Here is a 57,671-nt window from a genome sequence, read left to right on the forward strand (position 1 = left end):
AGTACATGCGTGATGTCCGCGAGCTCAACGACCGGCATGGCGGAATAATCCGCAGATTGACACTCCCTGAGACCGTGCAGCCCCTTCTGGCGATTAAGCGCGTTTTTAATACTTACGGCTATGACCAATGGCAAGAGATTTTGGAAGACTGGGTGGAATATGGGTTAAGTAAGGTGAGTATCTGCGAGGCCACTGGCGAATGTGTTGAAATCATTCAGTATGAACTGTTGGAATCTCTTCTCGAAGCCGTTTACCTGATTTCAAGAAGCGATCAAGGAATTCCATTTCAGAAACGCCGGCTTGGCAAACTGGCGGGTAGTAAAGCCATCATAGAACTGCTAATTGCAGCACTCGATCCACTTCTAATATTTGAGGTCAAGCATCCTGCGCCTGAATCAACTGAGCAAAAGCCATACAGGGATCTGCTGATTGTGTTTGCCGATGACAACCAAAAGCCCGTCAAAGAGCATCAGCCCATCGTTGAGTTATTCAACGCCGGGGATGGAAAGCTCTGTTGCTCAGTCCACAAATTGTCGGATATTCATCAGGCACTTACCAGCGGGCAAGTATACTTCTCTTTGGCCTGTACCAGCGAAAACCTAGTATACCAACGGAGTGTTACGCCATTACCAAAAATGCTCCCTAAAACCCTCAGGCAACTGATTGAAAAATCAAGGCACGCGTTTAGGGTCGGAATTAGCAAAGCCAGAAAGTTTTTTGAGGGAGCACAGTATTACCAACAAGTAAACGAGCAAGCTCTGTCGATGTTTATGCTGCAACAAGCTGCTGAAACGACTTTTCGTAGCGCTGCAGTTGCGCTCTATGGAAGCGAACGGCGCACGCATTCCATCAGATCACTCAAAAGGTTTAACCATAGATTAGCTCCTCAGTTGAATGACATCTTCCCTGGCGGTTCGCCCGATGAAGAACGGCTTTTAGAGCTTCTAGAAGAAGCATATCTCGGGGCCAGATACAATCCGGACTATCAGATCAGCGAACAAGAAGTTCATTCAATTTCTTCCCGGGTGTTACGCTTGCTAGAATTAGCCGAAGCGGTTTTCGAAGATCGAATAGCTGCAATCAGTGTTTAGTGGGAGAGGTGACTACATACCTTTTTTCAGTTGCTCAGATTGCTGAAAAAAATCATTAAAAGATGCGTTCAGTGCAAACGAAAGTTACAAAGTAAAAAATGACGGTTGCAAGCCTGCACTACGTCATCCGGCTTTTTAGCTGAACCCGCGTTAGCCAGCCGCACCTTAAACCGCCGGATGGGCATGCAACCAAGGGGACGAGCCCCATCATTTTTTCATTGAGTGGAAGGCAGCGATTGCCCTGAGCACAAAGCCGGGCCTAAGCTATTTAAATGCCTTTCGATCATGAGAAATCTCGAAAATGCTCCAAAAATCTATGTTGGAACCTATGGTCAGTATAATAGTGGATCGCTGTTCGGTAAATGGTTTGACCTGACCGAATATGCTGATCTCAAAGAATTCCTGCAAGACTGCCACGAGTTTCATCGTAATGAATTCGACCCCGAACTGATGTTCCAGGACTGGGAGAACATCCCGGATTTTTTGATATCAGAATGCAGCCTTCACAAAGAAGCTTTTGCCTACTTTGAGGCTATCTGTGAAATCGACGATGAGACTGCCGAGGCATTCGAGATTTATTGTAAGCAGATCAACTATTGGCCATCTAATGGGTACGAGCTGGAAGACCAACTTGAAAGTTTCCGAGAAAGCTACCGTGGATTCTTTGGTGGATCGATGAAAGATCCAGAGCTTGAATACGCTTATCAGTACATCGAAGAGACAGGATTGCTGTCTGGCGTGCCATCTATGCTGGAAAAGTACTTTGACTACGAGGCCTTCGCAAGGGATTTGTTCATGGAAGAGTACAGCGAATATGAGGGTCATGTGTTTGCGGACTATTGAAACTTTTTCAAAGGGCTTGGATCTCTCAGGCCCTTTTTCCTTCTCAAATTCTTTTAAAAACATTCTTATTATTCCCTACGGAATGATAGGAACTTGTAAACGATCTATCATTACTAGCTTCCTGATTAACAAAAGTAAGCAGGGAGGGTATGGAGAAGAATTGTAAAAGTGGGATTTCCCTACAAAAGATTGTGCAGCTGTATAAACAGGAAGGTCTGGAAATTACCACTGAGGAGGCAGCATTGATCTTGGATTTTTTGAAGAGAATGGCTAAAATAGCAGTAAATCAGGTGTTTAAAGGGAATGGCTAATACACACCAATCCATTAGAAGGAGCAGTCAGTAACAATATTCATCGACATTGAACATATGAAAATAGCGGATCTCTATGTGCGGGTCAGTACCGACGAGCAGGCAGACAAAGGATATTCCCAGAGGGGACAAGAGGAAGTGCTTCGGAAATATTGCGAGATCAACCGGATAGGTGTCAGAAAGGTCGTTTACGAAGATCATTCAGCCAAGACCTTTGATCGCCCGCAGTGGTCGGCTTTACTAGCTGAACTGAAAAAGTCGAAAGGGAAAACAGACTTGGTGCTTTTTACTAAATGGGATCGTTTCAGCCGGAACGCAGGCGACGCCTATCAAATGATCAATATCCTGAGAAAAGTAGGAGTGGAGCCACAGGCGATCGAACAGCCGCTCGATCTTTCAATTCCCGAAAATAAAATGATGTTGGCCTTTTACCTGGCTGCGCCCGAAGTAGAGAATGACCGCAGGGCCTTAAATACTTTTCATGGGATGCGACGTGCCAAAAAGGAGGGAAGGTATATGGGTGTGGCGCCAGTGGGCTATGTGAACAAGATAGCCGAAAGTGGAAGAAAGTATATTGCGCTACGCGAGCCGGATGCTGGGCTGATGAAATGGGCATTTGAAGAGGTAGCCAAAGGGATCTATTCCGTGGAAGAGGTGAGAAGGCAGGCGGCGCGGAGGGGGCTCAAATGCAGCAATACTTGTTTCTGGCGCGCGTTAGGAAACCCGGTTTACTTTGGAAAGATCGTGGTAAGGGGCTATAAAGATGAAGAGTACCGCTTGGTAGATGGCCAGCATGAACCGTTGATTTCGGAAAAATTATTTTATGATGTGCAGGATGCGATCGATGGAAGGCGTAAAAGATACAGGCCGAACGTGAAAAAGCTGTCCAATGAAATGTTCCCGCTCCGGGGCTTTTTGGGTTGCCCCAAATGTAGCCGAATGCTTACAGCCAGCGCTTCGAAAGGCCGGAACGGGCGTTACCACTACTACCACTGTGTCGCTTCCTGTGGATGTCGGTACCCGGCGGGGCTCGTCAACGATGCCTTTGTTAGTGAACTACAAAAATTCACACCGAGAAAAGCGACGGCCGAAATATTCCGCCAATTAGTAACCGACGAGTTTTCGGATCAAGCAAAAACATCTCAAAATGAAAAGCGGCAATTGCTTAACAAAATTGATGAACTTAGTGCTAAGCTAGCAAAAGCCAGAGAACTTTTGTTGTCTTCAGATATCGATCCCAAAGATTACAAAACAATCAAAACCGAGATCGAAGAGAAACTATTGAGGCTGGAAGCAAGATTAACCGAGTTGACAAACGATGCCGGAGGTGTTCAGGGCCTTGATAAGATGATTGAAAAGGTGCTGGCAGTGCTTTCCAGGCTTGATAAGACCTATATCGGAGCGGATATCAAAATGAAGCGGGAAATTATTGGTTCGATATTTCCCGAAAAGCTCATATTTTCAGAAAGCGGTTATCGAACCGGAAAAATCAACGAGGTAGCTTCGTTTATCTACCAGATAAACAGCGATTTAGCTAAAATAAAAAACGGAACTTCCAGCGATTTATCGCAAAAGTTCCGTTTTGTGCCGAAGGCGGGACTCGAACCCGCACAGGATTGCTCCCTCACGCCCCTGAAACGTGCGTGTCTACCAGTTTCACCACTTCGGCCTGAAATCGGTGCGCAAAGATAGTAATCTTGTTTTGGACTTTACAAGCGTTTCTGGTTTCAAAAGCTGAAAAAATGCGAAAAACTTAAATTTTTACACCTTCATAGAGCGCCGGAATGTGAATTTTCCGATATCCGGCCTTTTCCAGTTTCAATTTGAATGCAATTTGCGTCTCGTATTCGCCGTGGACGAGGAACACTTCCTTCACACGCTCCGGCTTCTGACAGGAAAGGAATGCCAGCATTTCGTTGTAGTCGCCGTGGCCGGAGAAGGAATCCATGGTTTCGACGCGGCATTTAACCTCGAAACGCTCACCGAAAATGTTCACCTGCTTGTCGCCGCGCTTCAATGCGCCTGCAAGAGTATTCGCGGAAGCGTAACCCACGAGCAGGATGGTCGAATTCGGGTCGCCGATGTTGTTGGCGATGTGGTGCTTGATACGCCCCGCTTCGGCCATTCCGGAGGCGGAAATGATGATACACGGCTCCTTGCGGTCGTTGAGAGCGATGGATTGCTGGACGTCGGAAATGTAATTGAGGTACGGGAATGCGAACGCGTCGCCGTCCTTTTCGATGTAGTCGAGGATTTCGGGGTTGAAGCATTCGTCGTGCTCTTTCATAATGGCCGTGGCGCGGATTGCGAGCGGGCTGTCGATGTACACCGGAATTTGCGGGAGCTGGCCGGAACTCGAAAGTTGATCGAGGGCGTAGATGAGCTCTTGCGTACGGTCGATCGCGAAGGCGGGGATAATGAGCTTTCCGCGGCGCTGCACGCACGTTTCTTGCACAATGCGCAGCAGATGCGCGTGCATATCGATCTCCTTCTCGTGCAGGCGGTCGCCGTACGTCGACTCGCAGATGATATAATCGGCTTGCGGAAACTCTTCGGGTTTGCGAAGGATACGGTCCTCGGGACGGCCGATATCGCCTGTAAATGTCACTTGTTTGAAAGTCCCGCCGTCGGGAATGCTCAAATGCACGGCGGCGCTGCCCAGCAAATGCGCGGCGTCGGTCAGAATCACGGAAATTTCGTTTTCTTCCCCTAAAAAGAAGGTTTGGCCGTACCGTACGGTTTTGAAAAGGCTTAATGCGTGCGCGGCGTCTTCGGCATTGTACAATTCTTCAAGCAGCGGTCGTCCCTGCTTTTTCCGGCGTTTGTTGATTCGTTCAAGGTCTTTTTCCTGGATATGGGCGCTGTCGAGCAGCATCACGCGGCAAAGGTCGGCGGTCGCAGCGGTGCAATAGATCGGCCCTTTGAAGCCTTTGCGTACGAGGCGCGGGAGCAGGCCCGAATGGTCGATGTGCGCGTGCGAGAGGATTACGTAATCGACGTCGGCCGGTTTGAAACCGAACTCCTGGTTGAATTCGTCCGTTTGAATGCCCTGGAAAAGCCCGCAATCGAGTAATATTTTGGTTCCTTTTTCGGTGGTAATGAGGTGCTTGCTTCCGGTAACGGTGCGTGCGGCGCCAAAGAATTGGATATACATAAAGGTCTTGAATTTAGAACGTTGGTAAAAAAGAGGGATCAGGCCAGGACGTAAATCGCGTCGAGGTTGCGGCCGATGCCGTCGTAGTCGAGGCCGTAGCCGACCACAAATTTGTTTTCGATTTCAAACCCGACATAGCGCATATCGACCGGCGTTTTCAAAGCCTCCGGCTTGTGCAGCAAAGTAGCGATTTCGACGGATTTGGGCGACATGGCCTTCACTTTTGTGATCAGTTGCGACATTGTGAGGCCGGTATCAACAATATCTTCAATAATAATCACATCGCGCCCCGCAATGCTGGCATCCATCCCGATAATCTCCCGTACGGAGCCCGTCGAGGATGTTTGGGAATAGGAAGAAAGCCGTATGAAGTTGATCTCGCAAGCCAGTGAAATGTTCTTGACCAGCTCGCTCGCGAAGAGGAATGCGCCGTTCAGCACGATGATGAATACCGGACACGAATCCGCATAATCGGAATTAATGCCCGCAGCTAAGTCGGAGATGCGTTTTTCGATCGTTTCGCGCGAAATAAAAGGGACAAATGTTTTATCCAGAATGTTAATCATAATTTTGAAGTGCGGATCAGGTTCAAACGCGACAAGGCCGCGCGGAACGTGTCAAATACTCTGAGGATCAATATTAACTCTTTTTTTAAAATCCGGGCTGCTGACAAACGCAAAATATAAATCCGGCGTTAATAGGACAGATTTACCCCTGCTATGAAAAGAACGGTTGCCAACATAATCATATTCTGCTGCTTAACTGTAATTACAAGCCACATTGCCACCGCGCAGCTGTACTCCTCGGCGGAGCTGGACAAGAAGTATGCGATGGTCCTCCAAAATCCCGGCGTACAGATCGAGTCGACCGAGGCGATCAATAAATTGTACAATTATCAGTTCTACGAAGCGGATGCGGAGTTCCGGTGGCTCAAATACCGGTATCCCAAGCACCCTATGCCCCATTTTTTAATGGGCCTGGCCGAGTGGTGGAAAATTGTACCTAATACAGAGAACGAATCTTACGACAAAACCTTTCTCGCGCACATGGACTCGACCATAACGCTTGCCGAGGAATTGTACGATGATCAGGAAAGTAAAATCGAACCTGCATTCTTCCTCGCAGCCGCTTATGCATTCAAAGGCAGGCTCTACGCCGAGCGCGAAAGCTGGGCGAAGGCGGCATTTGCAGGTAAAAAGTCTTTGAAATATTTCGAACAATGCAAGGGTAATGGTGACCTCTCGCCGGAATTGCTGTTTGGCGACGGCCTGTACAACTATTATGCCGAATGGGTACCCAAAGAATATCCGATCCTGAAACCGATCCTCGCGCTATTCCCGAAAGGTAACAAGAAGCTTGGCGAACAACAGCTGGAAAAAGTTGGTAACAATGCATTCTACACACGCGTGGAGGCCCGGTATTTCCTCTTGCAGATTTACAGCATGGAGAACGAGTACAGCAAGGCATACGAAATGGCCAAATACATGTGGCAGACTTATCCTAACAACCCTTACTTCGAGCGGTACTTCTGCCGCACGGCGTTTGTAACAGGCAAAATGGCCGAAGCGGAGCAGGCCGCGCAGAATATTATCGGCAAAATCAACCAGGGAATGCCGGGTTATGAAGGCGTAAGCGGCCGGAATGCGGCTTATGTGCTGGCTTATTACAATATGAACTACCACCGCAATTACGACGCGGCCGGTGAATACTACAAGAAGGCGATCGATTATTCGACGCAGACCAATTCCATGAATGCGGGCTATTACGTGTCGTCGCTGTTAGGTTTAGGCAAAATCGCCGAGCATAAAAAGGATTACGACGAGGCATTGCGCTATTACAAACTCGCTGATGACCGCGCCGACAAGAAGTCGAGCCAGGATAAAGAGGCGAAAGCTGCGATCGCGAATTTGAAAAAGATGAAACGCGAACAGCGGCGGAAGCGATAATAGGGAACGCATTATTTGCATTACCGACAAATATTACGGTGCGCTGCACCTACAAATATCGCGGTGCTCTGCACCTGGACGCCAAGGTGCGGAGCACCGCAATATTTGTAGAAATTTCCGTTACCGTTTCAATGCCGCATAATGTTTGAAAAACAGCGGGATCGTTTCAATGCCTTTGTAATAATTGAACAGTCCGTAGCTCTCATTCGGCGAGTGCAATGCGTCGATATCCAGTCCGAAACCCATCAGAATGCTTTTGCAGCCCAATTCCTGCTCGAAGAGCGCTACAATAGGAATGCTGCCTCCGCCGCGGGTAGGGATAGGCTTCTTGCCAAACGACTCTTCCATAGCCAGTTCCGCAGCACGGTATTCAATGGAATCCGTTGGCGTTACGTAAGGCAGGCCGCCGTGATGGGGTACTACTTTTACTTTTACAGAAGCCGGGGCGATGGATTCGAAATGTTTTGTGAAGATTTCGCATATTTCGTCATCGTTCTGGTCTGGTACCAGGCGCATCGAGATTTTAGCGTGCGCTTTGGACGGTAACACCGTTTTCGCGCCTTCTCCGATGTAGCCGCCCCAGATGCCGTTTACGTCCAGCGTGGGACGTACGGAGGTTCGTTCAATGGTTGTATAACCCCTTTCGCCGGCGACATCGTCGATATCGAGGTCCTGTTTGTATTCTTCCAAATCAAATGGTGCTGCATTCAATGCGGCACGCTCGGCGGCACTTAGCCCTTGCACTTTGTCATAGAAACCGGGAATGGTAATGTGGCCGTTTTCGTCTTTCAGCGACGCGATCATTTCGCAAAGAACGTTGATCGGGTTAGCCACGCCGCCGCCGTAAACGCCGGAATGCAGATCCCGGTTCGCTCCGACCACTTCCACTTCAACATAAGTCAGTCCACGAAGCCCGGTTTCGATCGATGGAACATCATTCGCAATGATGCTGGTGTCGGAAATGAGGATCGTATCGCATTGCAGCATTTCCTTATGCTCCCGGACAAATGTCCCTAAATTTGAAGACCCAATTTCTTCTTCACCTTCAATCATCACCTTCACGTTACACGCGAGCGTACCTGTCGCGAGCATGATTTCCAGGGCTTTGATATGCATATAAAACTGCCCTTTATCGTCGCAGGCGCCGCGCGCGTAAATGCGGTCGTTTTTGATGACGGGCTCGAAGGGAGGAGAATTCCAGAGCTCGTACGGATCGGCTGGCTGGACGTCGTAATGACCGTAAATGAGTACAGTCGGTAATGTGGGGTCGATGATTTTTTCACCATAAACGACCGGGTGGCCTGCTGTTTCGAAGATTTCCGCACGGTCGGCGCCGGCTTCTGCAATGCGGTCACGCACATATTCCGCAGCTTTAAGCATATCCGGTTTGAACTTCGAATCGGCACTTACCGACGGGATGCGTAGCAGATCGAGCAGCTCGTTCAGAAACCGGTCGCGGTTTTTATCAATATATTCTTGCATTGAATGGTTGTTTTTAGTCTTAACTGAATCGGCGGTCAAGTTAAAAAAATAACCCCTAAGGTTGTGCCTCAGGGGTTGGGATTAACAAGGTTAGATTAAGAATATCAGCTCCGCACCTTCGACTTGGCGAAGATATTGACGCGGTTTTCGTTGCCGTTGAGCAGGCGCACGATGTTTTTCTGGTGCGTAAAAACAACCAGGACAAACATCACAAAGCCAAACACTACCAGCAACGGCTCAGGATGCCCGAAAGCGCCCGTCCAGGAAAGTACCGGGAATGCCAGCGTTGCAAGGATGGAACTCAGCGACACATACTGTGAAGCGATTAGTGTCAGAATAAATATGGTAATACAAACGGAAGCAAGCTCGGGGTGAATGGCGAGTACCATTCCGAGCAGCGTGGCAATGCCTTTACCGCCTTTGAAATTCACAAAAACAGGGAAGATGTGACCGATAATGGCGATGATCCCGAAGATGATCTTGTACATCAACAGCTCGGTTTCGCCGATTTCGTTCATGTAAAAAAGCATGGAAGCGAGGCACGTTGCCGTCCAGCCTTTCAGTACGTCGATGAGCATTACAACTGTCCCTGCGCGTTTGCCTAATACCCGGAACGTGTTGGTGGCACCCGCGTTACCGCTGCCGTGTTTCCTGACGTCTATTCCAAAATACCCAATGCCGTACCAGACTGAACTTGGGATGGAACCCAGCAAATAAGCAGCAACAACCGCAACTATTAATAAGGCAACACTCATTTTGTACTATTCAAAGATAAATTTAAATTACAAAAAGCTTCTCCCAAAAATACGATAGTTGTAGGATTTTACAAGCAAATGCGGCCGAAAACTGCAATTCTGTATACAATTTTTAAAAAAATAGCAGAAACTATGGTAAATGCCGCTAATCGCATCAGAATCCTTCTGTGGGTTCCGCTTTTTTCTTCTTTTCTTCGGCCTGGGAGGGTGCCGCCTTCTTCTTCGCAGTTTTCACGAGCTTCGCTTTCTTCAAGGCAGGCTGATAGAAATCATCGAACCGGTTAACAAACATATCCTTCTCTTCAGTTCCAATGCTCACCAGAGTCATGTCCTTGGATTTCACGTTTTTAGACTTCGCGACGATCTCGTCGTTGAAATCCAGCATCGATGAAACGACCCCCAACTCACCTGCTTTCAGGTCGAAATAATACCATACATCCGGCGAAGCTTCGAGATAGAGGCTGAACTCATCGCCTTCCACGCCACGGCGCAGTTCCAGGACGCCGGTCATCTGCGCATTGATATTGTTGCGCCCAAAATGCGACACGCCGATCGGCCCCTGCGAGTAGTAAGCATTATGTACGGGAGACCAATGCAAGTTTACATTCGAAAGCACCATAGGGATATCCAGCAGCGGCGATGCTTCGAAAATGGGCTTATATCCCCCGGCTGTCAGTTTCATGTACGCGTCTACACCTTTCGGGCCGATCAATGCAGAAAGTTTCCGGTTCAGTTGTTCGGGATCGTCATCCGCGGCGGTGCTGTTTGATTCCGCAAGATTTGTCTCGACGATTTTCGCTGTGAGCGTCGGCGCGATCGGCGTCAATGCGGGCGCGTTGAAGAGCAGCATCGTATTGAAACGGAATTTCGAGCTATCCACCTGTACTTCCGCGCTACCGACGGTCTGGAGCCAGTTGGCTTGCATAAGTTTAAATGGTCCTGCGAAGGTGGCGAGGCCGGTTTTATCGTCAAAACTCAATGCGCTGCCCTCGTCGATCAGCCCATCGGCGCCTGGCGGCGGGTTTACGCGGAAAGCTTTCAGGTCTTCGTCATAGCTGAGGTTGCCCTGCGCCTGGTAAATGTCTTCGTCTCCGTCCGAATCCTTCGGTGAAAGGAAGCTCATGTACATCCCTTTGGCTTCATTATAATGTAAGCCGACCGAAAGCGGGATTTCGTGCTCGTTTTTAAGGTCTTTATTGATTTTGATGGAAACCGACTCGCCCGGAGAATCCTGGTAAACGATCCACGAGCTCTGAAAATCCTTCCGGAACTTGATCACCGGTTTCACAAAGCCGTCCAGTTTCAGCGACGGCTCGTAGGCCACGAGGTTAATAGCCCCTTTGTATTGAATGCGGGGTGAAAGGAAGAGGTTTTCAGTCTCCTTAATGTCGGCCCGGGCGGTAGTATAGTATTTGACGCCCGGCGTGGTAGCTTTATCCTTCGGTTTCCGCTTGCTTTCTTCGGTCGCACCTACCTCCACAAGCTCGAAATTCTGCATCTTGATATTAAATGTATCCTTCCGCGCCGTAATGTACTGGTAAGTGGCCGAGCCTTCGAAGTGGTTGCGGGAGTCGATGCGGATATCGGCATCGCGCAGGTGGTGCGATACATTCAGGGTATCGATTTCAATGCGTGCCTTTTTCAACGGAACGATTTTACCTTTGGCGTCGACGGCCACCATACCGCCGTCCGGAATGATTTTAACGTCGGCCGTCTGAATGTAAGGCACCCCTTTGATGTTCAGGGTCACCTTTTGAATATCGTAAATCGCTTCCGAGCCATTGAATGTCAGCCCTTCCTGATTGGGGTCTGTGGAAGTGTAAGAAGAAGTTTCGCCCAAACCTTTCATCAGGATCGTCTTCTTGGTCATATCCCATTTTGCGCTGCCGATGAGCGTCTGGTAGGAGGCTGTCGGGATTTGCATACCCGAAGAATCATTGCCAAAGCCCGATTCGTCCGTCACAAAGTTCGCAATGCCGGTTTTGAAGTTGAAATCGACATTGACATTATTGCCGGTCAATAGCTTCTTGGTAGATTTCGCATCACCGCTATTGATCGCAAACTCGGATTTGTTGGCTAAAAAGCCGTCCTTATTGAATTTGATATCGGGAGAAGTCAGCTCTGAATCGGCGCGTTTCAACTTACCATTTCCATACAAACCCGTCGAACGCAGCAGCAAACTTCCTTCGAGATTAGTAGTACCCTGGTGAAAAGCGAAAGACTTGCCCGTGGTGCTGATAAACATGCTGTCCGCATTGGGATACCATTTCAATGCATAATCCTTCAATGCAACGGCCGGGAAATAGCCTTTGCCGATGGTGGCCTCCTTGATACTCGCTACTTCTCCGGTCGCCATGAGTGAGTCAGCGGTAAGAAGAACATTTTTAGCGGTCATCGAGGCCGAGAGGTATTTTAAAACGGCTTTCGAATGCAAACCGTTGTTATCCATCGTCAGCGTGTCGGTAAACTTCGCCAATGCTTTGCCTTCGTAGAGCTTCATATCCGTAACCGGCGGTTTGTATTCGAAACCAAGCGAGTTGTCGTGCATGCTTTTCAGGATAGTTTGAATAGGCGGAAGGATGCCGTTCGAATTAAATGTACCCTCGAAAATCACGTCGCGCTGGTCGAGGCCGTCCATATCGATCTTCGGGATCTTGAAAAATACTTCCCGCGGGTAGAGCACCGTCCCACGTTCCGGCTGATCGAAATACACGATCATACCGTCGGGTACGACGAGCCGGGGCGATTTTTTAATGCCTTTCTGTATCCCCGACTTGTTCTTTGGGTCGCTGAGGTAGAATGTACCGCCTTTTTCATACTTCACGTGCCCGCCGACTTCGCCTTTTTGACCTTTGGCAAATTTATCACGCGGCGTAAATGTGATCGAATCGGACGGTGCGACGTTTACAAAAAACTGGTTGTAATCGAACTTGATATTCTGGCCGCGGAACTGGTAGTTGGATGCAACCATTTGCCCGTTCAGCGTAAAATTGCGGTTTCTGCCGATAACCACCTTCTTGTCGGCGGGTACTGCATATATTTTCAACGAATCGCTGACCACGAATCTCGAAACACCGAGGACTGTAAGCAGGGTGTCGGGCAGGTAAATCGTCGCATTGGCAACCTCATCGTTTGCCGCGAACTGGCCGCTGACCTGGAAATTGTCGTAATCGGCCTTGTCCATGTTCGCTAGCACGTACATGACGCCCTTTTTGCTCAAAGCATATTCATCGGTTTCCTTGTTGTAGATGAAATAATCGTCGAGTGCGAGCCTTTGCAATGCATTACGGATAATGATCGGCTTCTGGTTGAATTTCTTCGCGAGCTCGTCCGGCAGGAATGAAGTCTTTTTGGTGGTTTGGGCATAGTTGGCAGCCATAAGCAGCGGCTGAAAGCCATATTCTTTTCCAATGTCCCGAAACCGTTCCTTTTTGAAATAATCAATCGATTCCAGGCGAACGGGTACCTCGGTTTTGCCATTAATGCGCAAAAATTCCACCTTCTCGGTCGGGAAACGCCAGCGCATGGCTTGCGACCAGATGTTCATTTTGTGGTAAGAATCCTTATACGGCAGCGGGCCGTAATCGGTTTTGTCCATCCGGCCGAGCGTAACAAGCCCCTCGTCGTCATTGTATTTAAGTGTAACCCCGGGGTGAACAAGCGAGTCGGCACCGAGCGGCATGGAATACAATGCCCAATGCGCTGTAAAAACGGAGTCTTTCAATGCGAAACGCTTGCTGCGTGCCGAGAAGGCCGGTTTTTCCTGATACTTAACCTGGATGGTCGAATATTTATCATTCAAAGCCGAGCTGTACCGGTCAAGGCCGATGAGCGAATAGCCGCCTTTGTAGTCGATATTCTTGCGGGATTCTTTCAGCCGGGCATCGATATCGTTCGAAACGAAACGCGGATATTGTGCCGGCTGGCCCTTAATGCGCTTGATACCGCGGTACTCGACAGTACCTTTGACCGGCGCCGCCAGGTAATTGTCCGAATGCAGGGTACTGTTTTCGGCGACTAGTTTAGGGTGATTTATATTAAAAGAATAAGCATCCAGGTCCGCGTAAATGCCCGAATCTCCCGCCGTTTGCCAGGTAAACTTGCCGTTTTTACCTACAAATACACCGTCACGCAACGATACGCTCCCATTCGCCGGCCCGAAAACCACCGAATCGCCTCCTGCAACCATTGCAAACGTGGCGTTTTCGAGATCCATCAGCGGTCCGGCAATGACAGGTAGCGCCGTAGCTTTCCTCGGCGCGATCACAAAATTGGTGTCTACCGGCGTATCCCAGCCGTCGTTGGCAACGGCAGTCTCTTGCGCGACTGTCGAATCGGCTTTGGTATCAAACCTGTATTTGAAGTTACCACCCAGTAAATAAAGGCTATTGTAGTTGCTGGTGTACAACTTGTTGCTTTCGGTGATCGGCAGGCTGACTTGTAATACTTTTAGGAATGTCTTGGCATCGTACTTTTCACCTGCATTAGCTGCCACATCGAGGAAACCATCGAGTTTATCGGGCGATTTCTTCGCGAGCGCCTGCGTGTTGCGTATGAGCAATGCCATGAGCGGCCCTGCTTTCTGGCCTTTCGCCACCTGCGTCTTGACAATCCCGATAAATTTCGCTTGCTGCTGCGGGTTAATCCCCGACATCCAGATACTGTCCAGCTGGGCAGCCGGGCGGATGAATTGCGGGTTCCGGCTGCCGTCCATCATTTTGCGGAGCTGAGGCATAAACTGCGCGGGATCATCCGATAGTTTGACACCCTGTGCAGTTGCATTTTTTCCGATAAAAGTCAGCAGGTAGAGCAGTATAGCAAAGCGAAATATCTTCATGGTTTGTAGCTGTCAGCTTTCAGCAATTAGCTAATGGACTATTTGATTTTTTCAAAAACAACGGTTGCCCACTGGTTGCGGGTATTCGATCTAAGCTTTTTCAAGCCGTTTTCTGCGGCGCATTGTTCGATATCGGCCTGGTCGGTTTCATAAAATCCGCTTGTTACGAGCCAGCCGCCGGGTTCGAGGTGCTTTACGTACGTCGGGATCTCGGCCAGCAGGATATTCCGGTTGATATTCGCCAGAACTCCCCCGAAAATCTTTTCTTCCGGCACATCCTGGATCGTTCCCTGAAATACTTCCGAATCCGCCGGCAGATCATTCATCGCGAAATTTTCGCGGGTATTTTCCACTGCCCATTCATCGATATCGAAGCCCAGCAGATGCGACGCGCCTAATTTATATGCCAGAATTGCCAGGATCCCCGTCCCGCAACCCACATCCATGATCGAAAGACGTTCATGAGGCAGGCTAAGTTGCTCGTTCATCACAAGCCACGTGGTTTCGTGGTGCCCCGTGCCGAACGACATTTTGGGCTGGATCAGCAAATCGTATGTAAAAGAGGGGTCGGGCTCATGAAACGTCGCCCGCACGCGTACCTGGTCACCTACCTCGATCGGCTCGTAGCTTTTCTCCCACTCCTCGTTCCAGTTTCTTCTCTCTAACGATTTCCAGGTTGCGGCTATTGTCGTTAAATCCAGGTATTTGGCCGTTAAATCATGGATTGCCTGCTCCTCAAAAAGCTCTTCCTGAACGTACGCGAGCAGCCCCTCGTCCGTCTCCACAAACGATTCAAACCCCGCCTCGCCCAGCTCCGCCATCAATATCTCCGAAAATTCGGGATCCACTTTCAAATCCAGTTCGATGTAATTCATTGTAATGTTGTTGGTAAAAATTGTGGGGTGAAGGTGTTGAAAATTTTCAGGAATGCAAGCAAGTGGCCTGTAAGGATTGTTTTAAGCGATCCTATTACACTAGGATTTTCAAATTAATACCGGTATTTTTAAATCAAACTTTAAAATAACGGGCTTAATTTCAGGTTATGTTTCCCAGGACGATTGAAAAGGAAATCATCGAGTTAATATCGGACACACCGGTGATAGCGCTGCTTGGCCCCAGGCAGGTCGGTAAAACAACGCTTGTCAAACAGCTCGCCACCCAATTTCCCCATCCCAGCATTTACCTTGATCTGGAATCGGATACCGACCTCAACAGATTGCGGGATGCGGAGTTGTATCTTGGAGAAAGAGAAGAATCAACCATTATCATCGACGAAATCCAGCGGATGCCCTCACTCTTCCCCTTGCTGAGATCTTTGATTGATAAAAAGCGTATGCCGGGGCGATTCGTATTACTCGGCTCTGCGTCGCCCGACTTACTCAAAAATAGCTCAGAGACGTTAGCAGGGCGTATATCGTATTTAGAACTACACCCATTGACGCTGGAAGAGGTGAAGGAACAAATCTCTTACCGCGAACATTGGCTGCGCGGCGGCTTTCCCGACGTTTTGCAAGCGGCATCCGATAACGCTGCATTTCGGAAAATGGGGGATTTCATCAGTACCTACCTGGAACGGGACTTGCCGCTGATGGGCATTCCGGCTAGCCCGCGTGACATGCGCTTGCTCATGAATATGCTCGTAAGCGTGCACGGGAGTTTGCTGAATGTATCGCAGCTGGCGAATTCGCTCAAAATGAGTGTCCCAACGGTTCAAAATTACCTGGGTTATCTGGAAAACGCTTTTCTGATCCGCAGGCTGCAACCATGGTTTGTGAATATCAGTAAAAGGCTGGTCAAAACGCCGAAGCTATACATTCGCGATAGTGGAATGCTTCATTCGCTGGCTGGAATTACAGATTCTGAGGAGTTGGCAGGTAATATCCTGCTTGGTAATTCGTGGGAAGGATATGTGATACAGCAAGTGATAGCCGGTCTGCCGTATAATATTCAGCCCTATTTCTACCGTACGCAAGATGGTGCCGAGCTGGATTTGGTACTGGTAAAGGGAAATAATGTCAAAGTGGCTATTGAAATCAAATACACGAATAGTCCGGTGTTAAGCAGAGGAAATACGCTGGCGCAGGAAGACCTTGGCAGCCCTCCATTGCTGGTAGTCACACCATCGGCGGAAGATTATAACATGCGGGAGAATGTGCTGGTTTGCAATATTGGCACATTGGCGGGGCATTTGGAGAGGTTAGCAAGGTAATTTATGGCCTTTTACATAAAATTCAAATGCAAAAAAGCCCGGCGACTCACATCACCAGGCTTCGCACTAAATTTTATCAAGGCTTCTTGCGCTTCGCGGCCAGATCATGCGCCGTATCGTAATACGACCTTAGGTTCATCCAGTCGAACACATCCGAGATATTCTCCACGCGGTTGCGCTGCATAATGCGGTCGCGGCGCTGCATTCGCACGAATTTGAACAGGATATCGGCAAGCTGGTCGGCGGCTTGTGAGAAGTTTTGGGATTTGCGGTTGATGACGTAAATGCCCCGGTTTTCGTAATCACGCATGATTTGCATGATATAGTCGCCGAAGCCAGAAAGGTCGCTGGTGACGGTGGGGACGCCGCGGACTACACATTCTAATGGCGTGTAGCCCCATGGCTCATAGTAGCTTGGGAAGACGCCCAGATGGCAGCCACGTACGAATTGCCCGTAATCGAGACCGAACAACGGATTGGTGGACGCGATGAAATCGGGGTGGTAGACGATTTTGACACGGTCGCGCTCGTTGTTGACGAGGTTGGCGCGTTTACAGAAATCGGTAATGCCGTCTTCCTGTTTCAAATCGTGCGTGACGAATGCGGGCAGCCTGTCGGTTTTCCAGCTCTGGATTGTCCGGCGAAGGCGGAGACGCCAATATTCGTCCACAAACTCGTTCAGATCGGGCATTTTGTGGTCGGCGCCGGATGCGGTGGCGAGGAAAAGCTTTTCGCCCACTTCTTTTTCAATAGCCGTACAGGTTTCCTGCAACTCATTCAGCACCGCGCGTGATTGCAGCACATCCGGATTGACCGACGTATACGGCTGTTTGGTGACGATGAACATTACCACCGTCATATCCATATTCGCCTGCACCATTTTCCAGTTCAGGCGGGCCAGGGCCTCGAGCGTGAGATCGTAACCTTTGTTGGAATATTCATAACGGCCGGATGTGAAGAAATAAAGCGTTTTATCCAGATCGAATGAGTAGCTGGGAAAGAAATGCCCCATTACAAACTCGTGAATGCGTTCCTTGTGCTTCAAATGCAGGTTCTGAAACTCGTGTACCGCCTGGAAACGCACTACGTTAAGGCCGTTTGGTGTGACGAGATCAGGCATGCGGCCGAGGAACACCTCGCATTCGCGGGCTGTGACATCGCTTACCGTGGTGAGCACGTGTGCATTCAGCGCAGCTTGTCGCTCGATCGAGCATTGCGCCAGGATGCCATAGTTTTTAGCTTCCTGCTCCCAATCGAAGAAAGGTAGTTTGTTATAAAAACCCGAAACATTTTGCGCCAGGTAACGGCCCAGCATCGTAGCGTGCGTCGTGAACGTAGTCGCGATCTTGACATTCTCGCGTTTCAGCTCCGGCATCCCGCTGCTTGCCATCCACTCGTGGAATTGCGCGGAAATTTCCTCCCGTTTCGCATTCTCCTCCGCATATTCTTTCAGGAATATACGCACCAGCTCGCCGAAACAAAGCGTCTGGTTTACAAGATGTTCGACGTTGATCGTCGGAATGCGGTTCTTCTCCCAAAGGTTAAATTTAATTGCATCGAGCTGGCCCATAATGCTATCCACGTCGAACAGCACTACCCGTGGCTTCCCGGTTACGAGCCAGTAGCCATAATACACTACGAAACCCATATCACGCATTCTCTTAACGATCCGCCCTGCCGGGGAATCGTCCAGATCGTGAATCATTTCAAATTCGGAAGACGCTTTCTTTTCGAAATAAGGCCCAAGGAGAAAATAGTTCTCTTCCCATTTCTCAACCATCGCGGGGACCTTGGTCCTTATTACGGTATATATCCCTCCAACTTGATTACAAACCTCCCATGCAACTTCGAACAGGACGTTTTTCTTAGTGGTTTTGACAAATGGTTCCAATTAGGGTACAGTTTAAGCGTTACTAGGGTATTTTAAAGCGATTTTTGCTCCGGTTATGTCACAAAAATCCTTGTTATTACACAATAAATATGCAGAAAAATAATTCAGAATTACAACACCTGGATTTTTACGTGCCTGGCCGGAAAGCCAGATTAAAACATCATTCCAGCGCTAAAATATAACTAAGTCAAGAAAAGGCCGATAGCGCCGATTTTCATAGGGCGATCCAAATCAATCCGTTATTGCTCGAAATTAAGACGGTTGTCGGCTAACTTTGTTCCAAAATACGTTACTTTGGTTGGATTAACATTTTGCATTGGTCAGATAGTGAAAAAAATTAAAATTGTTGCGCTTTCCTTCGTTATAATCACGTTTTTGCTGGAAAGTTGCATGGCTCAGAGCGCGGAAACAGAGAGTGATCTGCCCCCGAAGAGAGAGTTTAGAGCGGTCTGGATAGCCACTGTCGACAATATTGATTGGCCAAGCAGCAAAACACTTCTTCCGGAGGAGCAGCAGGAGGAATTCTCCGAACTGCTCGATTTCCACAAAAGAGTAGGGATGAATGCGGTGTTCGTGCAGGTGCGCGCGGCGGGGGATGCATTCTATGCCAAAAGCCCCGAACCGTGGTCGGAATGGCTTACGGGCGTGCAGGGGCGCAAACCCGACCCGATGTGGGACCCGCTCGACTTTATGATCACCGAAGCGCATAAGCGTGGTCTCGAATTTCACGCCTGGCTAAACCTCAACCGGCTTGTTCATAAATCTTCCAAAAGCGTTTCCGCGGAGAACATCAGCCGGCTCCATCCGGAGTGGATTCTGAGCTACGACGGCTACAAACTCTTCGATTTCGGCATTCCCGAAGTGCGCAAGTTCATTACCGACATGACCGTCAACGTCGCAAAGAACTATGATGTCGACGGCATTCACTTCGACGACTATTTTTATCCTTATGCCGCACCCGGTCAGGTAATTCAGGACGACGCGACATTTAAAAAGTACTCCGACGGCTACACCAACAAAGCCGATTGGCGCCGCCATAATGTGGATTTATTGGTAAAACAAATCCACGACGCACTGGAAGCATTGAATCCAAAGCTCAAATTCGGGATCAGTCCGTTCGGAGTTTGGCGAAATAAAGACCGTGATGCCGAAGGTTCCAAAACATTCGGAGCGCTGGCTTCCTACGACGACTTGTTCGCCGACAGTCGCCGCTGGGTAAAAGAAGGCTGGATCGATTACATTGCGCCGCAGGTCTATTTTTCGTCGGGTTTCAATCGGGTACCTTATAAAAATCTGGTGGACTGGTGGACCGAGAATTGTTTTGACAGACACTTATATATAGGAATGGGCGCGTATCGCGTCGGCTATAAGGATAAGGATTCGCATTGGTCGAATCCGAAGGAAATACCCAACCAGATTCGCTATTTTCGTGATAATGAGGCCGATGGGTCTATTTTTTTTAGTTCGAGATCGTTAAGGGCTAATAGTCTGGGTTTTGTGGATTCATTGAGAAGAGATCTTTTCAAATATCCTGCATTAATCCCGACAATGCCCTGGAAAGACAAAATTCCGCCATTGTCGCCCAAAAGCCTCAAAGCCACATTACTTTCACGCGGCATCGAGCTGACGTGGGAGCAGCCGGATGCTGCGGCAGACGGTGACAAGGCTTGGTATTATGTGATCTACCGTTTCCCGCCAGACGAAAAAGCCACCGCGCACGACCCGCGCCGCATTCTGGGAATGTGTCATGAAGGCGAAAAATTCGTGGATATGAGCGCCGAAGCGGGCAAAAGATATGTTTATTATGTTACAGCAGTAGATCGTCTGCACAATGAAGGTCGGCCTATCGGGCCTTTGCGCGTGGAAGTACACGATCAGAAGCTAGTTAGGTTTTAGGTATGAGCAACGCAATCCAATACGAATATAAACCCGAGCATTTCATTGCTTCGGCGCCTACGAAATACAACTCCGAAAACCTTCGTACGGAGGAGATGGTGCTCAATATGGGCCCACAGCACCCTTCGACGCACGGCGTATTGCGCCTTGAAGTGGTGACCGACGGCGAGGTGGTGATCGATGTGGTGCCGCATTTGGGCTATTTGCACCGTTGTTTTGAAAAACACGCGGAATCGCTTCCCTTCAACCAGATCATCCCTTACGTAGACCGGATGGATTATGTGGCTGCGATGAATTCCGAGCATGCGTATGCGATGGGCGTGGAAAGAATGCTGGGCATTGAAAACGACATTCCCAAACGCGTTGAGTATATCCGCGTCGTGGTTGCTGAGCTGAACCGCCTGGCCTCGCACTTCGTCGCGCTGGGCACGTACGCGATGGACATAGGCGCGTACACGCCGTTCCTGTGGATGATGCGCGACCGCGAGCAGATCCTACGCCTGCTCGAATGGACCTGCGGCGCGCGGATGCTGTACAATTATATATGGATAGGCGGGTTATTCTACGATCTGCCCGTCGGTTTCGAAGAGCGCTGCGCGGAGTTCATCAAATATTTGAAACCCAAGCTGATCGAATTGCAGCAGCTCGTGGTAGATAACAAGATATTTATCCAAAGAACGGCGAATGTGGGCGTGCTGCCGCTGGATGTGGCTATTAATTATGGTTGTACCGGACCAATGCTGCGCGGTTCGGGTTTGCGATATGATTTGAGAAAAGTAGATGGCTATTCCGTTTATCCGGAGCTGGATTTTGAAATACCTATCGGCGAAGGAAAGCTGGGTAAAACCGGCGATTGCTGGGACCGTACCTGGGTGCGCGTGGTAGAATGCTGGGAATCGGTGAAAATCATTGAGCAAAGCCTGGTGCAATTACAGGGAGATCACAAAAGAACCCGTGATTTCGATCCGCAAGCCATTGTTCCCAAGAAAATCCGACCGAAGGCGATGGATTTTTACGTCCGCGCTGAAAATCCGAAAGGGGAGCTGGGTTTCTATTTCCGTACGGATGGCCGGGCTGATATTCCCGTTCGCTGCAAAGCGCGGGCTTGTTCTTTCAATAACCTTTCGGTAATCGGTGAAATATCAAAAGGCGCATTGCTCGCGGATTTGGTCGCTGTGATCGGCTCGATCGATGTGGTAATGGGAGAGGTTGACAGATAAAAAGAAAGGGTCGCGTCGCGACCCTTTCTTTTTATCTAAGCTTCGGCACCAACACCTACAAGCTCATGTTTCGCCAAAAACTCAGCGATCTGAACCGCATTGGTAGCAGCGCCTTTACGCAGGTTATCCGCTACGATCCACAGGTTCAGCGTTTTAGGCTGAGATTCGTCGCGACGGATGCGGCCTACGAAAGTTTCGTCTTTGCCATGCGCCGTCAATGGCATCGGGTACAATGCATTTTTCGGATCGTCTTGTACAATTACGCCTTCGGTTTCGCTCAGGATCTGACGTACTTCGTCGAGGTCGTATTCGTTTTCGAACTCGATGTTAACTGCCTCAGAGTGACCGCCGATTGTCGGGATACGAACAGTTGTAGCAGTTACAGCAATGCTGTCGTCGCTCATGATCTTCTTCGTTTCGTTAGTCATCTTCATTTCCTCTTTGGTATAACCGTTGTCGAGGAACACGTCGATGTGCGGCAACACGTTAAGGTCGATCTGGTGCGGGTACACTTTGCCTTTGCTGTGGTCGCCTGCGCGCTCGGAGAACAATTGATCTACCGCCGCTTTGCCTGTTCCGGTTACCGATTGGTAAGTGGAAACAACCACACGCTTAATTTTATATTTTTTGTGCAAAGGATTCAGCACAACCACCATTTGAATGGTCGAGCAGTTCGGGTTTGCGATAATTTTGTCTTCTTTCGTCAGTTCGACTGCATTGATTTCCGGAACCACCAGTTTTTTGGTCGGGTCCATACGCCATGCCGAAGAGTTATCCACCACCGTGATGCCCGCTTCTGCGAATCTCGGTGCCAGTTCCAATGAAGTGCTACCGCCGGCCGAGAAGATCGCGATCTCCGGTTTGGCAGCAATCGCATCCTCGAAGCCGATCACCTTTATCTGTTTACCCTTGAATGTAACTTCCTTACCAACAGACCTTTCAGATGCGACGGCCAATAGCTCCGTCACCGGGAAATTACGCTCTTCGAGCACTTTGAGGATTTCGCCGCCCACCAGACCGGTAGCGCCTACTACTGCGATTTTCATTCTTGCATTAAGATTAAAAATGGATAGAATATGATTTACTCCCTGCAAATGGCGTCTGCCACCCCGCAAAAAGTGCCGCAAATTTACGCAGTTTTTTAGAATGATGCCGGAAATTCAACCATTAATGCATTAAAATTCAGTCGCAAACGTCCAAAGCCGATATTTCAGAGCTGTTTTATAGGCTTTTGAAATTGTTAAATCCCGCCGATTAATCATTGAAATTATACACACGCTCAGGCGTAATGCACAGATCCAGCGCGATGTCATATTCGTCAATGTCCTCTATTTCTTGCACTTCCTCAAAAAACGAAAGGCCCATTTTAATGCATTCGGGGCGGGTTTGAGGTAGGAAACGATCATAATATCCGCCGCCGTAGCCCACACGGTAACCTTTGCGGTCAAACGCAAGGAGCGGAACGAGCACAATGTCGATTTCCTGCGGCTGTATTTTTTCGGAAGTCAATGGGTCAGGTTCGGGTATTCTCCATTGATTGATAACCAAATTCGTATGTGGAGTCAGTAGATAGTGCTCCATTTCCCGTGTGCCGGGTATAATGTAAGGCGCTGCAATACGCATATTGGGGAATGAAACCCGGAACAGCTCAACAATATAAGACGTGTGTATCTCTCGCGAGCCTAGTTGGGGAAGAAAGGTATGAAGGGTTTTGAACTGATTGTTTTGGATAAATTTTTCAAGATTCTGCGCGATCAGGACGTTTTTTTCGATCAGCCAGTGCTCATCCGCCTCTTTTCTTTTTTGTAAAAATTCCTTGCGCAATGCGGCCTTTTTCATCGGGTACTGTCGTCTTTTTGGGATTGTAATCGGAGGAAATTTCGCCTTTTTATTCTATTGTTCGTACTTTCACGGTCTGATTTCAAAATCTTTAACTATTGTATAGAATTTAAGACATGAGCAAAATTAAAGTTGACAATCCCGTCGTAGAACTGGATGGCGATGAAATGACCCGCATCATCTGGAAATTTATCAAGGAAAAACTCATCCTGCCTTACATCGACGTAGATATCAAATACTACGATTTGGGCATCGAGTACCGCGACGAGACCAATGACCAGGTTACCATTGATGCTGCCAATGCAATCAGAGAATACGGCGTGGGTATCAAATGTGCAACCATCACTCCTGATGAAGACCGCGTAAAAGAATTCAACCTGAAACAAATGTGGAAATCGCCTAACGGAACCATCCGTAACATCCTCGATGGTACTGTGTTCCGTGAGCCGATCGTAATGCAAAACGTGCCGCGCCTGGTTACCAACTGGACAGCGCCGATTATCGTAGGACGTCACGCATTCGGTGACCAATACCGCGCTACCGACTTTGTAGTACCAGGAAAAGGTAAACTGACCATTAAATTCGAAGGCGAAGACGGACAAGTGATCGAGCACGAAGTGTACCAGTTCAAAGGTGCCGGTGTAGCGATGGGTATGTACAACATCGACGAGTCGATCCGTGGCTTCGCACGCTCATGCTTCAACGTGGCTTTGGACAAAGGATGGCCTCTGTACCTTTCTACCAAAAACACCATCCTTAAAAAATACGACGGCCGCTTCAAGGATATCTTCCAGGAAGTGTACGAAAACGAATACAAAGGAAAAGTACATTACGAGCACCGTCTGATCGACGACATGGTGGCTTCCGCATTGAAATGGGAAGGTAACTTCGTTTGGGCTTGTAAAAACTACGACGGTGACGTTCAGTCGGATACCGTTGCGCAAGGCTTTGGTTCACTGGGTCTTATGACTTCAACATTGGTTACCCCAGACGGCAAAGTAATGGAAGCTGAGGCAGCACACGGAACGGTGACACGTCACTACCGCGAGCACCAGAAAGGTAAGCCAACTTCCACTAACCCAATCGCTTCCATCTTCGCATGGACACGCGGTCTGGCGTTCCGTGGTAAGCTGGACAACAACCAGCCGCTGATCGATTTCGCTAACGCTTTGGAAAAAGTGTGTATCGAAACTGTGGAAGGTGGGCAAATGACAAAAGATTTGGCGATCGGCCTACACGGAAACGATGTGAAACACGGTGAGCACTACCTGTACACAGAAGAGTTCCTGGAAGCTATCGACACCAATTTGAAGGCTGCATTAGCATAATAGCCACATTTAGTGGTACAAAGCCATCGGTTTCGCAAGAAGCCGGTGGCTTTTTTTGTGGCGGGCATTATTTTGATATATATTACTAGGAATGTGCTTAACAAACCCGACCTGCTAATGAAACTTTTCTACATAGGAACCGTGCTCATCATGCTGACCGTGAATGGTTTGCAGGCCGGAAACTATGTTGCATTCCCGCAAGTCGCAGTTCAGGACACCGTTGCCGCCGCGGATTCCGCGCAGAAAGTGATGCAAAAAGACCTGATCGACGTGCTCAGGAAGTGGAAATCGAAGGACAAATCGGATTCCGTGCGTGTTCCGAAGATCAAATCAGGAAAACCGATCTTTTCCCTTGTACCTGCCGGCGGGTATACGCTATCCTCCGGTCTCACCGGCTCGCTCAATGCGAACATCGCATTTTATACCAGCAGTCCCAAAACGACAAACATTTCCAGCATTACCACCAATTTCATTTATACCGAATACAAGCAAATGACGATCCCCGTTCAGGCGAATATCTGGACGCGGAATAATGACTACAATTTCGTGGTCGATTGGCGGTTTTTTAAATATCCGCAGGATACGTACGGCTTGGGTATGGATTCCAAAATCAGGGATGCTACTAATTTGAAATACAAGCATTTGCGGCTGCATCAGACCGTTTTGAAGCGGATAGGAAAATCGTTTTTCGTTGGATTAGGCTTTGCTTACGACAAAAGGTGGCAAATCATGCAAACGGACAAGGAGGAAAAGCTCAATCAGGATGTTAAGGACTATGGCCTGGGCAACAAATCGTCGTCGGTGGGCCCGCTCGTTACCGTCGCCTACGACAGCCGCACCAACTCCATTAACCCTTTAAAAGGATTTTACAGCAACGTTCAGTTCCGCCCGAACATGACCGCGCTCGGCAGCACCAACAACTGGCAATCGGTCGTAATCGATGTGCGCCGCTACTTTAATCTGCCCCACGGCAGCCAAAACACCCTGGCATTCTGGAACTACAATTGGCTTACCATCGGCAAGCCGCCCTACCTTGACCTCCCGGCCACCGGCTGGGACCCAACTAATAATATCGGCCGGGGCTACATCCAGGGCCGTTTCCGCAGCAACAATCTGCTCTACTTCGAATCAGAATACCGATTCGCATTAACCAAAAACGGCCTTTTCGGCGGCGTACTCTTCGCCAATGCGCAGAGCGTTTCCGACTGGCCCTCGAAAAGCTTCCGAAAAATCGCCCCTGCGGGGGGCTTAGGCATCCGCATTAAAGTGAATAAGACCTCGGGCGCGAACATTGCCATTGACTATGGGTTTGGAATGGATGGGTCAAGGGGTTTGTTTGTGAATTTGGGGGAGGTGTTTTGACGGGTTGACGATGAGCCCAAAGTGCATTATATTTGAGAGCTTTACATCGAGAAAATGCTCAAATCCATTGAAATTAAGAACTTCCGGAATCTCAGGCACGTCAGCATTGAGCGGCTGGGTCGTGTCAATTTGATTATTGGTAGGAATAATACGGGCAAGACAAGTTTTTTGGAGAGCCTACGTGTTCTTTTACAAAGTGGATTTGATAATACTGTGGAAAAGATCCTGATAGCTCGGCAGGAACGGTATAAGAGTTTCCGGGAACTTTCAATTCAAATTGAGGAATTAGCTGGTCTTTTTTACGGACGAGAAGGCGGATTTAGCGAGGAAGAAAAGATTGAGATTCTGGCAGAAACTGAAAACACTTTATTACCAATTGGATTTGGGCTTCGTTTTGTGAGATATCGAGAGCAACACGTTGATTTCGGAGACACCGACGTCCCTGAAATTTTTGCCAACCTGATCACCAAGGCATACAAAATGAAAGTGGAAGCGCCGGTTCAGTCCAGTGACGGAAGAATCGGTCTTGAAATAACCACTGATCAGGACAAATACATTCGTTCGTTACACGAGAACGATGTGTTGGATGCAATTGCGTTGAACTGGCTGTCGGGCCGCCGAACTGATGCTTGTAATTTTATATCCGCGGTAAATGCCGTTGATGATAGTGATCTGGACATCTGGTGGGCAAAAATTGCATTGACGGAAGGAGAAGATATTGCAGTAAGTGCCTTGCAGGCGGTAGAGCCCGGAGTCGAAAGAATATCTCAAATAAAAGAATTGCAGGACGATGACACCCGATTTGTTGTCCGGCTCAACGGCCATCGGAAGCCAGTACCGTTGAGATCAATGGGAGATGGCATAAACCGCATATTAACATTGGTACTTGCCATGATTAGTAGTTCAGGCGGATACCTTTTGATAGACGAATTTGAAAATGGCCTACATTACTCTGTCCAACAAGATCTTTGGAAGATTATTTTTCAGTTGGCCGAAAAGTTAAACATACAAGTATTTGCCACCACCCACAGTAGTGATACTATTGGTGCTTTTGAAAGTATAGTAAATAAAGACGTATCCAATCCACTCAGCGGACTTCTAATAAAGCTTGAAAACATCGATGATAATATCGAATCACTTGTTTTCGAGCCGGACGAGTTAAAAGTCATAAAAGATAATCACATTGAAGTCCGCAGATGAGCTATCAAAAATCCCAAAGCAAAGCTTCCCATCTTTTGGTAGAGGGAAGGGATGATCTTCATGTCGTAAACGCTATTTGCAGCCGCTATCAACTACCTGGATCCTTCGAGATAATATCTTGTGAAGGAATAAATAACCTACTTAATCAAATTCCAATCTTGATTAAATTGAAGGAGCGACGGTTGGGCATTCTGCTGGATGCAGATGTTGATTTGGGCAAGCGATGGCAGCAATTGGAAAATCTGCTATTGCCTCTCGGATACAACATTCCATCCAATCCCGATTCCAAGGGCACCATCATTCATTCATCTGCTAATTCTTGTATCGTTGGTATTTGGCTTATGCCGGATAATCGTGCTTCTGGAATGATCGAAGATTTCGTACGGCTCCTGATTCCACGCGAGGATTTGCTATTGCCTTACGCAGAGAAGGTTCTGTCAAATATCGGAACCGCGGATGTTTCGAAGTTTAGAGCCGCTCATCGTTCGAAGGCTTTAATACATACTTGGCTAGCTTGGCAGGAAATACCAGGAGTGCCAATGGGACAGGCGATTACAAAGTCTTATCTAGATTACAATCAAGATTTGTGTCTCTGTTTTGTCAATTGGCTTAACACGTTGTTTAATTGACTCTTAGATTTCATGATACTAAACGCACAAATAATAGAGGAGAACGGAAAGCCTAAATTCGCCCTTTTGCCTATTGGCGAGTACGAGGCGCTGTTAAGTGAATTGTCAGAATTTGATAGTCTCGAAGATCTTTCAGATTATTTAATTGCCGTAAAGGCCAAAGCAGAAAACCAGACTTGGCACAGCCTGGAAGAGGTTAAGAAGCAACTGGGAATCGACTAGCTTCAATCCTCCCGCCCTTCCTTCCGATTCGCATCCGCCATCCGTACAATCTTGGGTGAGAACCTGGCCAGTACGTGCACGAGCTCCGACTGCGCCGAAATCACATCTTCAATATTCTTGTAAACCATCGGCGACTCATCTAAATCTCCGCCAATTAGCTGAATACCATTGTCTTGTAAAATCTTATTCATCTGGCTCCGTGTGGTGGTCGTGAACGCTTTCGTGCGTGAGAGCAGGCGGCCGGCACCGTGCGAGGCGGAACTGATCGAGGCGGCATTCGCTTTTCCGCGGATGACGTAGCCGGGCTGGGCCATGGAGCCGGGGATAATGCCGAGTTCGTCGGAGCCGGCGGGGGTGGCGCCTTTGCGGTGGACGATTACTTCGCGGCCGTCGGCTAGTTGCTCTTTCCAAGCGAAATTGTGGTGGTTTTCGATGATTTTCAATGGCTTCTCGCCCAGCGATTTGGCCATTTTGTTGTGGATTTCGTGGTGGTTGGCTGAGGCGTAGTCGCCCGCGAGGTTCATCGCGATCCAGTATTCCTGGCCTTCTTCGGTGTTCAGGTCGAGCCAAGCGAGGTGGGCGGCTTGTTTGGGCAGCACCGTTTTTTGCATGGCTAACTTGGAATAATAATTGGCCACATTGCCGCCGAAACCCCGGGAGCCGGAATGCGAGAGCAAAGAGAGATATTCGCCTTTGGGTAAATTCAAAAGCGGATCGTTTTCGAATACTTCTACAATGCCCCACTCTACGAAATGGTTGCCGGTACCCGACGTGCCAAGCTGCCGGTAAGCTTTGTCCTTCAATGAGCGAATGGTCTTGGTGGCTTCCCATTCGGCCTGATCCATAATGCTCTCATCGTATTTACGCGCCGTTTCGCCGCCCATTCCGAATTTGGTATTTTCGGTAAGGATCTTTTTGAGGAAATGCGGCTCGCGTTTGAGGTAGTCGGTGGGAATGTCGAAAACGGACATACACATGCGGCAGGCAATATCGACGCCTACGGCATAGGGGATCACTTTGTCGGCTTCTGTGGCGAGTACGCCGCCGATAGGTAATCCATAACCTTGGTGTGCATCGGGCATTAATGCGCCAGCGACCGATATGGGTAAGCTAACGGCGGTTTCCATTTGTGCTAATGCGCCTTCTTCGATGTGCTCCTTGCCGAAAACGGCGTAATGCAGGTTGTCCTCGCGGAGGTTGAATGCAGTCTTCTTTTGAGGCTCTTTTTCTTCCAGCGTAAGCACGGCTTCTTCATTATAGATGAGCTCCTTGCCCGCATCGGTCAGCGGAATTTCTGTTCCGGCTTTTTTTAGGTCAAAAACGGTTTTGGCGAGGTTAGTGACCTTATTTTTCGAATAAGCGTACTTTTTCGGGTCGTTCAGCATCTTGACAAGCATGAGAAGCACCTTTTCTTTTGGGTATTTCGCACGTTCGTGCAGTCCATTCGCCACGCGGAGGAATGCGGCATGCAGGCTTTCAGGCACATTGGCCAGATAGTTGATTTCTTCAATAGTGATTGGTGTGTCCATAAACAAATATCGTTGAATGTGCCGCCATTTCAAGCAGACAGGCTTTGCCGCCTGCTAAATCGCGCGAAGCCATTAAATCTTTCTTGACATAATACAATGCAACTGTTAAAAAACCCGTACCTTTGCGGGCAATTTGTTGATACAGTTCGCAGTACCTTCTTTAACTTAATTAAAACGTTGCAATGTCCGCAGTAGCAGAGCAAATCCGGTTGGCCGACCGCATCAACGCCCTCGAAGAATCTTCGACGCTGGCGATGACCAAAATGGCCCGTGAACTGGCCGCACAAGGCCATAAAGTGATCAGTCTGAGCGTTGGAGAGCCAGACTTCAAGACGCCCGCACACATTTGCGAGGCCGCTAAAAAGGCCATCGACGATGGTTTTCATGGTTACTCACCCGTAGCAGGTTACCCTGATCTGCGAAAGGCCATTGCTGATAAGTTAAAGCGCGACAATAATATAGATTGGAATCCCGAAAATATCGTGGTTTCGACCGGTGCCAAGCATTCACTCGCGAACGTGATCCAGGTTCTGGTAAACCCGGGTGATGAGGTGGCGATTTTCGCACCTTACTGGGTGAGCTACTCTGAAATGGTGAAACTCGCCGAAGGAAAATCGGTGATCATCGATGGTGCATTTGAAAACGATTTCAAAGTAACTGCCGCGCAGCTGGAAGCAGCGATCACGCCACGTACGAAAGTGGTGATGTACGCTTCGCCTAACAACCCGACAGGCGCTGTTTATTCAGAAAAAGAATTGCGTGAGATCGCGGCTGTACTTGAAAAACACGAAGGTGTATACGTGCTGGCCGACGAAATCTATGAATACATCAACTTCACCGAGGAAGGCCATTTCAGCATCGGTTCTATCCCTGCATTGAAAGACCGCGTGATCACTGTGAACGGTGTGGCGAAAGGTTACGCCATGACAGGCTGGCGGATCGGCTTCATCGCTGCGGCCAAATGGATCGCCGATGGCGTTGAAAAACTGCAAGGCCAGGTTACTTCCGGAACGAACTCTATCGCGCAGAAAGCGGCTACGGCTGCATTCAACGGCCCGAAAGAGCCTTCTATCGAAATGGCGAAGGCATACCACCGCCGCCGTGACCTGGTGGTAGGTTTGTTGAAAAACATCGAGGGTTTCAAAGTGAATGTACCGCAAGGCGCATTCTACGCATTCCCGGATGTGAGCTACTATTTCGGCAAATCGGATGGTGAAACGACGATCAAAGATTCCGACGATTTCGCTAACTGGCTTTTGAACAAATCTTACGTTTCGACCGTAGCAGGTTCAGGTTTCGGTGCGCCAAATTGCATCCGTATCTCAACCGCCGCTGCCGACGAAGCATTGGAAGAAGCGGTAAAACGTATCAAAGACGCCGTGGCGACTTTGAAATAACATCAAAATGAAATCATAAAAGCCTCATGGGTGTTACCTGTGAGGCTTTTGTGTTGTAAGCCGAAGGGATTTCTTCAATAAAGTGGCATTATGCGGGTCTGACCATGGACCGCCGACCGCCGACCATGTGATAATGAGCAAATACTATTTTTTGAAAGTTAAAGAGGTTGAGCAGGAAACCGCGGAGGCTGCTACCATCCATTTCTGGCACCCGATCAATGAAGTAGTTCAGTACCGGCCGGGGCAGTTCCTGACTTTGCTGCTACCTTTTGAAGACAAGAAAATCAGAAGGTCGTACTCGATGTCGAGCTCGCCCTATACCGATGTTTCGCTTGCGATTACCATTAAACGCGTGCCCGGCGGCTACGCTTCGAACTTGCTGCTGGACACGATCAAGGAGGGCGATGTGCTGGAAGCATTGGAACCAATGGGCCATTTCTTCCCTAAACAGGCCGATGACCAGACGCGTCAGGTTGTATTTATCGGTGCCGGAAGCGGCATTACGCCATTGTTTTCAATTTTGAAATCGGTGCTGATGGTGGAACCGGAAAGCGAGGTTTTCCTGATTTACGGAAGCCGGCGCGAGGATAGCATTATTTTCAAGGATAAAATTGCAACCCTGGAAGCCAAATATGGCAAGCGATTCACTATTGTGCATTCATTAAGCCAGCCAGGAGAAGGTTGGGAAGGCGAAACTGGCCGTTTGAATAAGAGTCATGTCCTTAAAATCATTGAAAAGCTTCCGTCGCTAAACAAAAAAGAAGCAGAATACTTCCTGTGCGGGCCCGACGACATGATGGAAGAATCGCACCGCGCGCTTTCGATCCTGGCCGTGCCGGAGGACAAAATCCGGAAAGAGAGCTTTGTTACCGCAACGTCTGCCAAACCCGGAGAGGTAACGTTAGAGCCGGAAGCAGAAGACGACGATTCGCCCAAAACACGCGAAATCACGCTGTTTTACGAAGGAACAGAATACAAACTGCCTGTAAAGCCCCACGAGACCGTGCTCGAAGCGGCATTGAATATGGATATCGACCTGCCTTACTCGTGTCAGGCGGGCATGTGTACGGCTTGTATGGGCCGGTGCACGTCCGGAAAAGTACAAATGGATGAGGAGGACGCGCTTTCGCAGGCCGAGATCAGTGAAGGTTTTATCCTTACCTGCGTGACGCACCCGATGAGCGACGATGTGGTGATTGAAGTGGAATAAATGAAAATGGCAGCGATTCAGTCGCTGCCATTTTCATTTCAATTTTTTGCCGGGTCCTTTTTGGGTGGAAGGGGCGGTTTGGGTGCAGGTGCCGGTTTCGCGGGGAGAGCGGGAGCTACTTTCGCTGGTGCCGCTGCCGGAGCGGGTAGGGGAGGAGGCGGGGCTCCTGCACGACGCATGCGTCCGCTACGTGCAACCCTCGGCGCACGCGGAGGCTCTTCAAGATCACGTATTTTCCGGTAGTTAAATGTTTCCAGCCCGATGTTCTTACCGAGTTCGCTGATCTTGAAATTGACCTCTTCGATCTCTCTCTGAATTTTTTGCTCGGGTACATCCGCTTTGAAAGCCTCTTTGGTCGTATTGGAAATCTGATTGTTAAGATCTGAAATGACCTGTTCCTGTGCTTTGATCTGCTGCTCAAAATCTGCTAAATGCTTGTCGAGTTCCGCATCGCTGAGCTTGCTTTCCTTGGAATCCTGGTTGAAAATGACAGACCTTTTTTCCATCAAATCCGATCTTAACTCCTCGGCGCGGCGTTTTTTCCACTCGATTTTCTCTATTTCACGATCAAATCGTTCGGATTCAAACCGGTACTTTTCCCGTTCGAGATGCAGTTCCTGCAATCTGGCATGATAGGGTTTCAATTCCTCATGCATTGCCCGGATCTTCTGGTTGATTTCCCACATTTTTTTGTCGAGCGTATCATTGCCTGAATACTCGAACTCCGCTTCGGGCGCATCGATATGAACATCGGCGTAAGCGAATTCCGGCTCGATGTTTTCAAGAACGGCTTCTTCAATGGCTACTTCGGCGATTTCTTCCATTTCATGCTCCTTGCGGTATTCTATTTTTACCGGCTTCCGTTTCTTAATCGCCATGTTTTTGGACGCCTTCCGTTCTTTGTCCTTCTCCACTTTCTGCGCCACCGCATAAGCCGAAATGCCGATTACCAATCCGATCGCGAAGATCATGGCAGGAAGGCTCGAAAATGTACGGACGGGTTTTGGATTTAAACCTAAAACACGTTGAACACGGTGCAGCAATAATGGTTTTTTAGAAGCAAATGCCATTGCCAATCCGGGTGTCGCCTGCCATTCGGCTACTTTCACGAGGGCGTGGGCGAGGGACATTTTATCACCGCAAACGGCCAGCGCAATGTCGTCGCAGCAATGCTCGCGTTCGGCACGTACTTTTTCGGAGAGCCACCAGATCGCCGGATGAAAGAAAAAGATCACTTCCACGAACGATTGCAGCATATTAATAAGGTAATCGTTCCTTCGTATGTGCGCGAGCTCGTGGGCGAGGATTGCCTCGACTTGTGCTGTGGAGAACCCGGACAGCAAGCCGATCGGGATCAGTACCACCGGGCTGAATGTGCCTATCACCATAGGTGTGAGCACTTTGGCCGTTTCGCGGAATTCGACGGATTTGGAAATATTCATTTTGGCGATGATCACGCCGAATCTCGCGCGCCATTCCTTGTCCATGACGATTTTGGCATTGAGTCGGAGTCTTTCCGTGAAAATCCAGCCGCCTGCGAAACGCAACAGGAGAATGCCCGAGCCGATGAGCCAGCAAATGACGAGCTCGTGTAAGTGGGCGGTCAGCCACATTTGTACTTTAAACGAAATGGGCAGATCCCGGGAGACTTCCGCCCAGGTGCGGGATGCGGATAATGCGGTGTAGCGCGCCAATGTCTTTGCATTGGAAACCGCGCTGGTGGTTTTAGGATAGTAGTAAATGAATGTTCCGACAGAGGCGATCACCTGTGCGAAAAGGAAGCCAACACCCGCAAGATAGCGTGTATTGGCTGTTTTTTTTCTCAAAAAATAGAAGGCGGCAACAGCGACCAGCATCAGCAGTGTTCCCTGCCAGATGGAGTGGATGAGTGTCCAGCCAAATGCGGAAACGGCCGGACCAGGTAACAGATTTGAGAAGAATTTCATGGCTAACGATTGTTTTCCAGGTCATTTAATAACTCGCGAATTTCATCCAGTTCTTCCTTGGAGGTAGTATGATTCCCCAGCGCCTGCATGACCATCTGGGCGGCAGAGCCCTGAAAAAGGGTTTCAACCATTTTACCTACCAGATTCTGCTGCGTCTCCTCTTTGCCGAGAAGCGCCACGTAAATGTGCGATCGTCCTTGTTCCGTGCGGTAGAGCAGCCCTTTGTCATGCATGATCTGCATGAGTTTCAAGGTGGTGGTGTAGCCAACGTCCTTGGTTTCGGAAAGGGCATCGTGCACGGCCCGGACGGTACTAGGGCCTGCCTGCCAGAGGTAGTTCAGGATTTCCAGTTCGGATTCGGTGGGCTTGATATACATGATGTTATTTAATTACGATAATCTTCGTACCAAATGTCTACGAAAAAAATCGTACTTGCAAGCGTTTACTACGATTTTTTTCGTAATAAGACTTTGAGAGTATTAAGTTATTGTTTTTGAATGAATTATGAAATAAAAAAGTCCGGCCATGAGACCGGGCTTGAAATATTTAAAGGCTTGTATTGACCTGTATCCTAAACGTAAGTGTTCAGCATTACCGGCATTACCAGCATCAGGATGTCTTCGTTTTCCTCCTGATCTACCGGAATAATGAGTCCAGCGCGGTTAGGAGCGGAAAGTTCGAAGGTGATGGTTTTGCTGGAAAGGTTACCCAATACTTCGATCAGAAATTTCGCATTGAAACCGATCTCCATATCGTCGCCATTGTATTCACACATCAGGCGTTCGTTGGCTTCGTTCGAATAGTCGAGATCTTCCGCGGAGATTACCAGGTCGTTCAGCGCCATTTTCATGCGTACCTGGTGTGTCGTCCGGTTGGAATAGATCGAAATACGTCTCAATGAACTGAGGATTTCCAGGCGGCTGATAGTAAGCGTGTTCGGGTTATTGGTCGGGATCGCGTTTTCGTAATCCGGGAAACGCTCGTCGATCAACCGGCAGATCATGCGGATGTTACCGAAGCTGAAAAATGCATTGGAGGACGTGAATTCCGCTTTAACGGGCACATCATCGGACGGCAGACAGCTTTTCAGCAGGTTCAATGCTTTCCGTTGGATAATCATCGAAGTATCGATGTCCGATTTGATGTCGGTACGGCGGTAGCGCACGAGGCGGTGACCGTCGGTAGCCACAAAAGTTGCGCTTTCAGCCCCCATTTGCACGAAAACCCCCGTCATAGCCGGGCGAAGATCGTCGGTACTTGTGGCAAACAATGTGTTTGAAATAGCCGATCCTAATGCTACGGAAGAGAAATCCACGGATTGACCGCGGTTCACAACCGGCGTTTTCGGGAAATCGATCGGGTTTTCGCCCGACAGTTTGTAACGGCCGTTATCCGAGATAATTTCGGTACCAAATGTTTCGGCATTCACCTGCAAGGTAATCGGTTGCTCGGGCAGGCCGCGAAGGGTGTCGAGCAGCAATTTTGCGGGAATGGCAATAGCTCCTTTTTCGGATGATTCCACTTCAATTTCCGTAATCATTACGGTTTGAAGATCGGATGCAGTCACGGTCAGTGAATTTCCTTCTAGTGTAAGGAGGAAATTTTCAAGGATAGGCACAATTGGGTTCGTTGAAACGACACCGTTTATAGCAGACAGCTGTTTGAGTAGAACTGATGACGAAACGACAAACTTCATAATTCGTGACGTAAGTGTTTAGTTGATAGATTTATATGCGGAAGATTCCGGAAAAACTTTTTTGTAGGGAACAAAAGTATAAAAAATTACGAAAGTGCCAGCCGGGTTGTCACCCAAATTTTCGGATTCTGAGATAATATCTGAGTGCCCCGAAGATTCCAATTAGTGCGACCGGAAGCAGCAAATTGAGCGCCTGCCAGAATTTCCGGCTCTCCTGAATCTGGATTTTATCCAAAGCCCGGATGGCGATTTGCTTACCGCGTGCATTGATCAAACCATTGGCGTCGGTCATATAATCCAGAGCGTGGAGCACGAAATCCTTGTTGCCGTAGGTTTGCTTCGTCACGCGGTCGTAACCGAGCGGCAGGGGAGCATTCCTTTTATAATCATAATCGTTCACGATGAGGTCGCCGTCGGAGCAAATAATCACCTTTCCCGTATTACCGCTAGCCTTGAACTTCGCCGCCCGCGGATCACCGGGCAGAATACGGTTTTGAAAGAGCGATGTGAATGATCCTTCGAGCAACACGCCCGCCAGTTTAATACCCGACCGGTACTCCGACGGCTCCGGGTCCTTGCGCGCCTCGTTGTAACCCACGAGCGCAGGTGCATTCACGAGCTGCGTATAAGGCGAGGTCATCAGCAAAGGAGTCTTGGCAATGGTGTTTGCACCTCCCACGGTGTCGATCGAACTTAGAAATCTGGTGTAAACCGCATTCAGGTTGCGGGTTACCTTATGTTGACCGAAATTATTCAGCAGCGGAAAGAAGCGCCACGGCATCGGCCGGATATCCGGGTTATCGCCTACATTACCTACATTCAGCAGGATTTGGGCGCAGTTCATGTCTTTGACGAGATTGGTATTCAACCGGATACCCCATTTAAAGAACAAATCACCCAGGTTCAGATCCAGCGGCTGGGCATAGTTACCGTCCAGACTAACGCTATCGACGCGTGCTCCGTCCACGAAAAAAAGCGCTTTTCCACCCCCCACGACATATTGGTCCAGCTTATACTTCTCTTCGTCCGAAAATGCGCTATCGGGTTTCATGACGATCAATGCGTCAAGACCTTCGTACGATTCGGGGTTGTTCATATCCAGAAACACGTCGTAGCTCTGCTGGATCGTGGCAATCATATCGCTCAAACGGGCGGGGGGGATTTTCGTATGGCTAACTACAAATCCCACTTTTTTACGCTCCGGATTCGCTAGCACGCGTATCGCGGAGGCCAGTTCAAATTCGACGCCTTCGTAGGATTGGTTCAGCTGTTCTTCCGGCGTGCCCGCTTTATTACCTTTTAATAACTGAACTGGTACGGAAAGCGTGTCGGCCTGCACAATCACGCCCGGAAAAATGATCTTTTCGGTACGCTTGCCGTCTTCGTTCGCGAATACATTCGTAGGATTCAGTCCGCGGTCGATCAGGCTCATGTATTGCTTCTGGCGCTGCTCTTCGCTCGTGGCGGCGGAAGGGTCGGAGTAGTTGACGATCAGGTGCCCGTTGGCGTAGGTTTGGAATTCCTCCAATGTCTCCCGCGTGGCGCTTTCGAGGCGTTCGAAGCCTGCGGGGAAGTCGCCCGAGAGGTATACATTCACGATCACATCCTTTTCCAGGCTGGTCAGAAGCGTTTTGGTGGCATCGGAAATGCTGTACCGTTTATCCTCGGTAAGATCCCACCTGAAAAAAAACGACGAAGCCAGCCAGTTGATCCCGGCGAGGACAACCACGAGCAGTACAAACCGGGTAAGATTTCTTTTCATTCGCACAAAGGCTGATTTCTAAACGAAAAATGGACGATTCAGACGAACCGTCCATTCCTGCAAAAATATAAAAAACCGAAAATCAATCGGGTTTTATTGCCTGCACCGTTCAGGTTATTTCTTTTTGTAGGTACAAGTCGAATTGTCGGCCGCTACGTAATAAGACTTGTAGTTGGTCGCCTTCGGGTCCATACAGCCTTTCAGATTGAGCAATTCGATATTGCGGAAATCAATCGGGTGGCTTTCGGCTTGCAAAGCAATGTAGCCGCTGCCGAGCTTGGTTCCGTCCTTCTTGAGCCATTCCGCCTCGTTACTGACCTTGCCATCCTTGAAAGTATGGGTTCTGCCTACATACCCGCCGCCTATGCGCGGATTGGTGTACACGAGCACTGTATCGCCGCCGATCATGTGGTAAATAATCGAATCGCCGAGTACAATCGCTTCCGCATCGACCCATTGATCGCCATTGTAGGTCTTGGATGATGAATTAATGCAATGCGCTTCCGCCAGTTTGCCGTCGATATCTACGATTGTTCCGGGCGTGCAGAGGTTACCCGTGTTACGCTCGCCTGCATTGAGGCCGCCCAGGTATTGCATTTCCAGTGAAATCGGGAAATCCTGATCCAATCCCAAACTCGCTGCCGACTGCGAATGCACCATAATGCCGCTGTTCCGCACATTCCACGATGCCCCGCCCGGTACCTGGTTGCCTGTGAAACGGTATTGCAATCTGATTTTATAATGCGAATAGGGCTTATTATAGTACATATGACCGTATTCGGTCGTGAACTTGTCGTACTCCTTATAGTTCACACGGATCATGTTATCCTCCACCAGGAAGGTGTTTTTGTAATTGTCATTCACCTTATGCCCGGCAATTTTCACATCCCAGCCCGTGAGGTCCTTGCCATTGAAGAGGGATTGCCATTCTTCCTTATCGGCAGGTTTTTGGGCTTGGATTGAAAGTGATACTAAGGAGATAAAAATGAGCAGGAAAAATTTCTGATTCATAGAGCAGATTTTTGCATGTAATACCATTCAATAAGCCAAACGGGGCATTTGTACATCAAATGGAAGGTACGTAGGGCGATTTTCTACCTTCGTGGAAATGCTTTTGTTTGCTTTTTATTGGTTAAATTTATGTCTGATGAGGAAAGGAAGGAGCTGGAAGAGGAGGATCTGCTTTTAAAAAATCTGCTGAGATTCTATCACGAATACCGACAGAATCTCAGCATGACCAATCAGCAATTGGAACAACACGTTGATGCTATACTAGAACGCATATGGGAGATCAAACAGCTTTTGAAAAGTTCAATGGAGAATCCTTAGTACATCCGCTATTCCTGCCTTATGTAAAGGAATACCTTGCTTTGGAATCTGAGGAAGAACGTAAAAATTTCTGGAAAACCAGGAAGATCGACGCAGATCAAGAAACCATAACAGCGGCATGGCGTTATGGGATGCAACGACTCGCCGGGCGTGCGGACGACCTGAAAAGGCGAGTCATTGCAGCAAAATGCGCGGAGTGTTAACTACCGCCTCCGCCTCTTAGGTTTCGCCGAACTTCCACCTCCGGTGCCACCTGAGCCCCGTTTCACACGCCCGGAGCCGCGCGGCTCCTTAGGCTTACGGTCACGTGGCCTGCGATCGCTGTCCCGGTCGAAACCTGGACGGCTAAATTCGCTTCTGCGACCGGGCTTGGTTCCAGCCAGGTAAAGGTCCATACTCCTCCGGGCGAGGTTGGTTTCCTTCACTTTTACCTTAACGCCATCGCCAAATGCATATATTTTCTTGGTATGTTGGCCGATAATGCGGTAGTTATCCTTATCAAGCTCGTAGTAGTCGTCGCCGAGGTCGGTCATGCGGATAAGGCCTTCCGAAGCGGTTTCCGTGATTTCCACGAAGATTCCGAACTCTGTGACGCCTGTAATGATGCCGTCGAACTCTTTGTCAGGGTCCATCATGCTCATATACTCGACCTGCTTGTATTTGATGGAAGCCCGTTCCGCCTCCGCAGCAAGCCGCTCGCGCTCGGATGAATGCTTCGAAGCAAGTTCATATTGTTCACTATCCACATTGCTGCCGCCATCGATGTAATGCTGCAACAGCCTGTGCACCATCACGTCGGGATAGCGGCGGATCGGCGAGGTGAAATGCGAATACCGCCTGAATGCGAGCCCGAAGTGACCGAGATCCGCGGTGCTGTACCGCGCTTTGGCCATCGTACGCACGGCCAGCGATTCGATGAGGTTTTGCTCCGGTTTGCCTTCTACTTTCGCCAGCATCGCATTCATCGACTTCGCAATTTTGCCCTCTTCCTCCACTTCCAGTTTCAGGCCCAGTTTGGCCACAAAGTTGGCAAATGTCTGCAAGCGATCCGGGTCGGGTGCCTCGTGGATGCGGTACACCATCGTGTTTTTGTCTTCGCCTTTGGACAGCGAGTACACGTATTCCGCCACGCGCTTGTTGGCGAGCAGCATGAATTCCTCGATCAGCTTGTTCGAATCGTGGCGCTCTTTGGTATAAATGCCCAATGGCCGTCCTTCGGGATCGAGGCGGAAGCGTACTTCCGGCGTTTCGAAATTGATAGCACCCTTTTTGAAACGCTCCTTTCTGAAAACTTTGGCCAGCTTGTTTAGCGTATCCAGCTCTTTCGGAAAATCGCCTTCGCCCGAATCGAGCACGGCCTGTGCTTCTTCGTAACTAAATCGCCTGTCGGAATGGATGACGGTCCGGCCAAACCACTCTTTGAGCAACTTACCTTTGGAAGTAATCTCAAAAATGGCCGAAAATGCCAGCCGGTCTTCGTTCGGACGCAGCGAGCAAAGGTTATTCGAAAGTTTTTCCGGCAGCATTGGTACCGTCCTGTCTACTAGGTAAACGGACGTTGCCCGCCGAAATGCCTCTTTTTCAAGCTCGGTACCCGGCAGTACATAATGCGAAACGTCGGCAATATGCACGCCCACTTCCACCACATCTTCATCCAAATATCTTACAGACAATGCGTCGTCAAAGTCCTTCGCATCTACAGGGTCGATGGTGAACGTCAGCACATCGCGGATATCGCGACGTTTGGCAATGTCCTTTTTAGCGATTTTATCCGGAATCTTTTGCGCCTCAGCTTCCACGATTTCCGGGAAATGGTACGGCAACCCGAACTCCGCCAGGATTGCGTGCATTTCCACGTCGTTGTTACCTGCTTTTCCAAGCACGGAAACGATCTCGCCCTCTGCCTGGCTCCTGCGCGTCGGCCATTCTTTCACTTTTACAATGACCTTATCGCCGTGGCGGGCCTCGCCTACTTCGTCCGGTTCGAGGAAAATCGGGTCGAAAAGCTTCTTGTTATCTGGCTGGACGACCGCGAAACGCGGGTTAATCTCGATAATACCTACAATTTCGGCATTGGAGCGCTCTATGATCTCGGTAACGCGGCCTTCCGTCCGGTTGCGGCCTGAATCGTTTCGTGACCTGGAATTCCGTGTGTTGCGTGAAAGCGGTTGAATCTGCACGATATCGCCATCCCAGGCGCCATTCAGCAATTCCAGATCCACGTAAATATCATCATCGCGCCCATCAATGATAACGAATGCAAACCCCTTATTGACGCGATCTACGCGGCCGACCATCCCTTGCGGCTTGGTTTTGAGCGGAACGGCGGTGTAGGTGCCGTTTTTATGGTATACCAGTCGCCCGTCCTGTTCCAGTTCGTGCAGGATTTCGTTGAAAAGTACCCGTACTTTTTTGTCGTGCACCCCGAAATGGTCGTGCACATCGAAGGGCCGGAATGCGTGTTCGGCGTTCAGATCGAAGAACGCGGCGATGTCCGCCTTTAAATTATCTATATAAGAAACAATATGATGAGGAGTCGAAGCCTCTCTTTTCTCCGGTTGGAGTTTCCTTTTATTCTTTTTTTCTCTCATGTATCAATGTTATTCAACCCGGAGGATATTTCCTTCGGGTATTTGGTCAAGGCAATGCAGCCGCAAATACAATTGTGCCAGCACTACCACGTCCTCTCTGCAATATCGGGAAATTTTAGCCAGATCATTTTCCTCGTAGTAAACCTTTGTTACCTGGTCGCCGCTCATTTCGTTTTTGCTTCCGGGAATATCGAAAACGGCAGCGAGCAGATCGAGCGAGGTGTAACTTTTGTAATCACCGAATTTCCACAGATCCATCGTGTCCTGGTGGAGAAGTTCCCAGGGCTTTTTACCCGTGATTTGTAATGCTTTGGGGATTTCGATGCGGTGGATCAGCATCCGTCGGCAAATGAACGGGAAGTCGAATTCTTTGCCATTGTGGGCGCAGAGGATCAGCTGTTCGGCAGGGTATTTTTCAATCAATGCCTTGAATTGCAGCAGCAACTGAACTTCGTCGTTTCCGGTGAAGCTACTCACCTTAAACGCAATCTCCTCTTTTTCGTTCCAATAGTAAGCGCCGAAAGCAATGCAGATGATCTTCCCGAACTCCGCATAAATGGCGCCGCGGTCGTAGAAACAATCCGCATTGGTAGTGCTATCGTCGCCTTTTTTGAGCGTCAGGGCCTTTTTATCCCAGAGCTTCTGCATCCGTTCGGGTAGCTCGTCGTAGCTCGCACGGGAGCAAACGGTTTCAATGTCGAGGAGCAGGAAATTTTTGGAGCGGCGTTTGAAATCTTCTGTCATAATGTGTGTAGGGTTTAAATGATGATTTTCAATATTATGCAAAATATTGAAATGACAATGCATCTCATTCAAACCCAGCACGAAAGAACGCTACTGGTGCAAAACCCCTTCCAGCCCCGGCGGATCGATCGTCATCATATTTTCTTCCACGATGCTGTCGGGCACGAAGATGAACTTCTTGTCAAAAATCTGGCTGCCAATGAAATAGCTCACCCAAAACTCATTGTTCAAATGAAAAACATCAGGCATAATAGGCTCTACCACCACGTGGCCGCCCGACGGTATTTCAGGGAAAAAATGCCTTAATGTCGACGTCCGCTGATCCGTGTTCAAACCCGATTCACTGTTGCTGTACCCTTTCGAAGTCACGAAAACGCTCGTTACCGGCTCGTCGTTGCGGTTGATCACGATCACGTTCCATTCTTCGGCATTCAACTCATTGATACTCCGCACTATCGCTACTTGTATTCCCTTCACAGGGTGAAAAATAATGTCTTTCTTCATTACGCTACTTCCAATTCCATGCTGAACAACTGCGCCAGATGGTTTTTTAATTTAACTGAAACTTCTTCCAAATTCACTTCCTTGCCGAGCTCCGCCGCCAGCGACGTAACCGCTTTGTCATCAATGCCGCAAGGGACAATATTCCCGAAATACGAAAGATCCGTATTTACATTCAATGCAAAACCGTGCATTGTCACCCAACGGCTCGCCTTCACGCCCAGTGCGCAGATTTTCCTCGGATTTTGCTGTTCTTCGAAGTCAATCCAAACGCCAGTTAGTCCGGCAATGCGGCCCGCTTGCACATTATATTCAGCTAATGTAAGAATAATCGCCTCTTCGAGCGTGCGCATGTATACGTGTATGTCCGTGAAGAAGTTGTCGAGATCGAGGATCGGGTAACCGACGATCTGTCCCGGGCCATGGTAGGTAATGTCGCCGCCGCGGTTGATTTTGTAGTACTTCGCCTGTTTCGAGGCCAAGTCTTCCTCCGCGAGCAGCAAATGGTCCGGCTTGCCGCTTTTGCCCAGCGTATATACATGCGGGTGCTGACAGAAAAGCAGGAAATTAGGAGTTAGCTGCTGGTTCACTTCACTTAGCCCGCGGTTTTGCGTCTTAATCGCCAACGTCTCGGCGAAAATTTTTTCCTGGTAATCCCAGGCCTCCTGGTAATCGATCAGGCCGAGGTCGCGGAATGCTACTTTTTTATTGATCAGGGTATTCATTTCAAATCTTAAAAAAATTCTGGGACGAAGGTGTTACCAATTTCCCAATGTGACGTCTAAATATTCAGACCGGAAGCGTCCGGTTCATGAAACATATTGTACACACATGTCCCGGTTCCACAACGCTAATTTATTAGCTAAATGTTCGTTAAATTTGTTAGTGCAACTAAATTCTGTGGTTATGAAGATTTTACTGGATGTCAAAAACGAAAAAGCGGAACTCTTCATGAAGATGCTTCGAAAGCTTCCGTACATCAAATTCAAGCCACTTTTGCCAATCCATTTCAAAATTTTGGACGACGCAATTGACATTGTTGACGACATAGAGTTAATCGAACAGGGTAAGTTGGAAACCAGGGACGCAAAAGAGTTTCTGGATGAGTTACTTTGTCAGAACGACGCAAAGGTTTGAAACTGAGTTCAAACAGCTTTCAAAGAAGTACCCTTCTCTGTCAAAAGAGGTTTTCGAATTGATACTCTTTCTTGAATCAAACCCTACCCATGGCATTCCCTTGGGCTTGGGTTGTTACAAGTTAAGGCTTGCCATTAAATCCAAGGGAAAAGGCAAGTCGGGCGGAGCGCGTGTGATTACATATGTTCAGGTTACGAGCAAATCGGTGCGGCTTCTGTCAATCTATGACAAAAGCGAACTGGATTCGATTAAGATTTCGGAGTTAAGAGAACTTGTTTCCAAGCTCGATCAAGATTAGTATTCAAACTTAACATACACACATTATGGCAATACACAACGACCTCGGCCGCTGGGGTGAAACCACTGCGGCATCCTTCCTTCTTGAAAAAGGCTTCAAAATCATCGCCAAAAATTACCGCAACTGGCAGTCCGAGATCGATCTGATTGTCACGAAAGACGATATGCTCATTTTCGTCGAAGTCAAAACGCGAACCGGCACCGCATTCGGGATGCCGGAAGAATTCGTCAATGCGACCAAGGCGAAACTTGTCATGCGCGCCGCCGAGCAATACATTTTCGATATCGATTGGGAGCATGACGTCCGGTTCGACATTGTTTCGATCCTCACCTTGCCCGATGGCTCCACCGACATCCGCCACATCGAGGACGCATTCAGCCGGTAACGTTACCAACAGTTATAAGTAGAAACCCAATCACAGCACATTTTGAAGATATTCTTTAAGTATTTCAAAATCTGACTGTAATGAAAGAGGATTTGGTACTGAACCGGCGGCAAATGCTCAAAAGCAGTGCGCTCCTGCTTGCGTCCGCGGCGTTAGACGACGCCAATGCTTCCATGTCTGCCAATGCATTTGCCCCGAAATACCAGATCGGCGCCTGCGACTGGTCAGTGGGAAGGCAGCTGAGCCCTGAAGCATTCGAAAGGGCGAAACAGATTGGTTTACACGGCATTCAGGTAAGTTATAATACGGGAAAGGACGAAAAGGGCCTCTCGGTACCGGAAACCTTGCAGGCGATTCGAGACGCGTCCGCTCGCACGGGCGTGAAGGTATCGAGCCTGGCGATTGGCGAACTGAACCGCGTGCCCTATAAATCGCAACCGAAGACGGAAGAATGGGTCTGGAACAGCGTGGATGCGGCGAAAGCGTTGGGTGTGAAAGTGATTTTGCTCGCATTCTTCTCGGATGGCGACCTGCGGAACGACGACACCGGTAAAAAAGCCGTGATCGAACGCTTGAAAAAAGTAGCGCCGCACGCGGAGAAACAAGGCATTACCCTGGGTATCGAATCGTGGCTGAGCGGACAAGAGCATTTGGACATTATTAATGCAGTCGGCTCGAAGGCGGTGAAGGTTTATTACGATTTCCGCAATTCCACGGACGCCGGTCATGACATTTTCAAGGAAATACCGATGCTCGGAAAGGACATGATTTGTGAAATACATATGAAAGAAAACGGTCAGCGCCTCGGCGAAGGCCCGCTCGACTGGCCGCGAGTGGCGAAAGCGGTAAAGGACATCGGGTACGAGGGCTGGATGCAGATCGAAGGCGCCACGCCGCGGGGCGCAGAAATTATCCCGGCTTACCAGCATAATCTGAACTATCTCAAAGGGTTGTTTTTATCTTAAAACTTAGGGAGTAAAGGAGGAAAGGGAGGAAGGAGGACGGGGGATTTTCCTCCCTTTCTCCTTCCTCCATCCTCCCCTTTCTCCATTCTCCTTCAATATGAACATGACCAGCGCATTACCGCTCCATAGAACCACTATTTTAGCTGGAAGCATTATGCTGGCTTCCATTTTCAGCATTATTTCTATTCAAAACGGCCAGGAACCGCCGCGGCAATCTGCATTACCAGCGGTAACCGCCGACGATTCCTCGCGCCTGTACGTGCCCGATGACCTCGAAGCGACGTTATGGGCGGAAGCGCCGATGTTTTACAATCCGACCAACATGGATATCGATGCTAAGGGCCGGGTATGGATCACGGAAGCGGTCAATTACCGCGATTTTAACACTAAACCCGCCGAGCGCCTGAGTCACAAACAAAAAGGCGACCGGGTAATGATCCTGGAAGACAAAGACGGCGATGGGAAGGCCGAATCGGCCAAAGTGTATGTGGAAGATTCGCTGCTGACTGCGCCGCTTGGCATTGCGGTGATCGGGAACAAAACAATCGTCTCATGCGCCCCTAACCTGCTCGTGTACACGGACACGAATGGCGACGACAAACCCGACAAACGCGAAGTTTTCCTGACCGGCTTCGGTGGGTACGATCATGACCATTCGCTGCATTCGCTCATTGTCGGGCCGGATGGGAAGTATTATTTCAATACCGGCAATGCTGGCCCGCACAACGTTACCGACAAAAGCGGCTGGACGTTGCGCAGCGGAAGCTTTTACACCGGCGGCACGCCTTACAACAAGAAAAACGAGGGTAACCAGAAGTCTGACGATGGCCGCATTTGGGTCGGTGGGCTCGCATTGCGCATTAATCCCGATGGCACGGGGCTGAAAGTACTTGGCCACAACTTCCGTAACAGCTACGAAGTATGCCTAGACAGCTACGGTAACATGTGGCAGAACGATAACGACGACCAGGTGATCACCTGTCGCGTTTCATTTTTGCAGGAAAATGGTAATGCGGGCTATTTTTCGGCGGATGGTACCCGCTACTGGCAGGCCGACCGCCGCCCCGGTCAGGATATTTTCACCACCCATTGGCATCAGGAAGATCCGGGCGTAATGCCTGCGGGTGACAATTCCGGTGCGGGTTCGCCAACGGGGATTGTATTTTATGAAGGAGATGAACTAGGCAACAACTACCGCGGAACGTTGCTAAGCTGTGAAGCCGGGCGGAATGTGATCTTCGCCTACCAGCCTAAACCGCAAGGTGCAGGCTTCGCATTGAACCGCCGTGACCTGATCAGCTCATTTCCCAAAGTTTCTGAACGTTATGAATGGTACGAAACCGACCAGGACTACCGCAAATGGTTCCGGCCGTCGGATGTGGCAGTGGGGCCAGACGGGGCCATTTACGTCGCCGATTGGTACGATCCGGTGGTCGGTGGGCATGCGATGAAGGACAAAAGGGGTTATGGCCGTATTTACCGCATCACACCGAAAGGTAAAAAGCTGAAAACGCCAAAACTGGACTTCACCACGACCGCAGGACTTGTCAATGCATTGCAAAACCCTGCGATCAATGTGCGTGCACTGGGTTTTGAAGGTTTAAGATTAAAAGGAGGCGCTGTGATACCGGAAGTTAAACAATTGCTGACGGTGGAAAACCCTTACCATCAGGCACGGGCTATCTGGCTTTTGGCGCAACTGGGCGAGCAGGGTAATGCGGAGGTGGTGAATTTACTGTCATCGCCGAATGCAATGCACCGGCTCACGGCCTTCCGCGCATTAAAATCGACGGGTAAGGTCAATGCTTATTTTGAGCAAATGTCGAAAGATACCGATCCTTCCGTGCGGCGGGAAGTGGGGATAGCATTGCGGGACCTTTCTCACAAGGAAGCTTACCCGAGTATTTTCAACTTAATAAAAAACTACGACGGCAAGGACCCATGGATGCTTGAAGCAATTGGTACGGCTGCCGACGGGAAGGAAGACAAGGTGTACGCCAACGTGCGGGAGGCGTTTAAGGCCGATCCCCCATTTTGGAAACCGCAACGTTCTAATCTCGCGTGGCGGTTGCATCCTGTAATGGCAGTGGAGGAATTGAAGGTCAGGGCGGGCTCGGAGAAAGTTTCGGAGCCGGAGCGGCGCAAAGCATTGACGGCCATTGGTTTTATCAAAGACAAAAAAGCCGCCGAAGCAATGATTGCATTGTCCAAATCCACATTGCCAGACGTGGCTTCCCAGGCTTCTTATTGGATCAATTTCCGCAAAAGCAACGACTGGGCCGACCTCATGAACTGGGAAGAAGCCACTGCGCAGGTGATGACGCCCGCCTACAAACGCATGCTCGACCTGAAAAAGACCGTCGCCGATAAAGCGCAACCTATGCCGCAGCGTATCGAAACCGCCCGGCAAATGGCGTCGGATATGAATGGCGGCAATATCCTCGTGGACATGCGCGTGCAAGGGCAGCTGCCTGATACCATCGCGAAATCGGTCAGCGAAATCATCTTCAAAAACCCCGACCAGAATGTGCGCGTGGTTGCCAGCCAGTTTTTCCCGAGAAACGGCAAGGTTTTGAAAACCGATTTCATTTCCCGGATGAATGCGGACCCGGCGCATGGCGAAAAGATATTCTCGACTACCTGCGCCGCCTGCCACAAACACGGCAAAACCGGTGCCGAAATCGGGCCGGATTTGACTACTATTCATAAAAAATTCGATAAAGCGGGCCTCCTCGACGCTATCGTGAACCCGTCAGCTAGCATGGTTTTCGGCTATGAAAGCTACACGATTGTGACCAAAAAGGGCGATACCTACTTCGGCTTTCTCCTAAGCGACGGCGCGAATGTAGTGCTGAAAGATGCCGCCGGCCAGCAGCACACCATCAAAGCCGATCAGATCAAAACACGGGAGAAAATGCCATCGTCGTTAATGCCCGAGCCGACCGCATTGGGTTTGAACGAGCAAGATCTGGCTGATTTGACGGGGTATTTGTTGAAATTTAAATGATGGCTAACCGCGTAACAAACATTATCACGGTGCGCTGCACCTCACATCTTGCACACAAATACCCCGTTTCTACAAATATTTTGGTGCTCTGCACCTGTCGTTCGCTAGAAACCCGGAACGATAGGGGCAGCGCCCCAAAATATTTGTAGAATGGTTGATTTCAAAATTGTTTTGAGGTGCAGCGCACCGTAATAAATGCGCCGAAAGAAAAGCGGCATCGCTGTGCATTATCAATCGGTTCCTTTTTTATTACAATTTTAAATACTGGATAATAAAAACAAATAATATAACTTTGCCAGAATCCTGTTTCCTGATCCTTAACAAAAACTAGCCGCAATGGTGGATAACGACAAAGCCGGCCACCTGCTCCTCGCATTGCAAAAAGGCGATGCGGAAGCATTTACGGCGATTTATAAGGCCTATTGGTACGATATGTTCCTGGTCGCGTACCGGAAGCTGCGTAACAAGGAGGCCGCCGAGGAGATCGTGCAGGACATTTTCCTGCGGGTCTGGCGGGAACGGGATACCCTGCACATCGAAAACCTGAACTACTACCTTTTCTCCGCCGTCCGCTACGAGGTCATCGATCACATCCGCGCGAAAGGCCGCACCTTCGAATACCTCGACTACTATGGCGCAGTAGACTCAATTCAGGATTTGAATACCGAAAACCAGCTCGCGCTGGACGAGCTGCTGCGGGTAATCGACGAATGCCTGCACATTCTCCCCGAAAAAACCCGCGAAATTTTCCGCCTGCATAAGCTCGAATACTGGCCCATTTCCCGCATTGCTCCCCGCTTCGGCCTCTCCGAAAAGGCCGTAGAATACCACCTCACCAAATCCGTCCGCGTCGTTCGGACCCATTTAAAAGAAGTAATGATCCTCCTACTCGCCGCATCCGGGCTATTCTAACCTTCCTCCCATTCCTCCATCCTCCCATCCTCCATTTTTCCCTTACTCCCCTTCTTCCACCCTCCCTTCCTCCCACACGTCATTATCTTTTTCAAAGAACTTTCTCCCCACAAAGGCTTTCTAATTGCACAATTCAAATATTTTCTAAATCTATTTAGGGAATGCTGCCATTTCTTCGGCTTATCATTTTGAAGGCCTGATTTTACCCGATACACATCAATGAACAATAAGGAATGGCACGCCCTGCTCCTGAAATACCGGGAGGGAAGCTGCACAAAGGAGGAAATGCTGAAAATTCACCACTGGTACGAAGGCCTCAATGCCGACGGACTGGCGGTGCTCAACGACCAGGAAAAGCGTGAGATGGAGGAGAGAATGCTGGGCAGGCTGGCCTTGGAAACGTCTGCCACAGGCGCACCTGCGGTGGAATATGCGGAGCCGGTTGTGTTGAGAAATTGGTGGCGTAGCGCGGCGGTATACCTCTCGACGGCGGCGGCTGTGCTGCTGGTGATCGGTTTGTGGGTATTTCCGGGCAAAAACGCGCGCCGGGCCGGAGTAATGCAGGAAAAACTATTTGTACAAGCACCCAACAGCCGCCTGATCACCGAAGAGAACACAACGAAAGTTCCGAAACGCCTGACATTGAGCGACCGCAGCACGGTAATACTCGAACCGGGTGCCAAAATCGTTTTCCCCGCATCATTTACCGGTGATAAGCGCACCGTGCAGCTCACGGGCGATGCATTCTTCCAGATCACGCGCAATCCCGACCAACCCTTCCTGGTGTACAGCGGCAAACTCATCACCCGCGTGCTCGGGACCAGTTTCAGGATCAAAAACAGTGCGAAGGATCAGGCGCTCGAAGTGGAAGTAGTGACCGGGAAAGTGTCCGTGTTTGAAAACCGGGAGGCATTCAGTGAAGTTGATTCGGTTGATAATCAGGGTAATGGTGTAGTGCTGACGCCCAATCAACGCGTTACCTACTTCCCCGAAAGCCGCCACCTGATGACCGGCCTGGTACCCGAACCGGTGAAAGCTTCGACGACTACGCAGGAAACCAAAATGATTTTTAACGATGAAAAGCTGGAAAAGATAGCGGAAACGTTGCAGGGAGTTTACGGGATCGAGATCGTTTTCGAAAACGACCGCATCGCGCATTGCAGCTTCACCGGCGACCTTACCGACATGCAGCTTTACGACAAGCTGGCGCTCGTTTGCAAATCCAACGGTGCCGATTACGAAGTGAAAGGTACACGCATTCTGATCAACGGTCGCGGCTGCGACTGAGTTTTACCAAATCCTAAACCCTTAACTATGAACCCATAAAACTACCCTGCTAACCCAAAACGAAGAAACCGATAGTGTACCACCACTACCGGCTTCGGGAATGCCTGCTTACGTGATCCTGGACAGACGGTAAGCGGGCGGATGTCCTGTTTTTCACAAATAGAACCTTCAAAAATATGCAAAAAACCCAACAGTTAAAATGGTGTGCATCACTATGCATGGTCATGAAAATAACATTTGCCCAAATCCTTTTTGCAGTGGTTTTTACGACGCTCACCCACGCCGCGAGCGAGGGACGTGCGCAGGAAATCATGGAGCGAATGGTGACGATCCATGCGCAGAATGCCGAACTGAGAAATGTACTGCGCGACATCGAGGCGCAGGCCGACGTGAAGTTTGCTTACAGCCAGAAAAATATCCGGGCAGAACGTACCGTGGATGTGCATATCAACCGTCAGAAGCTTTCGGCAGCGCTGAGCTCGCTGCTTGACCCATTGCACATTGCCTATGAACTTACGGCTGGCCGTATTTTGCTAACGGCCGAAACCGGCGCTGTATCGGAACCGCAGCAGACGGAGCCGGCCGAAACACTTGCCGCACCCGCATTGGCGATGGTGAAAGGCAAGGTGATCGATGAAAACAATGCGGGCCTGCCGGGTGTGAGTGTGATCATCAAAGGCACGCAGAAAGGTACCACTACCGATCAGGAAGGTGCATTTGCCCTCGAAGTGATCGAACAGAATGCGAAGCTGGTGTTCAGTTTTGTGGGCTACAAGCCGCAGGAAGTGGCCGTGGGTGGCCAGACGAACATTTCGGTCACCATGCAGCCCGACAACCAGGCGCTCGAAGAAGTGGTGGTTGTGGGTTATGGATCGGTAAGAAAGAGTGACCTGACGGGCTCGGTAGCAAGTATTAAAGGCGATGCGATCCGTGAAATGCCCGTTACCTCGGTGGATCAGGCGATCCAGTCGCGGGCGCCGGGCGTGCAAGTAACGCAAACCTCGGGCGCGCCGGGCGGCGGTATCTCCATCCGCGTGCGGGGTGCGAACTCGATCAACAGCGGTAGCGAGCCGCTTTACGTGATTGACGGTTTCCCTATTTACCCCGATAATGGCGCATTAGGCACCAGCGGTAACCGCCAGCCTACCAATGCGATGGCGACCATTAACCCCAACGAAATCGAATCCATTGAAATACTCAAAGATGCCTCCGCGACCTCCATTTATGGTTCCCGTGGTGCCAATGGAGTAATCCTGATCACCACCAAGCGTGGTAAGGAAGGCCAGAGCCGCGTCGACTACGATGGTTCCTATTCGTTCCAAACCATTGCACGTGAGGTAGATGTACTGAATGGCGCCGATTATGCCCGCTACATTAATATGCTCGAACGCAGCCAGGGTGGAAATCCCCGCTATACCGACGCGCAGATCGGGCAAATCGGCAAGGGTACCGACTGGTGGGACGTGGTTTCACGCACCGGCGGGCTTTCCAATCACCAGCTTTCGTTTACCGGCGGTAACAAGGGAATGCGTTACGCGTTTGTAGGTAATTATCTGAATAACAAGGGGATCATTAAAAATACGGATTTCAACCGCTACGGTTTCCGGATGAACCTGGATAATGATTTCCTGAAAGGTAAGGCAACGCTGAGCAATAGCTGGTCGTTCAACCGCTCGGGCAGCAGCAATGTGCCTACGGATCGCGGCGGGCCTGGCGGTATCGTGATCACGGCATTGGGCCTCGATCCTACCGGGCCGGTTTACGATCAGAACGGCGGATACCAGTACGCGAGCTACGACCAGCGTTTTATGACCAACCCATTGGCCGAAGCTACGGAAGGTTACGATAAGGATTTTACCAACCGCCTTTTCGGTACTTCGGCGCTGAGCGTGAACATTCTGGAAGGTCTGAAATTCCGTACCAGCCTCGGCCTCGATATTGTAAATGCGCGCCGGACTACTTTTTACAACAACTTCACATACCTGGGCCGCCAGAATGGCCGTGAGTTGCAGAAAGCGAATCGGAACTCTAATAACATATTGAATGAGAATATTTTAACATACAATAAAGAGATTGCCAAGGGGCATTATCTTGACGTTACACTCGGCTATACTTATCAAAAGGAAATTAATTACTTCGAATCGAATGCCACCCGCGGGCTTCCTTCCGACGACATCGACGCGGTGAATATGCAGAATGGGAGCCGGCCGTTGGTACCGACGTCGGGGCGTGTGGAATGGGAGCTGATGTCGATGCTGGGACGTATCAACTACAATCTCAAAGACCGTTACCTGCTCACGGTGACGCTCCGCCGCGATGGTTCTTCGAAATTCGGTCCGAATAACAAATGGGCTACTTTCCCTTCGGCGGCGGTCGGCTGGCGTGTGGTGAATGAGGAGTTTTTCAAAAACTCGGGGTTAGGGAAGATTTTTGATGATTTCAAAATTCGCGCAAGCTATGGTTTGACCGGTAACTCGCAAATTCCGGTGTACCGTTCGGTAGCGGGTTTGATACCTTACAATTACGTTTTCGGTGGTGTGCCTACGCTCGTTTCCGGATATGCGCCTAACCGTATTCCTAACTCGGATTTGAAATGGGAGAGTACCTCGATGCTCAATGTCGGTCTCGATTTTGCATTGCTGAACAATCGCCTGAGCCTCACTGTCGACGCATTCAAAAACAAAACTACTGACCTGCTGCTTGATGTTTCGATCCCGCAAAGTACCGGTTTCAGCACTATAATGCTTAACTCCGGCTCGCTGAGCAACAAGGGCCTGGAATTCTCGGCCAATTATAAACTGATCAGTACCAATGCATTGACATGGGACGTGAGTGGTAATGTTTCGATTTTAAGAAACAAAATCCTCGACCTCGGTATGAGCACGCCATTCTTCTCCAACAGCACCAGCGGTCACCTCGGTGTGCTGGGCAGCTGGGTACAGGGCGGCAATCCCATCGGCGTATGGAGCGGGTATAACTACATTGGTTTGTTCCAATCCGACGAGGAAGGCAAAAGCTACTCAGCCAAAGCGGGTTATCCAAAATACGAGGACGTAAACGGCGACGGTAAGTATACCACCGATGATTTCAAGATCATCGGCGACCCGAACCCGAAACTGACCTGGGGTTTCAATACCAGCCTGAAATACAAGGGCTTTGATCTGGGAGTATTCTTCCGCGGCGTGCATGGCAACAAGATCCGTAACCTGCAACAATCCGAAATGGGTGACGGCGTGCAAAAAATCAACCAGATCGCCAATATCCTGACCGATTCGTGGACACCGGAAAATCCGAATGCATCCCGTCCGGTAATCGATGGCCGCCGCGATTTCATTTCTTTCCGCCGGTCGTCATTCTTCATCCAGGATGGTTCGTTCGTGCGCCTGCAGAATCTCTCGCTCGGGTACACGCTCCCGATCAAGAGCGCCTACATCCGCAATGCGCGCGTGTATGTGAGCGGGCAAAACCTCTTCCTGATCACCAAATACAAGGGTTTCGACCCCGAAGTGAACAACCAGGGACAGAACAACCTGAACCGCGGCGACGATTACGATGCTTATCCGCGCGCGCGCCAGTTCACAGTGGGTGTTAATCTTGGTATTTAATATTTCAAATTGAAAATCAGTTTGTTATGAAAAAGTCATTTTTATATAAAATCAGATTGACGGGTCTTTCGGCATTACTTTTCGCGGTGGCAGGTTGCTCGGATTTGAAGGAAAAACCCGATTTTATTAATCCGGATACCTTTTACAAAACCGCGGCGGAGCTGACGCTCGGCGTGAATGCGGTTTACGACGATCTCAATTCGCAATACTCAGGCTACTTCTACGATCGTTATGTATTTGAATGTCTGATAGGTTACCAGGTGGGATGGGAGAAAGGGCCGCTGCAATACAACCTGGGCAATGTGAACCCGGCCGATGAATATATCGAGGCTTACTGGGGGATCTGCTACCGCTCGATCAACCGGGCGAATGCGATCATCGAAACCGCCGATGCCATGAAAGATCCGACGAACGAAGCGTTGATCAAGCGCGTCAAAGGAGAAGCGCTGTTTTTGCGCGCATTCTACTATTACAGCTTGCTGAGCTATTTCGATAATGTGCCGCTGACGATCAAATCGACCCAAAATATCTCGGAATTGCCGTCGAATACCGGTGGTAAAGCGGCTGTAATCGAGCAGATTTACGCGGATAGCAAAGCGGCAGCTGATTTGCTGCCAGCCAGCTATACCGGCGCGGATATCGGTCGCGCTACCAAATGGGCCGCGAAATCGATTTTGATGAAAACGCAGCTTTGGGATGAAAAATGGGCCGAAGCGAAAGCTACGGGCGAGGATATCATTAATAATAGCGGCATTACGCTGTTCGCCGATTTCTCCCACAATTTTGATTTAAGTCATGAAAATCAGGGAGAAAGGATCTTCGAAGCGCAGGTTTCGGCCTCGGCCAACCCGAACGAGTTCAATGTGCATTCCATGCACTTTAACCCGGAAGATTTTCCGAGTGAACTGGGCGGATCGGGTTGGAGCTGGCTGAGCGCTACGCAGGAATTCCGTGCCAGTTATGATCCAAAGGATAAGCGCATTGCAGGAACGTTCATTGAGAGTTATCCTACGGGGCGTTTTGGTAAAATTAACGGCACTTACCCGATCGTGCATTGGAGCGAGAAGGCCGACTATAACCTCTCGCGTTTCGGAGGCGTAGTGAAATCGGATGCCGACCCGAAAGACCAGGCACAGATGATTTTCGGGAAAGCGTGGGCGGCGAAGATCGTAGAGCTGGATAAGAGCAATGCGGCTACCGAGAAAAACACGATTTACATTCGCCTGGCCGACATTCTGCTCGGCCATTCCGAAGCTTGCAACGAAAGCGGGCAAGGCGATGCATATGCGTCGATTAACAAGGTGCGTACCCGCGCAGGTCTGACTCCGTTGAAAGGGCTTACACAAGCGACCCTGCGCGACGCGATCATCCACGAACGCATGCAGGAGTTTGTTTTCGAACAGGTGATGTACCCCGAATTACGCCGGAAAAGCAAGCTGGGCGGGGCGGTGGATTACCTCGGAAAGGAAATCAAACATTTTGCCGAGAAATACAATCTCGACCGCGCGCCCAAAGAGCGTGACTATGTGTTGCCGCTGCCGCAAAAAGAGCTGCTGGGCAACCCGAATGTGAAGCAGAACGCCATTTGGCAATAAGTTGAGTGCGCCTCCGTCGGCAACGATGAGCCGTTGGGTAATTTTGGTTAAATTCAGTCTTTTAGCCGTGAGAACAGCAGGATAAGTCAAGTTAACCGCTGGTTCAATAGTCGGTGTGGACGGAGGCCGCATAGCTTATATTGTTAAGTTTTGAAGCATTAATATTTTAAAATTAAACCAATGCATACCAGATTTTTGATCGGTTTAGTGGTGGTGGCGGTGCCGGTAATGTACTTTTCTTTTGCCGGTGTCCCGTGGGGTAGGAAGGTGGATTACAATGCCGATGTAAAGCCGATCCTCAACAAGCATTGCATGGGCTGCCATGGCGGTGTGAAAAAGGCCGGTGACGTGAGTTTTCTGTTCGAGCACGAAATGCTGGAACCGGGCAAATCGGGCAAAATACCCGTCGTACGCGGCGATGCGGATGCGAGCGAGATGATCCGTCGCATTCTGACGAACGATCCCGACGAGAAAATGCCGAAAAACGGCACGCCGCTCAACGAAAAGGAAATCGGTATTCTGAAAGACTGGATCAATGAGGGCGCGGAATGGGAAACGCATTGGTCCTACAAAAAAATAGAAAGGCCTGATGTGCCGTCTTTGAATGGTTTCTCCAATTTGTTCGGCTTGCTGAATACAGGCGATAAAGCCTGGGCTAAGAATGAAATCGACCATTTTGTTAGCCAAAAACTCAAACAGGAAGGCTTGAAAACTTCCGCGGAAGCCGACCGCGCTACATTGCTGCGCCGTGTCAGCCTCGACATTACCGGCCTGCCTCCAAGCGAACAAGAAGTACAGGATTTTGAAAACGACAAATCGCCCGACGCCTATGAAAAGGTGGTGGATAAGCTGCTCAAATCGTCGGCATATGGCGAGAAATGGACTTCGATGTGGATGGACCTTGCGCGCTATGCCGATACCAAGGGTTACGAAAGCGACGGCGGGCGCACCATGTGGCGTTACCGCGATTATGTGGTTAAATCTTTCAATGAAGACAAGCCGTTCGACCGCTTCACCATCGAACAGCTGGCCGGCGACCTCTTGCCAGAGAAAAAGAACGGCTTTCCAGTTGAGCAAAATGTGATAGCCACTGGTTTTCACCGGAATACGATGACAAACAACGAAGGCGGAACTGACGACGAAGAGTTTCGTACAGCTGCATTGATCGACCGGGTAAATACAACCTGGGAGGTTTGGCAGGGAACTACATTTGCCTGCATTCAATGCCACAGCCACCCATATGACCCCATTCCGCACGATGATTATTACAAGTATGCGGCCTTCTTCAACAATTCTCGCGACGAGGATGTGTGGGACGAATGGCCGAAGCTGCGGTTTTACAAAGGTGAAGATTCAGCCCGTTTCGAGAGAGTAAAAGAATGGGTGCAGAAATACGACCCCAAAGAGCTGGAAGCCAAAACGCAGTTCATGAAGGTGGTGGAGCCGAAGATCAATGCGCACAACTTTGTGAAAGGCGACCAGTCGACGGTGCTCGTGATTTCCTATTATGGTGTAAAAGACAAAGGTAATGCGCGCATTCCGCAGGTGAACCTTACCGGC

Annotated in this window: 43 protein-coding genes, 1 tRNA gene and 1 pseudogene (2 of these 45 cut by a window edge); 25 read left to right on the plus strand and 20 right to left on the minus strand. The window is 49.5% G+C overall.

The window, feature by feature from the left end; all coding sequences use genetic code 11:
• The 4 genes and pseudogenes from BLQ88_RS37160 to BLQ88_RS37165 all read left to right on the plus strand — a co-directional run.
• Window positions 1-1,091 carry the 3' portion of a HEPN domain-containing protein gene (locus BLQ88_RS37160; protein WP_229212657.1) on the plus strand. 328 nt of this gene lie to the left of the window's left edge, so 1,091 of the gene's 1,419 nt are visible here — the last part of the coding sequence; its start codon lies beyond the left edge, outside the window; it ends in the stop codon at window positions 1,089-1,091.
• A gap of 285 nt (window positions 1,092-1,376) precedes the next feature.
• The gene (locus BLQ88_RS10600; protein ID WP_090149068.1) at window positions 1,377-1,934 is read left to right on the plus strand and encodes an antirestriction protein ArdA; all 558 of its coding nucleotides are present in this window, start codon (window positions 1,377-1,379) and stop codon (window positions 1,932-1,934) included.
• Between the two features lie 149 nt (window positions 1,935-2,083).
• Window positions 2,084-2,245 carry a hypothetical protein gene (locus BLQ88_RS36730; protein WP_176884967.1) on the plus strand — a complete coding sequence of 54 codons (162 nt, stop codon included), beginning with the start codon at window positions 2,084-2,086 and terminating at the stop codon, window positions 2,243-2,245.
• Window positions 2,246-2,302: 57 nt separating this feature from the next.
• Window positions 2,303-3,085, plus strand: a pseudogene (locus tag BLQ88_RS37165) (recombinase family protein); the annotation flags it as partial.
• Window positions 3,086-3,830: 745 nt separating this feature from the next.
• Here the strand turns inward: BLQ88_RS37165 and BLQ88_RS10610 are convergent.
• The 3 genes from BLQ88_RS10610 to hpt form a co-directional block, all read right to left on the minus strand.
• Window positions 3,831-3,914 (minus strand) — tRNA-Leu (locus BLQ88_RS10610).
• Between the two features lie 84 nt (window positions 3,915-3,998).
• Window positions 3,999-5,399 carry an MBL fold metallo-hydrolase RNA specificity domain-containing protein gene (locus BLQ88_RS10615; RefSeq protein ID WP_090149071.1) on the minus strand — a complete coding sequence of 467 codons (1,401 nt, stop codon included), beginning with the start codon at window positions 5,397-5,399 and terminating at the stop codon, window positions 3,999-4,001.
• Window positions 5,400-5,437: 38 nt separating this feature from the next.
• Entirely contained in the window at window positions 5,438-5,965 is a 528-nt protein-coding gene (gene hpt, locus BLQ88_RS10620; RefSeq protein WP_090149073.1) for a hypoxanthine phosphoribosyltransferase, read from the minus strand.
• A gap of 153 nt (window positions 5,966-6,118) precedes the next feature.
• On the opposite strand from hpt, the gene BLQ88_RS10625 reads away from it, so the two are divergent.
• The gene (locus BLQ88_RS10625; protein ID WP_090149076.1) at window positions 6,119-7,345 is read left to right on the plus strand and encodes a tetratricopeptide repeat protein; all 1,227 of its coding nucleotides are present in this window, start codon (window positions 6,119-6,121) and stop codon (window positions 7,343-7,345) included.
• Window positions 7,346-7,465: 120 nt separating this feature from the next.
• Here the strand turns inward: BLQ88_RS10625 and BLQ88_RS10630 are convergent, their stop codons facing one another.
• The 4 genes from BLQ88_RS10630 to prmA form a co-directional block, all read right to left on the minus strand.
• Window positions 7,466-8,866: a dipeptidase gene (locus tag BLQ88_RS10630; protein WP_262485699.1), complete on the minus strand. Its 1,401-nt coding sequence runs from the start codon at window positions 8,864-8,866 to the stop codon at window positions 7,466-7,468.
• A gap of 65 nt (window positions 8,867-8,931) precedes the next feature.
• Window positions 8,932-9,582, minus strand: coding sequence for a glycerol-3-phosphate 1-O-acyltransferase PlsY (plsY, locus tag BLQ88_RS10635; protein ID WP_090149078.1), 651 nt, complete (start codon window positions 9,580-9,582; stop codon window positions 8,932-8,934).
• 154 nt (window positions 9,583-9,736) lie between these two features.
• A complete protein-coding gene (locus tag BLQ88_RS10640) occupies window positions 9,737-14,419 on the minus strand; it encodes a hypothetical protein (protein WP_090149081.1) in 4,683 nt (1,560 codons plus the stop codon).
• Window positions 14,420-14,457: 38 nt separating this feature from the next.
• Window positions 14,458-15,294 carry a 50S ribosomal protein L11 methyltransferase gene (gene prmA, locus BLQ88_RS10645; protein WP_176884968.1) on the minus strand — a complete coding sequence of 279 codons (837 nt, stop codon included), beginning with the start codon at window positions 15,292-15,294 and terminating at the stop codon, window positions 14,458-14,460.
• Window positions 15,295-15,461: 167 nt separating this feature from the next.
• On the opposite strand from prmA, the gene BLQ88_RS10650 reads away from it, so the two are divergent.
• Window positions 15,462-16,628 (plus strand): ATP-binding protein, encoded by a 1,167-nt coding sequence (locus tag BLQ88_RS10650; protein WP_090149084.1) that lies wholly within the window; start codon window positions 15,462-15,464, stop codon window positions 16,626-16,628.
• 76 nt (window positions 16,629-16,704) lie between these two features.
• On the opposite strand, the gene BLQ88_RS10655 is transcribed toward BLQ88_RS10650, so the two are convergent.
• Window positions 16,705-18,519, minus strand: coding sequence for a glycosyltransferase (locus tag BLQ88_RS10655; protein WP_090149087.1), 1,815 nt, complete (start codon window positions 18,517-18,519; stop codon window positions 16,705-16,707).
• A 390-nt stretch (window positions 18,520-18,909) separates the two neighbouring features.
• On the opposite strand from BLQ88_RS10655, the gene BLQ88_RS10660 reads away from it, so the two are divergent.
• Window positions 18,910-20,415, plus strand: coding sequence for a glycoside hydrolase family 10-like protein (locus tag BLQ88_RS10660; protein ID WP_229212658.1), 1,506 nt, complete (start codon window positions 18,910-18,912; stop codon window positions 20,413-20,415).
• A gap of 2 nt (window positions 20,416-20,417) precedes the next feature.
• Window positions 20,418-21,635: an NADH-quinone oxidoreductase subunit D gene (locus BLQ88_RS10665; RefSeq protein ID WP_090149093.1), complete on the plus strand. Its 1,218-nt coding sequence runs from the start codon at window positions 20,418-20,420 to the stop codon at window positions 21,633-21,635.
• A gap of 35 nt (window positions 21,636-21,670) precedes the next feature.
• Here the strand turns inward: BLQ88_RS10665 and BLQ88_RS10670 are convergent, their stop codons facing one another.
• Together BLQ88_RS10670 and BLQ88_RS10675 are read right to left on the minus strand one after the other, a co-directional pair.
• Window positions 21,671-22,681, minus strand: coding sequence for an aspartate-semialdehyde dehydrogenase (locus tag BLQ88_RS10670; RefSeq protein ID WP_090149096.1), 1,011 nt, complete (start codon window positions 22,679-22,681; stop codon window positions 21,671-21,673).
• Between the two features lie 208 nt (window positions 22,682-22,889).
• Window positions 22,890-23,474, minus strand: coding sequence for a 5-formyltetrahydrofolate cyclo-ligase (locus BLQ88_RS10675; protein ID WP_090149098.1), 585 nt, complete (start codon window positions 23,472-23,474; stop codon window positions 22,890-22,892).
• A gap of 116 nt (window positions 23,475-23,590) precedes the next feature.
• Between BLQ88_RS10675 and BLQ88_RS10680 the strand changes: the two genes are divergently transcribed.
• The 5 genes from BLQ88_RS10680 to BLQ88_RS10700 all read left to right on the plus strand — a co-directional run bounded on the left by BLQ88_RS10680 (window position 23,591) and on the right by BLQ88_RS10700 (window position 28,215).
• Window positions 23,591-24,802 (plus strand): NADP-dependent isocitrate dehydrogenase, encoded by a 1,212-nt coding sequence (locus BLQ88_RS10680; RefSeq protein WP_090149100.1) that lies wholly within the window; start codon window positions 23,591-23,593, stop codon window positions 24,800-24,802.
• A gap of 117 nt (window positions 24,803-24,919) precedes the next feature.
• Window positions 24,920-26,164, plus strand: a complete 1,245-nt coding sequence (locus BLQ88_RS10685; RefSeq protein ID WP_090149805.1) for a BamA/TamA family outer membrane protein — start codon at window positions 24,920-24,922, stop codon at window positions 26,162-26,164.
• Window positions 26,165-26,218: 54 nt separating this feature from the next.
• Entirely contained in the window at window positions 26,219-27,364 is a 1,146-nt protein-coding gene (locus BLQ88_RS10690; protein WP_090149103.1) for an AAA family ATPase, read from the plus strand.
• Window positions 27,361-27,993 carry a DUF3226 domain-containing protein gene (locus BLQ88_RS10695; RefSeq protein ID WP_090149105.1) on the plus strand — a complete coding sequence of 211 codons (633 nt, stop codon included), beginning with the start codon at window positions 27,361-27,363 and terminating at the stop codon, window positions 27,991-27,993. The genes BLQ88_RS10690 and BLQ88_RS10695 overlap by 4 nt, the downstream gene beginning before the upstream one ends.
• A 12-nt stretch (window positions 27,994-28,005) precedes the next feature.
• The gene (locus BLQ88_RS10700) at window positions 28,006-28,215 is read left to right on the plus strand and encodes a prevent-host-death family protein (protein WP_090149108.1); all 210 of its coding nucleotides are present in this window, start codon (window positions 28,006-28,008) and stop codon (window positions 28,213-28,215) included.
• Between the two features lie 2 nt (window positions 28,216-28,217).
• Here the strand turns inward: BLQ88_RS10700 and BLQ88_RS10705 are convergent, their stop codons facing one another.
• Complete coding sequence (locus tag BLQ88_RS10705; RefSeq protein WP_090149111.1) at window positions 28,218-29,744, minus strand: RtcB family protein; 1,527 nt, start codon at window positions 29,742-29,744, stop codon at window positions 28,218-28,220.
• A gap of 182 nt (window positions 29,745-29,926) precedes the next feature.
• Here BLQ88_RS10705 and BLQ88_RS10710 point away from each other — a divergent pair, with 182 nt between their 5' ends.
• Together BLQ88_RS10710 and BLQ88_RS10715 are read left to right on the plus strand one after the other, a co-directional pair.
• Window positions 29,927-31,141: a pyridoxal phosphate-dependent aminotransferase gene (locus tag BLQ88_RS10710; protein ID WP_090149114.1), complete on the plus strand. Its 1,215-nt coding sequence runs from the start codon at window positions 29,927-29,929 to the stop codon at window positions 31,139-31,141.
• Between the two features lie 133 nt (window positions 31,142-31,274).
• Window positions 31,275-32,351 (plus strand): ferredoxin--NADP reductase, encoded by a 1,077-nt coding sequence (locus BLQ88_RS10715; protein WP_090149808.1) that lies wholly within the window; start codon window positions 31,275-31,277, stop codon window positions 32,349-32,351.
• Between the two features lie 38 nt (window positions 32,352-32,389).
• On the opposite strand, the gene BLQ88_RS10720 is transcribed toward BLQ88_RS10715, so the two are convergent.
• The 5 genes from BLQ88_RS10720 to BLQ88_RS10740 form a co-directional block, all read right to left on the minus strand.
• On the minus strand, window positions 32,390-34,297 hold the full coding sequence (locus BLQ88_RS10720) for a M56 family metallopeptidase (RefSeq protein WP_090149117.1): 1,908 nt from the start codon (window positions 34,295-34,297) through the stop codon (window positions 32,390-32,392).
• A 2-nt stretch (window positions 34,298-34,299) separates the two neighbouring features.
• Window positions 34,300-34,674, minus strand: a complete 375-nt coding sequence (locus BLQ88_RS10725; protein WP_090149120.1) for a BlaI/MecI/CopY family transcriptional regulator — start codon at window positions 34,672-34,674, stop codon at window positions 34,300-34,302.
• Between the two features lie 194 nt (window positions 34,675-34,868).
• Complete coding sequence (dnaN, locus tag BLQ88_RS10730) at window positions 34,869-35,993, minus strand: DNA polymerase III subunit beta (RefSeq protein WP_090149123.1); 1,125 nt, start codon at window positions 35,991-35,993, stop codon at window positions 34,869-34,871.
• Window positions 35,994-36,102: 109 nt separating this feature from the next.
• Window positions 36,103-37,755, minus strand: a complete 1,653-nt coding sequence (gene gldG, locus BLQ88_RS10735; RefSeq protein ID WP_090149126.1) for a gliding motility-associated ABC transporter substrate-binding protein GldG — start codon at window positions 37,753-37,755, stop codon at window positions 36,103-36,105.
• Between the two features lie 114 nt (window positions 37,756-37,869).
• On the minus strand, window positions 37,870-38,766 hold the full coding sequence (locus BLQ88_RS10740; protein WP_090149129.1) for a 3-keto-disaccharide hydrolase: 897 nt from the start codon (window positions 38,764-38,766) through the stop codon (window positions 37,870-37,872).
• Between the two features lie 272 nt (window positions 38,767-39,038).
• Here BLQ88_RS10740 and BLQ88_RS36420 point away from each other — a divergent pair, with 272 nt between their 5' ends.
• The gene (locus BLQ88_RS36420) at window positions 39,039-39,287 is read left to right on the plus strand and encodes a hypothetical protein (protein ID WP_143016828.1); all 249 of its coding nucleotides are present in this window, start codon (window positions 39,039-39,041) and stop codon (window positions 39,285-39,287) included.
• On the opposite strand, the gene rnr is transcribed toward BLQ88_RS36420, so the two are convergent.
• The 4 genes from rnr to lipB all read right to left on the minus strand — a co-directional run bounded on the left by rnr (window position 39,288) and on the right by lipB (window position 43,645).
• Complete coding sequence (gene rnr / locus BLQ88_RS10750) at window positions 39,288-41,675, minus strand: ribonuclease R (RefSeq protein ID WP_090149136.1); 2,388 nt, start codon at window positions 41,673-41,675, stop codon at window positions 39,288-39,290.
• Window positions 41,676-41,684: 9 nt separating this feature from the next.
• Window positions 41,685-42,419 carry a 3'-5' exonuclease gene (locus BLQ88_RS10755; protein ID WP_090149138.1) on the minus strand — a complete coding sequence of 245 codons (735 nt, stop codon included), beginning with the start codon at window positions 42,417-42,419 and terminating at the stop codon, window positions 41,685-41,687.
• Window positions 42,420-42,509: 90 nt separating this feature from the next.
• A complete protein-coding gene (locus tag BLQ88_RS10760) occupies window positions 42,510-42,923 on the minus strand; it encodes a hypothetical protein (protein WP_090149141.1) in 414 nt (137 codons plus the stop codon).
• The gene (gene lipB / locus BLQ88_RS10765; RefSeq protein WP_090149145.1) at window positions 42,923-43,645 is read right to left on the minus strand and encodes a lipoyl(octanoyl) transferase LipB; all 723 of its coding nucleotides are present in this window, start codon (window positions 43,643-43,645) and stop codon (window positions 42,923-42,925) included. The genes BLQ88_RS10760 and lipB overlap by 1 nt, the downstream gene beginning before the upstream one ends.
• A 181-nt stretch (window positions 43,646-43,826) precedes the next feature.
• On the opposite strand from lipB, the gene BLQ88_RS10770 reads away from it, so the two are divergent.
• The 9 genes from BLQ88_RS10770 to BLQ88_RS10820 form a co-directional block, all read left to right on the plus strand.
• The gene (locus BLQ88_RS10770) at window positions 43,827-44,057 is read left to right on the plus strand and encodes a hypothetical protein (protein ID WP_090149148.1); all 231 of its coding nucleotides are present in this window, start codon (window positions 43,827-43,829) and stop codon (window positions 44,055-44,057) included.
• Window positions 44,058-44,380: 323 nt separating this feature from the next.
• Complete coding sequence (locus tag BLQ88_RS10780) at window positions 44,381-44,740, plus strand: YraN family protein (protein WP_090149153.1); 360 nt, start codon at window positions 44,381-44,383, stop codon at window positions 44,738-44,740.
• 80 nt (window positions 44,741-44,820) lie between these two features.
• A complete protein-coding gene (locus tag BLQ88_RS10785; RefSeq protein ID WP_090149156.1) occupies window positions 44,821-45,705 on the plus strand; it encodes a sugar phosphate isomerase/epimerase family protein in 885 nt (294 codons plus the stop codon).
• A gap of 97 nt (window positions 45,706-45,802) precedes the next feature.
• On the plus strand, window positions 45,803-48,712 hold the full coding sequence (locus BLQ88_RS10790; protein ID WP_090149159.1) for a PVC-type heme-binding CxxCH protein: 2,910 nt from the start codon (window positions 45,803-45,805) through the stop codon (window positions 48,710-48,712).
• A 336-nt stretch (window positions 48,713-49,048) separates the two neighbouring features.
• Window positions 49,049-49,624, plus strand: coding sequence for an RNA polymerase sigma factor (locus BLQ88_RS10795; protein WP_090149162.1), 576 nt, complete (start codon window positions 49,049-49,051; stop codon window positions 49,622-49,624).
• Window positions 49,625-49,843: 219 nt separating this feature from the next.
• Window positions 49,844-50,911 (plus strand): FecR family protein, encoded by a 1,068-nt coding sequence (locus BLQ88_RS10805; RefSeq protein ID WP_090149167.1) that lies wholly within the window; start codon window positions 49,844-49,846, stop codon window positions 50,909-50,911.
• A gap of 224 nt (window positions 50,912-51,135) precedes the next feature.
• Window positions 51,136-54,516 (plus strand): TonB-dependent receptor, encoded by a 3,381-nt coding sequence (locus tag BLQ88_RS10810; RefSeq protein WP_229212659.1) that lies wholly within the window; start codon window positions 51,136-51,138, stop codon window positions 54,514-54,516.
• 26 nt (window positions 54,517-54,542) lie between these two features.
• A complete protein-coding gene (locus BLQ88_RS10815; protein ID WP_090149171.1) occupies window positions 54,543-56,111 on the plus strand; it encodes a RagB/SusD family nutrient uptake outer membrane protein in 1,569 nt (522 codons plus the stop codon).
• 180 nt (window positions 56,112-56,291) lie between these two features.
• Window positions 56,292-57,671: the 5' portion of a DUF1553 domain-containing protein gene (locus tag BLQ88_RS10820; protein ID WP_090149173.1), read on the plus strand. It continues 1,374 nt past the right edge of the window; only the first 1,380 of its 2,754 coding nucleotides appear in the window; it begins with the start codon at window positions 56,292-56,294; the stop codon falls past the right edge of the window.

The organism is Dyadobacter soli (assembly GCF_900101885.1).
GTDB classification, from domain to species: domain Bacteria; phylum Bacteroidota; class Bacteroidia; order Cytophagales; family Spirosomataceae; genus Dyadobacter; species Dyadobacter soli.

Bases quoted from the DNA above. Each gene is read 5' to 3' on its own strand.
- BLQ88_RS10600 (WP_090149068.1), top strand. From the start codon at position 1,377: ATGAGAAATCTCGAAAATGCTCCAAAAATCTATGTTGGAACCTATGGT.
- BLQ88_RS36730 (WP_176884967.1), top strand. From the start codon at position 2,084: ATGGAGAAGAATTGTAAAAGTGGGATTTCCCTACAAAAGATTGTGCAG.
- BLQ88_RS10615 (WP_090149071.1), bottom strand. From the start codon at position 5,399: ATGTATATCCAATTCTTTGGCGCCGCACGCACCGTTACCGGAAGCAAG.
- hpt (WP_090149073.1), bottom strand. From the start codon at position 5,965: ATGATTAACATTCTGGATAAAACATTTGTCCCTTTTATTTCGCGCGAA.
- BLQ88_RS10625 (WP_090149076.1), top strand. From the start codon at position 6,119: ATGAAAAGAACGGTTGCCAACATAATCATATTCTGCTGCTTAACTGTA.
- plsY (WP_090149078.1), bottom strand. From the start codon at position 9,582: ATGAGTGTTGCCTTATTAATAGTTGCGGTTGTTGCTGCTTATTTGCTG.
- BLQ88_RS10640 (WP_090149081.1), bottom strand. From the start codon at position 14,419: ATGAAGATATTTCGCTTTGCTATACTGCTCTACCTGCTGACTTTTATC.
- prmA (WP_176884968.1), bottom strand. From the start codon at position 15,294: ATGAATTACATCGAACTGGATTTGAAAGTGGATCCCGAATTTTCGGAG.
- BLQ88_RS10650 (WP_090149084.1), top strand. From the start codon at position 15,462: ATGTTTCCCAGGACGATTGAAAAGGAAATCATCGAGTTAATATCGGAC.
- BLQ88_RS10660 (WP_229212658.1), top strand. From the start codon at position 18,910: ATGGCTCAGAGCGCGGAAACAGAGAGTGATCTGCCCCCGAAGAGAGAG.
- BLQ88_RS10665 (WP_090149093.1), top strand. From the start codon at position 20,418: ATGAGCAACGCAATCCAATACGAATATAAACCCGAGCATTTCATTGCT.
- BLQ88_RS10670 (WP_090149096.1), bottom strand. From the start codon at position 22,681: ATGAAAATCGCAGTAGTAGGCGCTACCGGTCTGGTGGGCGGCGAAATC.
- BLQ88_RS10675 (WP_090149098.1), bottom strand. From the start codon at position 23,474: ATGAAAAAGGCCGCATTGCGCAAGGAATTTTTACAAAAAAGAAAAGAG.
- BLQ88_RS10680 (WP_090149100.1), top strand. From the start codon at position 23,591: ATGAGCAAAATTAAAGTTGACAATCCCGTCGTAGAACTGGATGGCGAT.
- BLQ88_RS10685 (WP_090149805.1), top strand. From the start codon at position 24,920: ATGAAACTTTTCTACATAGGAACCGTGCTCATCATGCTGACCGTGAAT.
- BLQ88_RS10690 (WP_090149103.1), top strand. From the start codon at position 26,219: ATGCTCAAATCCATTGAAATTAAGAACTTCCGGAATCTCAGGCACGTC.
- BLQ88_RS10695 (WP_090149105.1), top strand. From the start codon at position 27,361: ATGAGCTATCAAAAATCCCAAAGCAAAGCTTCCCATCTTTTGGTAGAG.
- BLQ88_RS10700 (WP_090149108.1), top strand. From the start codon at position 28,006: ATGATACTAAACGCACAAATAATAGAGGAGAACGGAAAGCCTAAATTC.
- BLQ88_RS10705 (WP_090149111.1), bottom strand. From the start codon at position 29,744: ATGGACACACCAATCACTATTGAAGAAATCAACTATCTGGCCAATGTG.
- BLQ88_RS10710 (WP_090149114.1), top strand. From the start codon at position 29,927: ATGTCCGCAGTAGCAGAGCAAATCCGGTTGGCCGACCGCATCAACGCC.
- BLQ88_RS10715 (WP_090149808.1), top strand. From the start codon at position 31,275: ATGAGCAAATACTATTTTTTGAAAGTTAAAGAGGTTGAGCAGGAAACC.
- BLQ88_RS10720 (WP_090149117.1), bottom strand. From the start codon at position 34,297: ATGAAATTCTTCTCAAATCTGTTACCTGGTCCGGCCGTTTCCGCATTT.
- BLQ88_RS10725 (WP_090149120.1), bottom strand. From the start codon at position 34,674: ATGTATATCAAGCCCACCGAATCCGAACTGGAAATCCTGAACTACCTC.
- dnaN (WP_090149123.1), bottom strand. From the start codon at position 35,993: ATGAAGTTTGTCGTTTCGTCATCAGTTCTACTCAAACAGCTGTCTGCT.
- gldG (WP_090149126.1), bottom strand. From the start codon at position 37,755: ATGAAAAGAAATCTTACCCGGTTTGTACTGCTCGTGGTTGTCCTCGCC.
- BLQ88_RS10740 (WP_090149129.1), bottom strand. From the start codon at position 38,766: ATGAATCAGAAATTTTTCCTGCTCATTTTTATCTCCTTAGTATCACTT.
- BLQ88_RS36420 (WP_143016828.1), top strand. From the start codon at position 39,039: ATGGGAGATCAAACAGCTTTTGAAAAGTTCAATGGAGAATCCTTAGTA.
- rnr (WP_090149136.1), bottom strand. From the start codon at position 41,675: ATGAGAGAAAAAAAGAATAAAAGGAAACTCCAACCGGAGAAAAGAGAG.
- BLQ88_RS10755 (WP_090149138.1), bottom strand. From the start codon at position 42,419: ATGACAGAAGATTTCAAACGCCGCTCCAAAAATTTCCTGCTCCTCGAC.
- BLQ88_RS10760 (WP_090149141.1), bottom strand. From the start codon at position 42,923: ATGAAGAAAGACATTATTTTTCACCCTGTGAAGGGAATACAAGTAGCG.
- lipB (WP_090149145.1), bottom strand. From the start codon at position 43,645: ATGAATACCCTGATCAATAAAAAAGTAGCATTCCGCGACCTCGGCCTG.
- BLQ88_RS10770 (WP_090149148.1), top strand. From the start codon at position 43,827: ATGAAGATTTTACTGGATGTCAAAAACGAAAAAGCGGAACTCTTCATG.
- BLQ88_RS10780 (WP_090149153.1), top strand. From the start codon at position 44,381: ATGGCAATACACAACGACCTCGGCCGCTGGGGTGAAACCACTGCGGCA.
- BLQ88_RS10785 (WP_090149156.1), top strand. From the start codon at position 44,821: ATGAAAGAGGATTTGGTACTGAACCGGCGGCAAATGCTCAAAAGCAGT.
- BLQ88_RS10790 (WP_090149159.1), top strand. From the start codon at position 45,803: ATGAACATGACCAGCGCATTACCGCTCCATAGAACCACTATTTTAGCT.
- BLQ88_RS10795 (WP_090149162.1), top strand. From the start codon at position 49,049: ATGGTGGATAACGACAAAGCCGGCCACCTGCTCCTCGCATTGCAAAAA.
- BLQ88_RS10805 (WP_090149167.1), top strand. From the start codon at position 49,844: ATGAACAATAAGGAATGGCACGCCCTGCTCCTGAAATACCGGGAGGGA.
- BLQ88_RS10810 (WP_229212659.1), top strand. From the start codon at position 51,136: ATGAAAATAACATTTGCCCAAATCCTTTTTGCAGTGGTTTTTACGACG.
- BLQ88_RS10815 (WP_090149171.1), top strand. From the start codon at position 54,543: ATGAAAAAGTCATTTTTATATAAAATCAGATTGACGGGTCTTTCGGCA.